The 57,671-nt window shown below is 61.7% G+C and carries 46 protein-coding genes (2 of these 46 running past the window's edge); 25 read left to right on the forward strand and 21 right to left on the reverse strand.

Annotated features, from left to right (window positions below):
• The 7 genes from CD58_RS08715 to CD58_RS08745 form a co-directional block, all read right to left on the reverse strand.
• A protein-coding gene (locus CD58_RS08715) for an HD domain-containing phosphohydrolase (protein WP_025212635.1) crosses the window boundary here: on the reverse strand, window positions 1-1,858 show its 5' portion. 1,091 nt of this gene lie to the left of the window's left edge; the window shows 1,858 of its 2,949 coding nt (coding positions 1-1,858); its start codon is at window positions 1,856-1,858; the stop codon falls past the left edge of the window.
• Between the two features lie 118 nt (window positions 1,859-1,976).
• Complete coding sequence (locus CD58_RS08720; protein ID WP_025212636.1) at window positions 1,977-5,597, reverse strand: transporter substrate-binding domain-containing protein; 3,621 nt, start codon at window positions 5,595-5,597, stop codon at window positions 1,977-1,979.
• A gap of 11 nt (window positions 5,598-5,608) precedes the next feature.
• The gene (locus CD58_RS08725; RefSeq protein ID WP_025212637.1) at window positions 5,609-6,235 is read right to left on the reverse strand and encodes a response regulator transcription factor; all 627 of its coding nucleotides are present in this window, start codon (window positions 6,233-6,235) and stop codon (window positions 5,609-5,611) included.
• Window positions 6,236-6,679: 444 nt separating this feature from the next.
• Window positions 6,680-8,008, reverse strand: a complete 1,329-nt coding sequence (locus tag CD58_RS08730; RefSeq protein ID WP_025212638.1) for a deoxyguanosinetriphosphate triphosphohydrolase — start codon at window positions 8,006-8,008, stop codon at window positions 6,680-6,682.
• A 213-nt stretch (window positions 8,009-8,221) separates the two neighbouring features.
• Window positions 8,222-8,557 (reverse strand): hypothetical protein, encoded by a 336-nt coding sequence (locus tag CD58_RS08735; RefSeq protein ID WP_025212639.1) that lies wholly within the window; start codon window positions 8,555-8,557, stop codon window positions 8,222-8,224.
• Window positions 8,554-8,943 (reverse strand): phage holin family protein, encoded by a 390-nt coding sequence (locus CD58_RS08740; protein WP_025212640.1) that lies wholly within the window; start codon window positions 8,941-8,943, stop codon window positions 8,554-8,556. Before CD58_RS08740 ends, CD58_RS08735 begins: the two co-directional genes overlap by 4 nt.
• A 2-nt stretch (window positions 8,944-8,945) precedes the next feature.
• Entirely contained in the window at window positions 8,946-9,260 is a 315-nt protein-coding gene (locus tag CD58_RS08745; protein ID WP_025212641.1) for a DUF883 family protein, read from the reverse strand.
• Window positions 9,261-9,600: 340 nt separating this feature from the next.
• Between CD58_RS08745 and CD58_RS08750 the strand changes: the two genes are divergently transcribed.
• Complete coding sequence (locus tag CD58_RS08750) at window positions 9,601-10,809, forward strand: ammonium transporter (RefSeq protein ID WP_025212642.1); 1,209 nt, start codon at window positions 9,601-9,603, stop codon at window positions 10,807-10,809.
• An 8-nt stretch (window positions 10,810-10,817) separates the two neighbouring features.
• Here the strand turns inward: CD58_RS08750 and CD58_RS08755 are convergent, their stop codons facing one another.
• The gene (locus CD58_RS08755; protein ID WP_025212643.1) at window positions 10,818-12,530 is read right to left on the reverse strand and encodes a cation:proton antiporter; all 1,713 of its coding nucleotides are present in this window, start codon (window positions 12,528-12,530) and stop codon (window positions 10,818-10,820) included.
• Between the two features lie 189 nt (window positions 12,531-12,719).
• Here CD58_RS08755 and CD58_RS08760 point away from each other — a divergent pair, with 189 nt between their 5' ends.
• The 3 genes from CD58_RS08760 (at window position 12,720) to CD58_RS08770 (ending at window position 14,333) form a co-directional block, all read left to right on the forward strand.
• Window positions 12,720-12,959, forward strand: coding sequence for a glutaredoxin family protein (locus CD58_RS08760; RefSeq protein WP_025212644.1), 240 nt, complete (start codon window positions 12,720-12,722; stop codon window positions 12,957-12,959).
• Window positions 12,960-13,050: 91 nt separating this feature from the next.
• The gene (locus tag CD58_RS08765) at window positions 13,051-13,371 is read left to right on the forward strand and encodes a transcriptional regulator (RefSeq protein ID WP_025212645.1); all 321 of its coding nucleotides are present in this window, start codon (window positions 13,051-13,053) and stop codon (window positions 13,369-13,371) included.
• Between the two features lie 71 nt (window positions 13,372-13,442).
• The gene (locus CD58_RS08770) at window positions 13,443-14,333 is read left to right on the forward strand and encodes a pseudouridine synthase (RefSeq protein WP_025212646.1); all 891 of its coding nucleotides are present in this window, start codon (window positions 13,443-13,445) and stop codon (window positions 14,331-14,333) included.
• Window positions 14,334-14,411: 78 nt separating this feature from the next.
• Here the strand turns inward: CD58_RS08770 and CD58_RS08775 are convergent, their stop codons facing one another.
• A complete protein-coding gene (locus CD58_RS08775; protein WP_025212647.1) occupies window positions 14,412-14,633 on the reverse strand; it encodes a YgdI/YgdR family lipoprotein in 222 nt (73 codons plus the stop codon).
• Window positions 14,634-14,708: 75 nt separating this feature from the next.
• Complete coding sequence (gene mobA / locus CD58_RS08780) at window positions 14,709-15,311, reverse strand: molybdenum cofactor guanylyltransferase MobA (protein WP_025212648.1); 603 nt, start codon at window positions 15,309-15,311, stop codon at window positions 14,709-14,711.
• A gap of 78 nt (window positions 15,312-15,389) precedes the next feature.
• On the opposite strand from mobA, the gene moaB reads away from it, so the two are divergent.
• Entirely contained in the window at window positions 15,390-15,929 is a 540-nt protein-coding gene (gene moaB / locus CD58_RS08785; RefSeq protein WP_025212649.1) for a molybdenum cofactor biosynthesis protein B, read from the forward strand.
• Window positions 15,930-15,951: 22 nt separating this feature from the next.
• On the forward strand, window positions 15,952-17,139 hold the full coding sequence (gene glp, locus CD58_RS08790; RefSeq protein WP_162178163.1) for a gephyrin-like molybdotransferase Glp: 1,188 nt from the start codon (window positions 15,952-15,954) through the stop codon (window positions 17,137-17,139).
• A 60-nt stretch (window positions 17,140-17,199) separates the two neighbouring features.
• Here glp and CD58_RS31390 read toward each other — a convergent pair whose 3' ends face one another.
• Window positions 17,200-17,487, reverse strand: a complete 288-nt coding sequence (locus CD58_RS31390; RefSeq protein ID WP_419178833.1) for a hypothetical protein — start codon at window positions 17,485-17,487, stop codon at window positions 17,200-17,202.
• A 367-nt stretch (window positions 17,488-17,854) separates the two neighbouring features.
• Between CD58_RS31390 and yegS the strand changes: the two genes are divergently transcribed.
• A complete protein-coding gene (yegS, locus tag CD58_RS08800; protein WP_025212652.1) occupies window positions 17,855-18,772 on the forward strand; it encodes a lipid kinase YegS in 918 nt (305 codons plus the stop codon).
• Here the strand turns inward: yegS and CD58_RS08805 are convergent.
• The 3 genes from CD58_RS08805 to CD58_RS08815 form a co-directional block, all read right to left on the reverse strand.
• On the reverse strand, window positions 18,756-19,415 hold the full coding sequence (locus tag CD58_RS08805; RefSeq protein ID WP_025212653.1) for a response regulator: 660 nt from the start codon (window positions 19,413-19,415) through the stop codon (window positions 18,756-18,758). The genes yegS and CD58_RS08805 overlap by 17 nt on opposite strands.
• Window positions 19,412-20,305 (reverse strand): sensor histidine kinase, encoded by an 894-nt coding sequence (locus CD58_RS08810; protein ID WP_025212654.1) that lies wholly within the window; start codon window positions 20,303-20,305, stop codon window positions 19,412-19,414. Before CD58_RS08810 ends, CD58_RS08805 begins: the two co-directional genes overlap by 4 nt.
• A gap of 233 nt (window positions 20,306-20,538) precedes the next feature.
• A complete protein-coding gene (locus tag CD58_RS08815; protein WP_025212655.1) occupies window positions 20,539-21,009 on the reverse strand; it encodes a hypothetical protein in 471 nt (156 codons plus the stop codon).
• Between the two features lie 482 nt (window positions 21,010-21,491).
• Between CD58_RS08815 and CD58_RS08820 the strand changes: the two genes are divergently transcribed.
• Window positions 21,492-22,415 (forward strand): chemotaxis protein CheV, encoded by a 924-nt coding sequence (locus CD58_RS08820; RefSeq protein WP_025212656.1) that lies wholly within the window; start codon window positions 21,492-21,494, stop codon window positions 22,413-22,415.
• A 71-nt stretch (window positions 22,416-22,486) separates the two neighbouring features.
• Window positions 22,487-23,296 carry an MOSC domain-containing protein gene (locus CD58_RS08825; RefSeq protein ID WP_025212657.1) on the forward strand — a complete coding sequence of 270 codons (810 nt, stop codon included), beginning with the start codon at window positions 22,487-22,489 and terminating at the stop codon, window positions 23,294-23,296.
• 66 nt (window positions 23,297-23,362) lie between these two features.
• On the opposite strand, the gene CD58_RS08830 is transcribed toward CD58_RS08825, so the two are convergent.
• Complete coding sequence (locus CD58_RS08830) at window positions 23,363-23,647, reverse strand: pyrimidine/purine nucleoside phosphorylase (protein WP_025212658.1); 285 nt, start codon at window positions 23,645-23,647, stop codon at window positions 23,363-23,365.
• 92 nt (window positions 23,648-23,739) lie between these two features.
• Window positions 23,740-24,282 (reverse strand): exonuclease domain-containing protein, encoded by a 543-nt coding sequence (locus CD58_RS08835; protein WP_025212659.1) that lies wholly within the window; start codon window positions 24,280-24,282, stop codon window positions 23,740-23,742.
• A 241-nt stretch (window positions 24,283-24,523) separates the two neighbouring features.
• Here CD58_RS08835 and CD58_RS08840 point away from each other — a divergent pair, with 241 nt between their 5' ends.
• The 3 genes from CD58_RS08840 (at window position 24,524) to CD58_RS08850 (ending at window position 27,125) form a co-directional block, all read left to right on the forward strand.
• Window positions 24,524-25,147 carry a TetR/AcrR family transcriptional regulator gene (locus tag CD58_RS08840; RefSeq protein ID WP_025212660.1) on the forward strand — a complete coding sequence of 208 codons (624 nt, stop codon included), beginning with the start codon at window positions 24,524-24,526 and terminating at the stop codon, window positions 25,145-25,147.
• Window positions 25,148-25,265: 118 nt separating this feature from the next.
• The gene (locus CD58_RS08845) at window positions 25,266-26,042 is read left to right on the forward strand and encodes a substrate-binding periplasmic protein (protein ID WP_038436552.1); all 777 of its coding nucleotides are present in this window, start codon (window positions 25,266-25,268) and stop codon (window positions 26,040-26,042) included.
• Between the two features lie 69 nt (window positions 26,043-26,111).
• Window positions 26,112-27,125 carry a GNAT family N-acetyltransferase gene (locus tag CD58_RS08850; RefSeq protein ID WP_025212662.1) on the forward strand — a complete coding sequence of 338 codons (1,014 nt, stop codon included), beginning with the start codon at window positions 26,112-26,114 and terminating at the stop codon, window positions 27,123-27,125.
• A gap of 137 nt (window positions 27,126-27,262) precedes the next feature.
• Here the strand turns inward: CD58_RS08850 and CD58_RS08855 are convergent, their stop codons facing one another.
• Entirely contained in the window at window positions 27,263-27,811 is a 549-nt protein-coding gene (locus CD58_RS08855) for an RNA polymerase factor sigma-70 (RefSeq protein ID WP_025212663.1), read from the reverse strand.
• A 271-nt stretch (window positions 27,812-28,082) separates the two neighbouring features.
• Here CD58_RS08855 and CD58_RS08860 point away from each other — a divergent pair, with 271 nt between their 5' ends.
• Together CD58_RS08860 and CD58_RS08865 are read left to right on the forward strand one after the other, a co-directional pair.
• The gene (locus CD58_RS08860) at window positions 28,083-41,069 is read left to right on the forward strand and encodes a non-ribosomal peptide synthetase (protein ID WP_025212664.1); all 12,987 of its coding nucleotides are present in this window, start codon (window positions 28,083-28,085) and stop codon (window positions 41,067-41,069) included.
• A 194-nt stretch (window positions 41,070-41,263) separates the two neighbouring features.
• The gene (locus tag CD58_RS08865) at window positions 41,264-42,070 is read left to right on the forward strand and encodes an alpha/beta fold hydrolase (RefSeq protein ID WP_025212665.1); all 807 of its coding nucleotides are present in this window, start codon (window positions 41,264-41,266) and stop codon (window positions 42,068-42,070) included.
• Between the two features lie 181 nt (window positions 42,071-42,251).
• On the opposite strand, the gene dsbG is transcribed toward CD58_RS08865, so the two are convergent.
• Genes dsbG through dsbD form a run of 3 tightly spaced genes read right to left on the reverse strand, consistent with a single transcriptional unit; the run spans window position 42,252 to window position 45,594 of the window.
• Window positions 42,252-43,019 carry a thiol:disulfide interchange protein DsbG gene (gene dsbG / locus CD58_RS08870; RefSeq protein WP_025212666.1) on the reverse strand — a complete coding sequence of 256 codons (768 nt, stop codon included), beginning with the start codon at window positions 43,017-43,019 and terminating at the stop codon, window positions 42,252-42,254.
• Complete coding sequence (locus tag CD58_RS08875) at window positions 42,995-43,864, reverse strand: TlpA family protein disulfide reductase (protein WP_025212667.1); 870 nt, start codon at window positions 43,862-43,864, stop codon at window positions 42,995-42,997. The genes dsbG and CD58_RS08875 overlap by 25 nt, the downstream gene beginning before the upstream one ends.
• Entirely contained in the window at window positions 43,864-45,594 is a 1,731-nt protein-coding gene (gene dsbD, locus CD58_RS08880) for a protein-disulfide reductase DsbD (RefSeq protein ID WP_025212668.1), read from the reverse strand. Before dsbD ends, CD58_RS08875 begins: the two co-directional genes overlap by 1 nt.
• Window positions 45,595-45,769: 175 nt before the next feature.
• Here dsbD and CD58_RS08885 point away from each other — a divergent pair, with 175 nt between their 5' ends.
• The 5 genes from CD58_RS08885 to CD58_RS08905 all read left to right on the forward strand — a co-directional run bounded on the left by CD58_RS08885 (window position 45,770) and on the right by CD58_RS08905 (window position 50,246).
• Window positions 45,770-46,450, forward strand: a complete 681-nt coding sequence (locus tag CD58_RS08885) for a response regulator (protein WP_025212669.1) — start codon at window positions 45,770-45,772, stop codon at window positions 46,448-46,450.
• Window positions 46,447-47,772, forward strand: a complete 1,326-nt coding sequence (locus CD58_RS08890) for an ATP-binding protein (RefSeq protein WP_025212670.1) — start codon at window positions 46,447-46,449, stop codon at window positions 47,770-47,772. The genes CD58_RS08885 and CD58_RS08890 overlap by 4 nt, the downstream gene beginning before the upstream one ends.
• Window positions 47,773-47,897: 125 nt before the next feature.
• The gene (locus tag CD58_RS08895) at window positions 47,898-48,419 is read left to right on the forward strand and encodes a GNAT family N-acetyltransferase (RefSeq protein WP_025212671.1); all 522 of its coding nucleotides are present in this window, start codon (window positions 47,898-47,900) and stop codon (window positions 48,417-48,419) included.
• 102 nt (window positions 48,420-48,521) lie between these two features.
• Window positions 48,522-49,934 (forward strand): aspartate aminotransferase family protein, encoded by a 1,413-nt coding sequence (locus tag CD58_RS08900; protein WP_025212672.1) that lies wholly within the window; start codon window positions 48,522-48,524, stop codon window positions 49,932-49,934.
• 84 nt (window positions 49,935-50,018) lie between these two features.
• Window positions 50,019-50,246, forward strand: coding sequence for an MbtH family protein (locus tag CD58_RS08905; RefSeq protein WP_025212673.1), 228 nt, complete (start codon window positions 50,019-50,021; stop codon window positions 50,244-50,246).
• Window positions 50,247-50,383: 137 nt separating this feature from the next.
• Here CD58_RS08905 and CD58_RS08910 read toward each other — a convergent pair whose 3' ends face one another.
• Complete coding sequence (locus tag CD58_RS08910; RefSeq protein ID WP_025212674.1) at window positions 50,384-51,202, reverse strand: pyruvate, water dikinase regulatory protein; 819 nt, start codon at window positions 51,200-51,202, stop codon at window positions 50,384-50,386.
• A 176-nt stretch (window positions 51,203-51,378) separates the two neighbouring features.
• Here CD58_RS08910 and ppsA point away from each other — a divergent pair, with 176 nt between their 5' ends.
• The 6 genes from ppsA to CD58_RS08945 form a co-directional block, all read left to right on the forward strand.
• Entirely contained in the window at window positions 51,379-53,754 is a 2,376-nt protein-coding gene (gene ppsA, locus CD58_RS08920) for a phosphoenolpyruvate synthase (RefSeq protein WP_025212675.1), read from the forward strand.
• A gap of 157 nt (window positions 53,755-53,911) precedes the next feature.
• Window positions 53,912-54,901, forward strand: a complete 990-nt coding sequence (locus tag CD58_RS08925; protein WP_025212676.1) for an alpha/beta fold hydrolase — start codon at window positions 53,912-53,914, stop codon at window positions 54,899-54,901.
• 126 nt (window positions 54,902-55,027) lie between these two features.
• Complete coding sequence (gene rraA / locus CD58_RS08930; protein ID WP_025212677.1) at window positions 55,028-55,519, forward strand: ribonuclease E activity regulator RraA; 492 nt, start codon at window positions 55,028-55,030, stop codon at window positions 55,517-55,519.
• A gap of 25 nt (window positions 55,520-55,544) precedes the next feature.
• On the forward strand, window positions 55,545-56,540 hold the full coding sequence (locus CD58_RS08935; RefSeq protein ID WP_025212678.1) for a zinc transporter ZntB: 996 nt from the start codon (window positions 55,545-55,547) through the stop codon (window positions 56,538-56,540).
• A 64-nt stretch (window positions 56,541-56,604) separates the two neighbouring features.
• Window positions 56,605-56,850: a hypothetical protein gene (locus CD58_RS08940; protein WP_025212679.1), complete on the forward strand. Its 246-nt coding sequence runs from the start codon at window positions 56,605-56,607 to the stop codon at window positions 56,848-56,850.
• A gap of 2 nt (window positions 56,851-56,852) precedes the next feature.
• Window positions 56,853-57,671 carry the 5' portion of a mechanosensitive ion channel family protein gene (locus CD58_RS08945; protein ID WP_025212680.1) on the forward strand. It continues 6 nt past the right edge of the window, so the window shows 819 of its 825 coding nt (coding positions 1-819); its start codon is at window positions 56,853-56,855; its stop codon lies beyond the right edge, outside the window.

The raw sequence follows: 57,671 nt of genomic DNA on the forward strand, positions 1-57,671 counted from the left end.
CCGGTACCCGTTGGCAATGGCCACCGGTGTAGGGGCTCTTGGCATCGATCGCACCGGCCAGTAGCTGGATGAACGAGTCCAGCAATTGTTTTTGCCTGGCCTGCAGGCGCTGGCTTTCGATGCTCACGGTGGCGGCGCCGGACACAGCCTGCAGGAAGGCGATGCGGTCTGGTTGCAGTTTTTCCAGGTCGGCTTCGGTGCCGCTGTCGGCGATCAGCAGTACCAGTACGCCGATGGTTTCCTGATGGCGATTGCGCAGGCGAATGCCGATCAGATGAACCCGTGGAGCGTCCAGGGCCAGCAGGACGCTCCGCAGGTCGGCGGCCTGCTCGAAGCCCAGTGAGGTCACGAGGTTTTCCGAGGTGGCCAGTGGCTGGAGCCATGGCGGGCTGTCGTCAGTGTCAAGCCCATAGCCTGTCAGCTCGAAGGTCTTGAGGTCTCGAGGGGCTCCATCGATCACCAGCCCGTACGGCTTGACCCGATCCTCGTCGTTTTCGCGCAGGTAGATCAGGCCGGCCTGGGCCTGGGCGATTTTTACGGTCTCGAACAGCACTTGTTCCAGCAAGGGGGCGAAGCGGGTTTCGGCGCGCAGGCTGGCGGTGATTTCAAAGAAGCTTGCCAAGGTTTCTTTCATTCGCGCCATCGAGACGCTCAACTGATCGACCTCCAGCACGGGGGAGCGACGCGACACCGGGTAGTTGAAATCAAAGCTGCGAATGGCATCGGCCTCCTGCACCAGCGCATGCAGGGGCTTGACCAGGATTCTGGAGGTCAGCCAACCCAGGGGCAGGCACAGCAGCAAGGTGGCGAGGGTGATGAGCGCGCCTTGCCAGCGCAGGCGATAGGCATCGGCCAGCAACTCGTCTTCAGGGACCAGCAACGCCAGTTCCAGACCCTGCGGCCCGCCTTCCTGCATGTGGCTGCGAGACACGATCCACTGGCGTCCGACCGCCGTCAGACGCGAAGTGTCAGTGTTGTCGTCGAGCGCGGCGGCGATGGCCGGGCTGAGGTCACGGGCCTTGATCAGGCGAGCCGACTGGATGTCGGCAATCAGCCGGTTGCTGTCGGGGTAGCCCACCGCGTTGCCTTCGGGGTCGAGCAACACAATCTCGGTGCCGGCGGTCACTTTGTGCTTGGCCAGGGTTTGGGACAGGGCCGCCAGGGTCAGGTCGGCACCGATGACCGCCCCCTCGCCGCTGCGCCGGGCCAGGGTGGTGCCGATATGGCGGCTAGAAAAAAACACATAGGGTTCGGTGGTGATCTGGCCTGCGTTGTTCAGTGCGCTGCGAAACCAGCTGCGACTGCGCGGATCGTAGGATTCGTCGGCAATGTCCTGGCGATTGATGAGCACCAGGGCCTCGTCGTAAAACAACGACTGGGAGCGGAGCGGACCTTCGTTGTTCGCCCGCTCCACGGTCCAGACCTGATAGGCCGCGTTGGCCGGCGCTTTCAGGGTCGCTTTCAGGTCGGCGGTGCGCAGTGGCCGGACCATCAGAAAGTCGCCGTTGCTGTCGCCCAGGTACAGCGACGCCAGGTTCGGGTTGTCCCGCAGCGCCTGGCTGAAGGGCACGAGCAGGGCGAGGCGTTGGGCCATTTGGGGCGAGCGAGTCGCCGGGTAGTCGGCCAGCAGGCCTAACAGATGGCGGATCGGTTCGTAGGTGTCGTACAAATCCAGGCGCACATCCTGCTCGATGCGGTTGAACAGCTTTTCGCTGCTGGACAGGATGATTTGTGTGGTTTGTCGGTAATTGAAAATGCCCAGCACCACACCCGTCAGCAGCAGAAGCAGGGTAAACATCAAGCTGATGTGGACATGCAGGGGAAACCGGCGTTTTTCCGGACGCGGTGCGCTGGGCATTGCAGTCACTCCAAGTGATAGAGGGCGTTCTCAATCAGTTTCTCCGGTGCGGTGGGGCAACTGATTGAGAACGCCCCCTGACACGCACGGCTGAGCGAACAGCATAGTAAATGCCGGATTATTTTGCCTTGGCGATCTCTGTTTCCAGGGCCTGCTCCAGTTCCGTCATGGCGTGGTCGAGGGCTTCGGCGCATTCGATCAATCGTTCAGGCGCCCGTGCTTGATGACACGCCTGCTCCAGGGCCTCGCACCGCTGGATCAACGAGGTCGCCTGCACAATCCGGGCGACGCCTTTTATTTTGTGCGCCGCTTCGATCAGTGCCTGGCGGTTGCCGCCACGGGCGACCTCGAGCAATTCCTGGCGGTCCGAGCGATTGCTGTTGAACAATTCGGCCAACAGGCGTCGGGTGGATGAAGGGTCACCGCCGGTCAATGCCTGCAGGCTCAGCATATTGAACACCCGTGGCCGGCTGGCGGGTTTGACCGCCGTCATCCATTGGCTCAAGGCGCTCAGGCTGATCGGCTTGAACAGGCAGTCGTCCATGCCGGCGTCCTGACAGCGTTGCTTTTCCTCCGGTTGTGCATTGGCGGTAAACCCCAGGATGGTGCAGGGCGGCAATTGTTGTTCGGCCTCTTGCCGCCGTATCGACCGCGCCAGTTCGTAGCCGCTCATGATGGGCATGTTGCAATCGGCGATGACCAGGTCGAAATGCCCCGCGTGCCAGGCCTTGAGCCCCTGTGCGCCATCGTGGGCGACCTGATAGTGATGACCGAGGTATTCCAACTGCTGCGACATCAACAAGCGATTGGCGGGATGATCGTCCACCACCAGAACGTTCAACGCCGTCGTGGTCGTTTCGATCACCGGATCGGGAAGTACGCCAGCCGTTGTCGTGGGCAGGACGGTCAGTTGCAGGCCAACCTGGACCTGCGTGCCGGTGCCCGGCTGGCTGCTCATGTGCAGGCTACCACCCATCATCTGGCACAGGTTGCGACTGATCACCAGGCCCAGCCCGGCACCTTTGCGGGCCATCCGGCCGGTATTGTCGACCTGGGCAAAAGGTTCGAACAACCGTTGCAGGTCCTCCGGGCTGATGCCGATGCCGCTGTCACTGACCTCCAGGTGCATGTGCACGACGTTGTCCTGGGCGGTCCGAGACAGATGGACCTTGACCTGCACCTGACCCTGTTCGGTAAATTTGAGGGCATTGCTGATCAGGTTCGACAGCACCTGCTTGAATCGCAATGGGTCCATCAACACGTCCGGGTTGCCTTCGCCAGGCTCAAACTGTAGCGACAACGCCAGGTTTTTCTGCCGGGCCACGCCTTCGAAGACGCGAATGACCGACTGCAGCATGGCCCTGAGATTGACCCGCTCGGGCGCCAGGCTCAGATGACCTGATTCGATCCGGGCGATGTCCAGGATATCGCCGATCAGCTCCAGCATGCCGGCGGCTGATTCGTACGCGACTTCGATTGTCGAGCGGTCAAAATGGCCCTTGTCGGCATGTTTCAAGGCCAGTTCAAGCATGCCGATCACCGCGTTCATGGGTGTGCGGATTTCATGGCTCATGGTCGCCAGGAACGTGCTTTTGGCCCGGTTGGCATCGTCTGCCCGCTCCTTGGCGGCTCGCAGTTCCTCGAAGAGCTGGCGCCGCTCGCTGATGTCGATCCACCCGCCGATGATGCCTTGCACTTGAGCGGCGGAATTGCGATAGGGCAGGATCCAGTGATAGATCGTCAGCTTTCTATCCCCGATGTGCAGCGGCCGATCCACGATCAGGGCGGTGCCTTCGGCCATGACGCGCTGGTAGTCCGCCTGGTACTCCTGTGCTTCGAAAGCATTGCTCATGGCCCCGGGCATGACGTTCTTGCCGATGACGTCTTCGCGTTTGGCCCCGAACGTTTCCAGGTAGCTGTCGTTGCAGCTTTGCAGGAAACCATTGCGATCTCTCACGTAAATGGGGTGAGGGGTGCCGTTGAGCAGCGAATGCATGAATTCGAGCTGGTCATTGAGGGCCAATTCTGCCCGTTGTCGCTGCCTGATCTGGCGCTGCATGTAGGCATTCCAGGCCAGCGAAAGCAGCAGCAACAGGCCGACGCCTGCGACGATCTGGAAGAACAGGCGGTTGTAAGTGCGCCAGGTGTGTTCCGAGGCTGAGACGTAGCCGCGCCAGCGGTTGTTGATCACGCCCAGTTCGTCGGGGTCGATGCTGGTCAAGGCCTTGTCGAGAATGGCATTCAACTCTGTGGCATTTTTCGCGGTGGCCAGGGAGAACATGGCCTGCTGAGTGCCAACCGTGCTGCTGATTTGCAAGGTGTCGCGCAGTGAGTGGGACGAGATGAAGTAGTTAGCCATGACCAGGGAATGCACGCTGCCATCGACCTGGCCCTGGGCGAGCATTTCAACGGCCTGCCGGGGATCGATGGTTTCGATGATTTTGATGCTCGGATACTCGTTGCGCAGCCATTCGATGACCGGATTGCCTTTGACGATCGCCAGGCTTCGGGTCCCGAATTGGTCGAGTGTCGCGGGGGTATCGGAGGGCTTGCGGGTCAGCAGGACGAACGAGCTGTCGACATAAGGGCGGCTGAATTTCAACTGTTGTTGCCGTTCGCTGCTCGGCAACAGTGCGGCAATCATGTCGGCCTCGCCATTCAGCACGGCAGCAATCATTTCGTTGTCGTTTTGATGCCGCTGAATGTCCAGGCGCAGGCCGGTGTGCAGGCGGATCAGTTCCAGCAGGTCGGCGCTGATCCCGCGAAAGTCGCCGTCCGAATCAAAGAACGTGAAGGGCGCCGACGTCTCGTTCACGGCCACCCGAATCACCGGATGCCGGGTCAGCCAGCGTTCTTCCCGGTCGGTCAGTTGTATCTTGTGCTCCGTGAGAAACAGATCGCTGCCTGCACTCCATCGCTTGAAGATGGCCGCTTGCTCGGCGATGGAAATCTGGTTCAGCGTGGCATTGATGACCTCCAGCAAGCGGGTATCGTTACGCCGCACCGCGAAACCGAACCCGTGGGACTCATGTTTGCCGAAGCTGGCCATGCGGATATTGCTCAAGTACCCCTTGCTGATCATGTAATGGGTGGAAATGGTATCGCCGAGAAATACATCGGCCTGGCCGAAGGCGACGGCGTTTATGGCGTTCTGATAGGAGGGGTAGGTGGTGATGAGGGCCTTGGGATAGAGTTTTTCGATTTCATGCAGCGGCAGGTAGTGATAGACCATGCTCAGCCGCAGCCCCTTGAGGTCTTCGCTCAAGGATCGGCTTTCATTCATCCGGGTCACAAGGACGGGTTGGTCCACTGCATACGGCGTCGACAGGGCAATGTCGGGGCTACGGGCTTCGAAACCGTTGGCGGTCCCCAGCATGTCGATGTGTCCATTCCTGAGTGCAGCAATGGCTGCCTCGCGGGAGTCGAATCGCAGGACCCTCATGGGCAGACCGGTCGCTTTCGCGATGACGCCGGCGTAGTCGGCGGTCATGCCCTCATAGTCGCGCCCGCTGGTGGAGAGATCGAAGGGCGGATAGTCCGGCGCAGAGGTTCCCAGGACCAACTCCCGCCGCTCCTGGAGCCAGGCGCGATGGGCGTCATCCAGCCTGGCCTCGCTATGGGCCGGGGTCGAACGCCCCAGAAGCGTATAGGCCTCGGGCATGCCCGAGGCCGCTGCGAGGGTTCCTGCATATAACCCTGCGCCTATCAACAAGAGACAGTTCTTTATGCACTCGAGCATCCTGTTTCTTCTCATACCAGCGCGTTGCGCTTGGCCATTTCAATCAGCTCTACCAAGGATTTGACTTTTAGTTTTTGCATTAGGCGTTTTTTATAGGTGCTCACAGTTTTATTACTTAGGAACATACCCTTGGCGATTTCCTTGTTGGTGCGGCCCTGGGCAAAAAGTTGCAATACCATCAACTCTCGGTCATTGACGTTCTTGAAAAGATCCAGCTCTATACTGCGCGGGTCATCCTGGCGTACCGGGTTCAGAGCTTGGCTGGGAAAGTAGTTGTAGCCGGACAACACGGCTTTGATGGCACTGACGAGTTCACTGAGGTCTTCTTGTTTACAAACGTAACCGGAGGCGCCGGACTGCATGCATCGGATACCGAAAAGTGTTGGCGATTGTGCCGTGAGCACCAGCGTTTTCAGCGGCGTGGTCATGGCATTGAAGCGCGACAGGATTTCTAGCCCGTCAAGTTTGGGAATGCTGATGTCCAGGATGACCAGGTCAGGCATGCATTCGCGCACCATTTGCATCGCGTCGACGCCGTTGTCAGTTTCCCCTACGACCTTATAGCCCTCATGCTCCAGGAGCATGCGAACGGCGAGGCGGATGACCGGATGATCGTCGACAATGAAAACGGAGTTCATGAGTAAAGTATCCTACGCGCTTAAATAAAGCGCGCACCTTAGCCCAGTTAAAGCCGGGGTCGTACGAGGAGCGAGGCATGCATCCTCAGTTTCAGACGTTTCCTACAAAAAAAGAGGCAAGGTACTACGGTGTAATTAGGTTTTTAGTAGGTTGGTGAAAGAAGAGGGGGGCTTATTGGCCGTTTGTGAAGGGATATTTCCTTCAGGATGTTATTTATGTAAACAAGTGGCCAGCAGTGTTGTTCGATAGTTGCAGTTGGTTACACGTTACTTCTGAAGTGCAGGCATTGCTCAATTCGTCGTCCATTCCAAATCCCCTGTGGGAGCGAGCTTGCTCGCGATGGCATCCGATCAGCAGCATTGAGGTCGACTGACCTGCCGCTATCGCGAGCAAGCTCGCTCCCACCGGTTCTATGCCCGGGTACAGGATCCGTAAGTCGCCTCTCACTGGCGGGTGCGGCCGGTCATCTCCTGGGCCATTTCGCTGGCGTAGCTGTCGGTCATCCCGGCGATGAAGTCGATCATTCGCAGGAAAGCGCTATGCAGCGGGCCGTTGGGATCGGGGGCGTTGTTGCCCAGCAGGTCGAGAATGCGCCGATTCTTGAACGAGGGCGTACGGCCACCGTGCTGTTCCAGGGCCGCTCCGCAAAATCCGTTGAGCAGGATTTCCAGCGTGGTGTAGGCGCCGATTTCGTGGAGGGTCTTGCGCTTGTCCTGGAATATTTTCTTGCGGGCCATGTCCTTGGCATTCAGCACGCAGCGCTTGGCTGGACCGTGCATATGCTCCACCAGGTCGCCTGGCAGTGTGCCGGCCAGCAACGCCTCTTGCTGTTCGACAAATGCCCTGGCGGCGGCGTTGGTCAGGTGCTCGATGGCCTTGCCCCGCAAGATCGCCAGTTTACGCCGACGGGAATCCAGCGGCCCAAGTTGACGGTAAGTGTCTGGAAGATCGTCGCCCACCAGGTCCAGGAGCAGCGACTCCACCTGTGGATATTCCAGCAGGTCCATCTCCACGCCGTCTTCCAGGTCGATCAACGCGTAACAGATGTCATCGGCGGCTTCCATCAGGTACACCAATGGATGCCGTGCCCAGCGCTGGTCTTCGATCTGCGGCAGGCCGAGCTTGTGGGCGATCTGCTCGAGCAGGGGCAGTTCGCTCTGGTAGCAACCGAACTTGTGTTTCTTGTAGCCCAGGGAGTCGGCGTGGCGGGCGGTCCAGGGGTATTTCAAATAGGTGCCGAGGGTGGCGTAGGTCAGCCGGGTTCCGCCGTCGAACTGGTGGTATTCAAGCTGTGTGAGAACCCGGAACCCTTGGGCGTTGCCTTCGAAATTCAGAAAGTCGTTGCGCTCGGCTTCGCTCATGGCGTCAAGCCAACCGCGGCCTGCGGCTTGCTGGAACCAGTAGCGAATAGCGTCTTCGCCAGAATGACCGAAGGGTGGGTTACCGATGTCATGGGCCAGGCAGGCCGATTGCACCACCATGCCCAGGTCGCTCGGCTCGCACCAGTCCGGCAGGGCGCCGCGGATGGTTTCCCCCACGCGCATACCCAGGGAGCGTCCGACGCAACTGACTTCCAGCGAATGGGTCAGGCGCGTGTGGATGTGGTCGTTGCTGGAGACCGGATGAACCTGCGTCTTACGCCCGAGACGGCGGAAGGCGCCGGAAAAGATGATGCGGTCGTGGTCTTTATGAAAGGGGCTACGGCCCAGTTCTTCTGGGCTGTGCAACGTTTTTCCGAGGCGTTCGCGAGTCAGCAGGGTATGCCAATCCAAGGCCGGTTACTCCGTTTGATAAGGTCGATGCCCTAGCTTCCCGGTTCATGAGGCGGCCTGCAAGGGCTATGGGTTCGTGCGAAGAGGAGGATGGTCAAGCACAAAACCCTGTGGCGAGGGAGCTTGCTCCCGTTGGACTGCGCAGCAGGCCCATTTTTGAGAGTGCTTCGCACTCAAGCGGGAGCAAGCTCCCTCGCCACAGTGTGTGGGGCCTTAGGGTTTACGCACGTCCTTGGCCAGTTTGATCAACGGCAGCAGCGTTGTTGCCAGCCGGATCAGGCCGGCCAGGCCACCGGCGCGACCGCTGCGACTGCGTTTGCCCGTAATGAAGCCGAGCAAGGACACCGCCGCCACGCCCCACAACGGCGCATGCTTGATGCCGAAACCTTCGTGCCAGCTCTGTGTCAAGCCGCGCACTCGCTGCAAAGGCTGCAGCAACTGGCGGGTTTCCTGGCGGATTTCCTGGCGGTGCATTTCCATACGCAAGCGCACCAGCGCCTTGCGCATTTCCTGGCGTGTCCGGGCTTGGGGAATATCAGGCAGGCTCATGGCAGCAGGCGCTCCCGATCATTGGCCAACTCTTCGAGGGTGGCGTGGAAGGGCGAGGACTCATCGTAGATCGCTGCCTTGAGTCGAAGACCGCAGAACAGCGCCGCCAGTAGATAAAACAGACACAGGCCGATGATTCCCGCCAGACGATAGGTATCCCATACCAGGATCAGCACCAGCGCCGAAAGCCCGACTAACAGAAGCAAGCCGAACACCAGCGCAAGCCCGGCAAACAGCAGGAGGCTGACGGTACGGGCCTTTTGTTCCTGCAATTCAATGCCGAACAGTTCGACGTGACTGTGCAGCAGTCCAAGGAATGCCGCACCCAGGCGGCGCGCCGTAGGTTGTGTGCCCGCTTCGGACGAGCCAGGTTGTTCGATACCCATGATCAGCGCCGTGTTGCCAGTAGACCAATCAAAAAGCCCACGCCTGCGGCAATGCCGACGGATTGCCAAGGGTTGGCCTGTACGTATTCCTCGGTGGCGGCAACCGCAGCTTGGCCACGTTCGCGTACCGAGTCTTCGGTCAATTTGAGGGTTTCGCGAGCGCGCAGCAGGCTTTCGTGAATCTGGCCGCGCAATTCATCCGCCTGATCACCCGCCAGCGTCGCGGTGTGATCCAGCAACCGCTCGGTGTCGCTGACCAGTGTCTGAAAATCTTCCATCAGGATTTCTTGAGCAGTCTTTGCCTGGGTTCTGGCCATCGGTGAATCTCCGTAAGTGACGTCTGAAGCGTTCGAGTATGAGCCTTGTCGGAAGGTTCAGTGAAAGTGACTGGTACAACTTTTGCTCAGGCTTTTGCCATGTACTGGTGCGACACCCTGCACCAGCGCGCTGAAGCTGGGCACAACCCCGCGAAACCTTAACCCAAATAATCAAAACCCGCGAAGCGCCTCAAAGCGGGACGTCGTGTTGTCAGTTTTTTCGCACCAAAGCGGTTCACAAGCTTTCGACAGGCATGTGTGTAGGTTCAACTTGGTGCGTAGACAGGGCGAGCGAACCGGTTTGGTGCTTTTTTCAACTTTTTCAGGTCTGCCCAACACCATGGAAAATATGCAAAGCGCTGTGGAGAATCTCGTCCACAGCTCCAACACGCTATTCATCTTGCTCGGCGCGGTCATGGTTCTGGCGATGCATGCCGGTTTTGCGTTCCTTGAAGTGGGAACCGTCCGGCAAAAGAACCAGGTCAACGCATTGTCCAAAATCCTCAGCGACTTCGCTGTCTCGACCTTGGCCTATTTTTTCATAGGTTACTGGATTTCCTACGGCGTGACCTTTCTGCAACCGGCAGCGGTGCTCAGCGCCGATCATGGCTACAGCCTGGTGAAGTTTTTCTTCCTGCTGACATTTGCCGCCGCGATCCCGGCCATTATCTCCGGCGGGATCGCCGAACGTGCCCGGTTTGCGCCGCAGTTATGCGCCACGGTACTGATCGTGGCGTTTGTCTATCCGTTCTTCGAAGGTTTGATCTGGAACGGCAATTTCGGCCTGCAAGCCTGGTTGCAAGCGCAGTTCGGTGCCAGCTTCCACGACTTTGCCGGTTCCGTGGTGGTGCATGCCATGGGCGGCTGGCTGGCATTGGCCGCCGTGCTTTTGCTCGGTCCGCGTAACGGCCGCTACCGGGACGGTCGCCTGGTGGCGTTCGCGCCATCGAGCATTCCGTTCCTGGCCCTGGGGTCGTGGATCCTGATTGTCGGCTGGTTCGGTTTCAACGTGATGAGTGCCCAGACCCTGCCTGGGGTGAGTGGGCTGGTAGCGGTCAATTCATTAATGGCCATGGTGGGCGGCACCGTGGCGGCACTGATTGTCGGGCGCAACGACCCGGGCTTTCTGCACAACGGCCCATTGGCCGGCTTGGTGGCGGTCTGCGCCGGTTCCGACCTGATGCACCCGGTAGGCGCGCTGGCGACCGGCGTCATTGCCGGTGCCTTGTTTGTCTGGTGTTTCACCGCTGCCCAGGGCAAATGGAAAATCGACGATGTGCTCGGCGTCTGGCCGTTGCATGGGCTGTGTGGTGTCTGGGGCGGCATCGCTTGCGGCATCTTCGGCCAGGGCGCCTTGGGTGGCCTGGGAGGAGTCAGTTTGATCAGCCAATTGATCGGCACGGCACTGGGTGTTTTCATCGCCCTGGCCGGTGGGTTCCTGGTCTATGGGGTGATCAAGTTCGTGCTGGGGCTACGCCTGACCCAGGAAGAGGAGTACTACGGCGCCGACCTGTCGATTCACAAGATCGGCGCGGTCAGCCAGGACTGACCATTGCGCTACGGCTCCTTGTCCTGATTGCCCGGGTAAAAGCCGTGCAGCAAACGATAGCGGTCATGGCGGACCTGATCCACATGCTGTCGGACCTGCTGCTCGGGCAGGCCAAGCATGATCAGGGCGTGGGAAGCCAGCATGAGACTCGACTCCAGCAGCTCCGGGACCACTTCGCTGGCCCCGGCAGCCTGCAACTCGGCCAGTTGACTGTCATCGCGGGTACGCACCAGGATCGGCACCTTCGGGTTGAGTCTCCGGGCCTCCTTGAGCACCGTGATGGCAATGTCCGTCTTGTCCACTGCAATCACCAGTAACCTGGCGCGGCTCAGTCCGACGGCGGCCAGCAGGTCCCCCCGTCGTGAATCCCCATAATGCACGCAGTTTTCCCCAACGATGGCCTCCTGGATAATGACCGGGTCATCATCCAGGGCAACGAACGCCTGGTTTTCGCGGCGCAGGAATCGCCCGATGGACTGGCCAACGCGCCCATACCCGCAAATGACCACATGACCCGATAGGCCGGCGTTGAGCGCACTGATCTGGTCCAGTTGCGCCGCTTCGTTGGGTTTGCGGTACAGGCGGGCGGCGATGCGTGGCGCGGCGCGCAGCAACAGCGGGGTCAGTAGCATCGAGCAGAACGTCGCAGCCAGCAGCAGGCCACTGAGGTCGGCGGGCATGAGGCGGTTCTGCTGCATCAAGGCCATCAGGGCGAAACAGAATTCGCCACCCTGGGCCAGGGCCAGGCCGCTGCGCCAGGCGGTCTCACCGTCACTGCCGCGCCATTTCACCAGCACGGCGACCACGCAGCCCTTGATGAGCATCAAGCCCAGCGTCAACCCAAGGATTAGCACGCCGTCATCCACAAACAGCTGCAGATCGATCAACATGCCGATGCTGACAAAAAACAGCCCCAGCAGGATGTCGCGAAACGGGCGGATATCGGCTTCGATCTGATGCCGGTAGTGGCTTTCCCCCAGCAGCATGCCCGCCAGAAACGCCCCCAGGGCCGGTGACAGGCCGAGCAGATGTGTCAGCCAGGCCGTCAGCAACACGATCACCAGCGCCAGTAGCACAAAGAGTTCTGCGGACTTTGACGCGGCCACTTCATGGAACAGCCGGGGAAGCAACAGACGACTGGCCAACAGCAAGCCGCCGAACAGCACCAGCGTCTTGCCCAGGGTCAGGGGCAGTGCCCAGTACCACGGGTGCTCGCTGCTGCCGGCGAACACCGGCACCAGGGTCAACAACAGCACCGCGACGACATCCTGGAACAGCAGCACACCGATAGCGTTCTGGCCGTGGCTGCTGAAAATCTCCCCCAGGCTGGTCAATTCCTTGCTGACAATGGCCGTGGATGACAAGGCCAGTCCCGCACCAAGCAACAACGCCGCGATCACGGGGGCGCCAGAGAGAGCCAGCAAGGCGGCCAGGATCGCGCCCGAACACAGCACCTGCAGGCTGCCGAGGCCGAACACGAGCCGGCGCAGTTCGAGCATCTTCGACAAAGAAAACTCCAGCCCCAACGAAAACAACAGGAAAACCACGCCGAGCTCGGCCAGGTCTGGCAGTTCTTCGCTGTCGTTCACCCAGTCCAGCGCCGTCGGCCCGACCGCCAACCCGACACAGAGATACCCCAGCACCGGAGGCAAGCGCAGTCGGCGGAACAGGGCGATGACCACCAGGGACGAGGCAAGGATGATCAGCAGGTTGGCAAACAAGGTGTACTCCAATTCAAGGCTACAACGCACAGCGTAGAGGGGAAAATGCGACAAGCGTCGCTGGAAAAGCATTGGCGGTCAGTGATTTGCATCAGCGTTTTACCGAAACACCCTGAAGCGAGGCAGCAACTCGACGGTTTCGCGGGGCGAGCCTAGAATGACCGTCTATCTTTTTTGGGTCTACTTGCCATGCTTCCTGAATGCCAGTTGTTCGGCACCCTGGGTTGCCATCTCTGCGAAGTCGCCGAGGCAATGCTGATGCCTTTCGTTGTTGAGGAGCGCTTGCTGGTGGAGCTGGTGGATATTTCAGAAAGCGAAGCCTGGATGGACGATTATGCGTTGCGTATTCCTGTGCTGCGCAGGCTGGATACCGGTGCCGAGCTGGAATGGCCCTTCGAGACCGAACAGATAGTGGCATTCCTGATTTGAGTGCTTCGTCCGTCGGTTCCCGATACGGCTGTTGGCGATAGAAGGATGTTTCGGTTACTGTATGCCTATACAGCTATCTGGAGTGCATCCCTTGGTCAATGTCGAACAACTGAAAAACAGCGTGAACCGGATGTCCGTGGAGGTTGTGCGCGAGGCGGTCCAGGAGTTACGCCTGGACGGGCTGGTGACCGAAGGCAAGACGCCCTTCAACAAACTGCACTTCAACACCTGCTTCGCTGAGATCGAAGCGTTGTTCCAGCGTGCCGGTTACCACAAACAGCTGGATGTGGTGGGTTACCAGGGGCTGTTGTACGCGTTGTACGATCCGGGTCGCTGGGAGGCGGTGGAGGTGCTGCGCTGGTTGAAAGAGTTCACCGAGGCGGCGGCAAAGCCAACGTCGATCCCGGCGTGAAGCAATCAGTGTTGGGTTAGCGGGCGAGACTGTCGGATAATGCCGCCCTGCAAAAAGGCTAAGAGTTTTTAATGTCCGGTTCTTCGTTTTCCGCCGCGCACCATCAGGCCAGCACGCTGTATCTGCCCCCCGGCGCCTGGCAGACAGTGTTGGAGTGTCTGTGCGAGCATTTCAGCGCCATCAGTCGCGAACAGTGGCTGGACCGAATTGCCCGGGGCCGGGTTCTGGACGGGGAGGGCAAGGCGATCCATGTCGACTTGCCGTACCGTGAAGGCCTGCGTATCCACTATTTTCGTGAAGTGCCCGACGAAAAGCCGATCCCGGTGGTGGAGTCGATCCTGTACGCCGACGAGCACTTGGTGGTGGCGGACAAACCGCATTTTCTACCGGTCACCCCGGCGGGCGAATATGTCGAGCAAACCTTGTTGCGACGGCTGATCCGGCGATTGGACAATCCCCATCTGGTGCCCCTGCACCGTATCGATCGACACACGGCCGGGCTGGTGTTGTTTTCAGCCAATCCGCAGACCCGTTCGGCTTATCAATCACTGTTTCCCACGCGTCGGATCGAGAAACGCTACCAGGCCATTGCCCGCGCGTTGCCTGAGCTGGTCTTTCCTCGGGTGCATAAAAGCCGAATGATTGATGGCGAGCCGTTCTTCCGAATGCAGGAAGGACCGGGTGAACCCAATACCGAAACGGCCATTGAGGTGCTGGAAAGAAACGGCGAGCTGTGGCGCTATGGTCTGTATCCGGTCACGGGCAAGAAGCATCAGTTGCGGGTTCACATGAGCGCCCTTGGTGCGGGTATATGTAACGATCCGTTTTACCCCGAGGTCATCCGGGACCCGGAAGACGATTACGCCAATCCGCTCAAGCTGCTGGCCCAAGGGTTGCGTTTCATCGATCCTGTCACTGGCCAGGAACGTGTTTTTGAAAGCGACATCGCGCTGCAGTGGTAATCAACCTGGCTTTCGGACAGGCATAAAAAAGCCCGCATAGAGCGCGGGCTTTTCTGTATCTGACTGTGGTGTTGAAGATTACAGGTCCTTAACGGTACGAACCTGATCCTTGTTCACGCGAGTTTGTTTGCCGTCCAGTTGCTCGAATTCGTAGAAGCCGCTGTCTTCGTCGTACTTGGGCGTGTCGACGGCCTGGATTTCGCGACCGTCATTCAAGGTGATCACTGTTGGCGATGCGCAACCGGCGAGAGTGGCAAGGCCCAGTGCGAGCATGAAAGTGGCGAGGGTCCGTTGAGTCATGGTGTTTCTCCGAAATGGATTCTTCAAGTTACTAACCTTCAGACGTATACATCGCATGCAAGTTCCTGGCTAGTGTCAATCTGACACGCCTTTGTATTGGGCCAGTAGTTCCGGTGTATTGAGATTTGCCAGCCGAGGATCGTTGGCAGAGCATTGCAAGGCTACGGCGTGGAGATTGCGCATGATGCGGCCGGGGCTGCGTTCGCCTGCGTTCCAGGCCTGCTCGAAGGCCCCGGCCAGGGCGCGAGGAATAACGCACAGCAGCGGCTCCCAATGTTCGCCATGACGCACCATCAGTGGCACATCGGGATGTCGGCTTGCCGTTTCGCGCATGTTGTCGAGCAGGTTTGAGTCGATCTGTGGAACGTCGCAGGGCAGCACCAGCAGATACGGATGCCTGGCCACCTTGAGGCCCGCGCGGATACCCGCCAGCGGACCGGGGAAGTCACCTTCTTCGTCATGCACGAGTTGATCGGCATACAGTCCATAACGTTCCGGGTTGCGGTTGCAAGAGATAATCAGGTCGTCGCTCAACGCCCGGGTCTGGCGATGGAGATGGGCAATCAGCGGCTCGCCTTGCCACTCCAGCAAACCCTTGTCTTGCCCGCCCATGCGTTGTCCGCGTCCGCCCGCCAGGAGCAGAATGGAGCATGATGGCAGCGGCGTGTTTGTGGTCATGGCGTGTCTCCGCACAGGCGAAAAAATGAAGCGCTGTGATATAACACCGGGCTGTTTCCTCTACAACTGGACGAGCCTATGAAAGCCAAGGCTGATGTACCTTTCGTACCGCTCAATATCGCGGTGCTGACGGTGAGTGATACCCGTACCCTGGAGACCGACACGTCCGGGCAGGTTTTTGTCGACCGGCTCACGGCGGCCGGCCACAACCTGGCGGAGCGGGTCCTGCTCAAAGATGATTTGTACAAGATTCGGGCGCAAGTCGCGACCTGGATTGCCGAGGATGTGGTGCAAGTGGTGTTGATCACGGGCGGCACCGGCTTTACGGGTCGCGACAGCACTCCGGAAGCTGTTGCGTGCTTGCTGGACAAGCAGGTTGACGGTTTCGGTGAGCTGTTCCGGCAGATCTCCGTGGCGGACATCGGCACTTCCACGGTTCAGTCCCGGGCGCTGGCGGGATTGGCCAATGGCACGCTGGTGTGCTGCCTGCCGGGCTCCACCAATGCGGTACGCACCGGGTGGGACGGGATCCTTGCCGAGCAACTGGATGCGCGGCATCGCCCGTGTAACTTCGTACCCCATCTGAAACAGGCAGCGGCTTGTGAATCCCGTGGGTAAACCGGGCAAGGCCGGCAGCTTGATGGCTGTCGAAGTCGCCTTGGAGCGACTGCTCGAGATGGCGGCGACCACCCCGATTGTCCAGCGCGAGCGTTTGCCTTTGGCCGCCGCACAAGGGCGGGTGCTCGCCGAGGATCTGGTATCGACCCTTGATTTGCCTCCATGGCCCAACAGTGCCATGGACGGCTATGCCTTGCGGCTGGCTGACTGGAACGCAGAGCCGCTGGTGGTCAGCCAGCGGATTTTCGCCGGGCAGGCCCCGGAGCCGCTGGCGGTTGGAACCTGTGCACGGATCTTCACGGGGGCGCCAGTCCCTGCGGGCGCCGATTGCGTCGAGATGCAGGAAAACGCCGTGATTGAAAGCGACCAGCGGGTGCGGTTTACCGAGCCTCTGGTCCGTGGGCAGAACATTCGCCCTCAAGGGCAGGAAACAACCGTTGGGGAGCAGGTGCTCTCTGCCGGTACTCGCCTGGGCCCGATCGAACTGGGGCTGGCGGCATCCTTGGGCTGTGCATCGCTGGAAGTGGTGCGCAAGGTGCGCGTTGCCGTCCTGTCTACGGGTGACGAACTGGTCGAGCCCGGCCAGGCGCTGGGCCCGGGTCAAATCTATAACAGTAACCGCGTGTTGCTCTGTGGCTGGTTGCAGCGCCTGGGTTGTGACGTCGTTGACGCGGGCATCCTGCCTGACGATTTGCCGGCCACTCGTAAACGCCTGGCACAGCTGTCGGATGTCGACCTGATCCTGTCCACTGGCGGCGTATCGGTGGGGGAGGCGGACTTTTTGGGTATCGCATTGCGCGAGGAGGGAGAGTTGACGCTTTGGAAGCTCGCCATCAAGCCTGGGAAGCCGCTGACGTTCGGGCATTTTCGTGGCGTGCCAGTGATTGGCCTGCCTGGAAATCCCGCCTCGACACTGGTGACGTTCGCGCTGCTGGCACGGCCTTACCTGCTACGACGCCAGGGCGTCCAGTCCGTAACACCGCTCAAGTTCACGGTGCCGGCCGGGTTCGTCTGGCCGAAGGCCGGCAGTCGACGAGAATACCTGCGAGGCCGCATGGAGAACGGTCACGCGATTATCTACCGAAACCAAAGCTCCGGTGTTCTGCGCAGCGCAGCCTGGGCTGAAGGCCTGGTCGAAGTGCTCGAAGGGCAGACGCTGGTCGAGGGTGACTCGGTAGGCTTTATCCCCTTGAGCGAAGTCCTGGGCTAGTGCTACTGCGGTAACGAGCTGCGGCCCGAGTCGAATACTCGGGCCTTCTGTCCGTTGCCTTTATCGCGTGAGTAGCATCACCAACTGATCGAAACGACTGTTCGCAATCCATCCCAGCAGACCGACGACCACCGCTGCCGCGCCGGCCGAATAAGCCAGCCTGTGGCGGATCACCTTTACGTCGGTGCGGATTTCATCCATGTCTTTGCGGATGTATTTGAGGTGGGTTTCCAGTTCAACGACGCGCGGTTCCAAATCAATTCCTCCAGTGGGATTACTGCAACTTTTGCATTCGTTTCGAGTATCGCCCCGCCCACTCCCAAAGGACGGGAGCTGCGGGGTCGAGATCTTGTATTCATGGCTACGCATGGGACGCTTTGTCCCTTTGGCCATAACGGTACGAACCAATGATCTGGCCCCAGCGGGCCGTGATGTATCCATTCATGAGTTAGCACATCCTTGTGTAAATGAGCGTTTTAAAGGTCCAGCACAACAGAATGCCAAGGTGTCTCAATACGGCTAGAGGGTCAATTGACCTGATTCGCCAAGTCTTGTAAGAAAATTCTTCGAATGGGTACGTATCGATCAGGTGGGTTGCTCCGCCGTTTTTCCTGGGCGTCGGATATCGTTTTTTTTTATTAAATTGAGACGAGCCGGGCTTTTTCGGTCGAATGAGCGGTCCCATTCCCAGAACCTTCCATTGACGGAGACAACGATGAGCAAAGGCAAGGCGCTGATGATTTTGCATGGCAAGCAAGCGCTCAACGACGAGGTTCGCGCCGCAGTGATGCTCAAGCGCAAGCAGGGCTGGGACCTGGCAGTGCGGTTGACCTGGGAGGCCGGTGATGCCCGGCGATGCGTCGATGAGGCGTTGGACGCTGGCTACACGCGACTGATCGCTGGTGGCGGTGATGGGACCTTGCGGGATATCGCCGAGGCGATTGCCCACAAGTCGAGCGAGGCCAGTCTGGTGTTGCTGCCGCTGGGCACTGCCAATGATTTTGCCCGGGCGGCCGGCGTCCCGCTGGAACCGGCCCAGGCACTGGACTTGCTGGACGTTGCGCCCCAGGCCGTTGATGTGGGCGAAGTCGGCGGCCAGATTTTCCTGAACATGGCGACAGGCGGTTTTGGCAGCCAGGTGACGGCGAACACCTCCGAGGACCTGAAGAAAGTCCTGGGAGGTGCCGCTTATCTGTTCACGGGCCTATCGCGCTTCAGTGAACTGAGTGCGGCCTATGGCGAGTTGCAGGGCCCCGGCTTCCAATGGCAGGGCGATTTGCTGGCACTGGGCATCGGCAATGGCCGGCAGGCCGGGGGCGGTCACGTGCTGTGCCCGGAGGCGCTGGCCGATGACGGATTGCTGGATATCAGCATCCTGCCAGCGCCTCAGGAAGTGGTCAGCACGTTGAAAGACTTGCTGGCCGGTGGCCTGGGCATCGACAACATGTTTGTGCGCGCCCGCTTGCCATGGGTGGAAATCAAGGTCGCCCAAGGCCTGGATATCAACCTTGATGGCGAACCGTTGCAGGTCGACAGTCTGCGGTTCACTGTGCGTCCAAAGGCGCTGCGTCTGCACCTGCCGTCCGATTCACCTCTGTTGGGTGCCTCGGCGAGGCTCAATCGTCCAGGCTGATGATCTGTTCGCGCACCGCGAACAGCACCAGCCCGGCCACGTCATGAATTTGTAGGCGCTTCATGATTTGTGCCCGGTGGGTTTCCACGGTCTTGATGCTCAGGCTCAGGCCGTTGGCAATTTCCCGGGTGGACTTGCCGCGCACGATCAGTCGCAGTATCTCCAGCTGGCGCGCGGTCAGGTTGTGGGTCTGGGCAGGGTCGGGCTGATGTTTCTGGACGCGGGTCAGCGCCTGGTTGATCACGGTGTGGGCGATGGCCGGGCTCAGGTAGCGTTCGTCATTGCGCAACGCTTCCAGGGCATGCTCCAGCTCGGTGGGGGTCGTGTCCTTGAGCAGATAGCCATGGGCTCCAGATTCCAGGGCCTGCATGATCAACGCCGGATCGGTGTGCATCGACAGGATCAGCACCTTGCTTTGAGGGCGCGCCTGCTTGAGCTGTCGCAAGGCGTCCAGGCCACTGGTATTTTTCATGGAGATGTCCAGTAGCACGATATCGGGAACCAGTCGTTCTACCAGCTCCAGCAATTGCGTGCCGTCATTGGCTTCGCCGATGACCGCATAGCCGGGAAGGTCCATGACCAGGGCGCGCACGCCAGCCCTGATCAGCGAGTGGTCGTCTACCAGGAGCAAATTACAAATCAATGGAGAACCTTATTCTTACTGGCTCGTTCCAGGGCTCGGGGCGCCCAGGGAAAGCGTGCTTCGATGTGTGTGCCGTTGCCGGCCTCGCTGATCACCTTGAGGGTGCCGCCCAGTTGCTCGGCCCGCTCTGCCATTCCGGCCATGCCGCGTTGGCCTTCGCGAGCGGGGTGGCTGGCGGGGATGAATCCCTGGCCATCGTCGCTGATCAGCAGCGTCAGTCCTTCGGGTAAGCGTTGCAGGCGCACCAGCAGATTCTTCGCTTGGGCATGGCGCAAGATATTGGTGACCGCCTCCTGGGTGATTCGGAAGGCGGCGACCGTCATTTCCTCCGGAATACCTGTCATGCGCTGCTGGCAATCGAGGCTCCATTTCACCGGGGTGTTGGCCAGGGTCTTGAGCAGGTGAGCACGCAGGCTGGCTTCAAGTCCCAGGCTGGTCAACTGTCTCGGGTTGAGGATCGCCGACACATCGCGGACCTTGTTCAGGGTTTCGTCCAGGGTCTCGCAGAGGATCGCGCATTGGCCCTGCAATGCTTCCGGCATCCGGCGCTTGAGCCATTCGCTTTGCAGTTTCGCGGCAGTCAGCAACTGGCCGATGTCGTCGTGCAATTCGCGGCTGAGTCGATGGCGCTCGTTTTCCTGGACCTCAAGTAACCGGTCGGCCAATTCCTGGGGCTGGAACTTGATGGATTTGCGCGACAATCGATGGTGGATCCAGACACAGGTCATGGCCGCGACATTAAGCGCCAGCAGGCTCAATGGTACCGTATGGGCAAACAGGTAAGTCAGCAGGCAGCCGAGGGCCGAGCAGATACACAATAATAATGTGAAGCGGCGGGCGTTTTCTCGGGAGGGAGGCCAGGTGATGAATGACTTGAGGCTGGCGTACATAACGGATGGAGCCAATGAATGTTCGCTGCGGGCAAGCCGGTCAGCGCATCTGACAGGCCGGGTCGGGTAAACGTTTTAGGTCGAAGGCATCTTCAGTTGACGGCTTTTGCGCCGCTGCCTGAAACGACTGACGCGGGAGATAGTACCACTTCACAAATCGTTGGTCGCGCTCGGCATGGAGGCGAAAAAATCGCCATGACCAGGCACATCACCCTGAACCGACATCATAGCGATCAGGCATGTTTCTGGGAGTAGGGCACCAGACCCATCGGGCGCGACGCTGGCACTGTCTCACAGGGATCCTGGCCAACCTGGACCGCAAATGCTTCGATCAGCGAAGTCTGTTCGCTGCTGTCCAGGCCGAGTTGGCCGGTGGTGTGATCGACCAGTTCCAGTTGCCAGGCCATCAGGGTGAAACAATCCTTCAGCGCGCCCAAGGCCTGATCATGCAACTCCGCGTGGTTTTGCGCATGGCTGAGCAAGCCATGGATATGCAGCGAAAACTCCGAAACGGCTTCCAGCGCCAGGGCATCGGCCTTGTTTGCAAGCTTCAACAAGGTGCTGAGCATGCAATCGATGGCGTCCTTGTCGTTGTTGATCAGTTGCAAATGGCTCAGGCATTCCTCCGACTTGGCCAGAAGCGTTTCGGCCTCGGTCAGAAATTCAGGAAGGCGCTGACTCCAGTTCTTACGATCGTTCGGCATGCTTATCTCCACAACATCATGTCAGGCGAAAGAAAATCGCGTGTGGCGAACGGCTGGACTGCACCGCCAACAACGAACGAAGACACGTCAGCATGTCGTTGCCGTTCGGCAATGACAAAATCGCCAACGATTGCATTGACGGGATCGGCCGAAAGGCTGGAGGTCCGAAGTCCTGCGGTCGCGCACAAAGGCCTGACTCCATTCAGCAATGAGAATGGCGTCACATTAATGGCTATTGGATAGCAGGAATATCAGGTTGGACCTGATTGTTTCTAGGGGAATCCCTTACGCAAGGGAACCTTGTACGCAAACCGAGGTCGCGCAGCGGGGAAAAATGGCAAATGAAACCGTGAGGCCAGTAAAGCATGATGTTAATGTGACATCAATGCCCCTCGGTCATCTTTCATGTAGGGGTCAAGATCCGGCTCACGCAGCCGATAGCCCTTTATAAGATTTCATCCGAACAAGCCCAGGAGTCATCGATGGCCGGCATTCTCGATTCAGTAGATCAGCGAACCCAACTGGTGGGTGAGAATCGCCTGGAAATTCTCATGTTTCGCCTGGCGGGGCGACAGTTGTTCGCCATTAACGTATTCAAGGTCCAGGAAGTGCTGCAACTGCCTAAGCTGACGTTGATGCCGCAGCGCCACCCGTTCGTGTGCGGCGTGGTCAATCTGCGGGGCCAGACGCTTCCGGTGATCGATCTGTCCCAGGCCATCGGCATGCGTCCGTTGGTGCCGGGGGCCAATAGCACCATCATCGTCACTGAATACAACCGTTCGGTTCAGGCATTTTTGGTGGGCGGCGTAGACCGCATCGTCAACATGAACTGGGAAGCCATCCTGCCGCCCCCGACCAGTGCCGGCCGTGAACATTACCTGACCGCCATCAGCAAGGTGGACGATCAGTTGGTGGAAATCATCGACGTGGAAAAAGTCCTGGCCGAAATCGTGCCGTACAACGCCAAGGTCTCCCGGGACAAACTTGAAGACCCGGTGCTGGAGCGTGCCCGCGGACGTGAAGTGCTCTTGGTGGATGACTCCAACGTCGCGCTTTCCCAGCTGCGCGACACCCTGGGTCAGTTGGGGGTGAAGATGCACATCGCCAGTGACGGTCTGAAAGCCCTGAACATGCTCAAGGCCTGGGCCGATACCGGCGAGGTGATGACCGACAAATTGCTGATGATCTTCACCGACGCGGAAATGCCCGAAATGGACGGCTACCGCCTGACCACCGAGATCCGCAACGACCCGCGTCTGCGTGGGCTCTACGTGGTCCTGCACACCTCGCTGTCCGGCAGTTTCAACGATTCGATGGTCAAGAAGGTCGGCTGCGACAATTTTCTCTCCAAGTTCCAGCCGGACAAACTGGTTGATGTGGTGCGCCAGCGGTTGATGCTCGACTGAATCCGGTGGTGGTTTGCTTCAATGGTCGGCTCGTATAAGGTGGCATTTTTTCGCCTCCAGGGAAGTTGACCATGTTGCGGCTGAGTGCGCTGTATCGGTATCCGTTGAAGTCCGGCAAGGGCCAGCCCCTGCAAGGGATTGGCCTGGATAAACTCGGGTTGGACGGTGACCGGCGCTGGATGCTGGTGGATGAGGGGACGGGCCGTTTCCTGACCCAACGCGCCGTGGCGAAGATGAGCCAACTCTCGGCCCTGTGGAATGAGGCGGGTGGCCTGACGCTCAGCGCACCAGGCCACGGCACTGTCGACGTGTCGCTGCCGGCAGACCTGCAAGAGCAGCGGCGCGGGGTGATCATCTGGCGCGACACCTTGCGTGTGCCGGATGCCGGTGACGAGGCGGCTGCCTGGGTCAGCGAATTCATCGGCCATCCTACCCGGCTGGTGCATGTACCGGTGGAACTGGCGCGTACCACCGCAGCCGGTTATGGCAAGGATGACGACAAGGTCGCCTTCGCTGACGGCTTCCCGTTGCTGCTGATCGGCCAGGCGTCATTGGTGGACCTGTCGAATCGAGTCGGTCGTGCGCTGGAGATGCTGCGCTTTCGGCCCAACCTGGTGATCGAGGGCAGCGAGGCGTTTGCCGAGGATGGCTGGAAGCGTATCCGCATTGGCGAGGTAGAGTTTCGAGTGGTCAAGCCATGCTCGCGCTGCATCATGACCACGGTCGATCCACAAACCGGCGAGCGCGATCCGAACCGCGAGCCCTTCGCGACGTTGCAGCAGTATCGTTCGACACCGGACGGTGCGATGTTCGGCCAGAACCTGGTCAACGACGGAAACGGTCGGCTTGAAGTCGGCATGCCGGTTGAAGTGCTCGAATAAACACCGCGTTCGAAATGAAAAATGCCCGTGTCGTTGGACACGGGCATTTTTATTGGCGATGCAGACTCAGCCGCGGTATTCGCACAGGTAAGCTGTGTCGACGGTCACCTTGAGCTGGAACTTGCTGTTGGCCGGTACATTGAACTGGCTGCCGGCCGCGAAGGTTTCCCAGTCGCTGCTGTCGGGCAGTTTCACGGTCAGGGCGCCGGAGACGACGTGCATGATTTCCCGCTGGGCTGTGCCGAATTCGTATTCGCCCGGTGCCATGACGCCGATAGTCGCAGGGCCGTCGGCAGTGCCAAAGGCGATCGACTTGACGGTGCCGTCGAAGTACTCGTTGACTTTAAACATGGGCGATTCCTCGAAAAGGGCTGAAAAAGGCCGGCCAGTATGCACAAGGCTTCAACACACGTCATCTGCCGCACCGGGTTGTGGCCCGCGGCTCAACCTGGCAGCACCAGGGGCAGTAGCCGCGCCGTATTGCGCGCATCCTCCAGGGCGCGGTGCTGTTGACCGCAGAATTGCAGGCCGGCCAGTTGCAGCGCGCCATTGAGCCCCAGCGGTCGTTCCAGGCGACGGGCCTTGGCGAAACGCTGCTTGAGGTTCATGTGCGGTAGTTGGGCGAGGACACTGTGCAACTGCTGACGCTGCCACTCCTGGAGCAGTTGCTTGCGGTCGTAATCACCCCAGCTGACCCAGCTTTCCAGGTTCGAGTGATACGGCGCCAGCCAGCGTTCGAACGCTGGCCAGACGTCGGTCAACGGCGCGGCGCTGTCGATGTTGGCTTGGGTGATGTGGGTCAGTTCGCGACAGAAAGGCGTGAGCAGCGGTCGTCTCAGGGGGCGTACGAAACGCTGGAAATGATCCACCTCACGGCCGGCACGGTTCACCAGCGTGGCGCCGATTTCGATAATTTCCATTTCGGTTACCGGCCAACCCCCTTCATCGGTGGTGGCCTCCAGATCAATCACCAGCCAGTGAGGCATTGCAGGGTTCCCGGTATCGGCGTGCTGATGGGTTTGAGCGTAGTCAAAGCCGGCGCATCCGCCTAGTGCCTGTTTCGACCTGCAACAAAACCTGGCGGTGGAGTGCAGAGCCGCGCCAATGTTGCCCGGTCTTAGTCCCGAGCGCTTGCTAGGTTGCGCCGGCCAGCTTAAATTGCCCACGCCACTTCCGCGGTTTGGTGCCGTGGCCGCACGTTGATTGATCGACTGTAGGAGAGAGCGGGTGGACGAGCAAAAAGCCCTGAGCGTGATGCGCGAGCTGGTCGACCACGGGCAACTGACCGACCCGGACAGCGCGCGCGGCAAACTCCTCCAGACCGCCGCTCACCTGTTTCGCAACAAAGGCTTCGAACGCACCACGGTGCGTGACCTGGCGAGCGCCGTGGGCATTCAGTCGGGCAGCCTCTTTCACCACTTCAAAAGCAAGGACGACATCCTGCGGGCAGTGATGGAAGAAACCATCCGCTACAACACCGCATTGATGCGTGCAGCCCTGGCCGAGGCGGGCAGCGTGCGTGAGCGCGTGCTGGCATTGATCCGCTGCGAATTGCAGTCGATCATGGGCGGCAGCGGCGAGGCGATGGCAGTGTTGGTCTATGAATGGCGCTCGTTATCCCAGGAAGGGCAAAGGCAAGTGCTGGCCTTACGTGATATTTATGAAGACTTGTGGCTCGAGGTCTTGGGCCAGGCCAAGGATGCCGGGTATATTCGCGGTGACGTGTTCATTACTCGGCGTTTCCTCACCGGCGCGTTGTCCTGGACCACGACCTGGTTTCGCGCCGAAGGCAGCCTGAGCCTCGATGAGCTGGCCGAGCAGGCCCTGATTCTGGTGCTTGAAGAAAAATAATAATCAAACGGCGCTTTCAAAGGGCTGTGTACTGGCTAAGCGGCTGAAACCACCTAGCTTGATCGTCGTGATGGGTACTTTTGGGGAGTGGGTTATCTTGACGTTTTCATCGATGGGGATGACCTCGCGTGTTGTGCTGGCCGCACTGGCCATTTTCTTGACGTTGCCGGCTGAAGCGGCGCAACTGGTCCGGATCGGCGCAGCCCATTTTCCGCCTTACACCGTTCGCCCCGAGAATGGCGCCGACACCGGTCTGTTGCCGCAAATGGTCGAAGCCTTGAATCGATTGCAAACCGACTATCAGTTCGTGCTGGTGCCGACTTCGATCCCGCGCCGATTCAATGACTTCAAGCAAGGTCGGGTCGATTTGGCGATTTTCGAGAACCCGGACTGGGGCTGGCAGGATGTGCCGCATACTTCTGTGGACATGGGCCTGGAAGATGCGGAGATCTTTGTCACCCAACGCCAGCCGGATCGCCAGCAAAGCTATTTCGCTGACCTGCGGGGCAAGCGCCTGGCCCTGTTCAGTGGTTACCACTACGCCTTTGCCGAATTCAACGCCGACCCCAAGTTCCTCACCGGTCAATTCAACGCCACGCTCACGTACTCCCACGACAGCAACCTGCTGATGGTGTTGCGAGGACGAGCGGACGTTGCACTGGTGACTCGTTCGTATCTTAACGATTACGTGCTGCGCAATCCCGAGGTCGGCCCGCAGTTGCTGGTGTCTGAACGTATCGATCAGGTTTACCACCATTACGCACTGATCCGGCCGCAGGCGCCGATCTCGGCCGAAGCGTTTGGGCAGCTGCTGCAGAAACTGCGGGACAACGGCCAACTGCTGGCGATTTTCAGCCCCTACCAAATTGCCCTGGTGCCGACGCATTCTCATTGATGCGCCACTAAATTTCCGTTCCTGGCTCACGTCACACGTTGACTACCGACGAATACGCGAGCCCCTTCCATGCCCAATCTCAACCACCCGACGACACTGCCCTTGCCCGGCGGTCGTCGCCTCGGTGCCGATGAAACCGAACGTCACCTGAGCCTGATGCTTGAAGGCGCGCCGCTGATCCGGTTGCGCCTGGAGCGCGGTCCCGAACTGCACGTGCACTTGCAGGAAATCAACGACCGGCCCGTCGGCCCAGCGCTATGGGCCGCCTGCTATTGGCTGTTTGCCCGCGATTGCGACTGCCAGCGCCTGACCTGGCACCTCAACGAACGTCCTGGCGAAGCGTTGCTCAGCGGCTTGTTGACGGCCACCGAGCGTCCCGGCGAATACGCCTGTGAGCGCACGACGTTCTGGCAACTGCCGCAGCCCTGGCTGGGGGAGTCGTTCAGCGGCAGTTACCCGCAGCAGATGATCATCACCGATGGCAAGCGCCATCCGCGTCGGCCCGTGAAACCGCGAGGGGAAGTGTATCGACGCTTCGATGCGCGGCTGGGTGCGTGGGTGTCCTTGCGCACCCTGGAAATCGAGCAGGACCTGACCCGCTTCAACCGTTGGCAGAACAGTCCCCGGGTGGCGAGTTTCTGGCAGGAGGAGGGCAGCCTGGAACAGCATCGCGAGTATTTGGGCAAGCTGCAGAGTGATCCCCGGGTCTTGACCTTGATCGGCTGCTTCGATGACCAGCCGTTCGCCTATTTCGAAGCCTATTGGGCCAAGGAAGATCGAATCGCGCCATTCTATGACGCCGGGGACTACGATCGCGGCATCCACATGCTGGTGGGCGAAGAGCAACACCGGGGCCCGCACAAGGTGGCGAGCTGGCTGTCGGCGTTGGTGCATTTCCTGTTTCTCGACGACCCGCGCACCCAGCGCGTGGTGGCCGAACCCCGCGCCGACAACGCCCGGATGATCGGTCATTTGCACAATCAGTGCTTCCATTGTGAAAAGGAATTCGATTTCCCTCACAAGCGTGCGGCGTTGATGATCCTGGGGCGTGAGCGGTTTTTTGATCGGTGTGGGTTGATGTGAGGGTAGGGGGCGGTCATCAGGCCGCCATCGCGAGCAAGCTCGCTCCCACAAGGGATTTGGGTGTTCACAACGTTGGTGTTCACAAATCCCTGTGGGAGCGAGCTTGCTCGCGATGAGGCCGGCAAAACCACCGCAAGTTACCGCCGGGCGAACGTATCCCCCCGAACCCCCGACACCTTGCGGCAATGCACCAGGGCGTCGCGGATCATGAAGTTCACCAGTGTCGGCGAGACCCCCAGTTCCTTGGCGATGTCTTTCTGGGGCACGCCGTGCAGGCGGTACATCTCGAAGGCGTAGCGGGTGCGGCTGGGCAATTCGGTCAGCGCATCGGCGATGTGCTCCAGCGTGGAAAAGTTGATGTGGGAGGTTTCTGGCGAAGCACCCTGGATCACCACGTTCAACCCTTCCTCTTCCGGGCCCGAGTATTTCTGTTCCAGCGCCTGCTTGCGGTAGTGGTCGATCGCCAGGTTGCGCACGATCTGGAACAGATAGCTGAGCTGAGCCTTGAACGAAGAGGTGATCTGTGGCGCCGATTGCAGCCGGAAAAAAGCGTCCTGCACCACATCTTCTGCTCGGGACCGGCAACCGGTGATGCGTGCCGCGATTTTGACCAGGATCATTCGGTTATCGACGAATGCCTGAAGTAGCGGTGAGTCGCACCTGCTTGTGGATACTTGTTCCGTCATGGAATTCACCTTGCTGCAAAGAGTTGGGAGGACGACCGAACTGTCGGGCTCGTCCTACGCATCGAGCGACAAATTAGGCTGAATGATAATGATTGTCAATTGAGAAGAAGAATTATTGATGTGCAGAAGTCCAGCATGACGTATGCGACCCGTTGCCGCGGCGCATTGCCGTCAAAGGGGCTGGCGCGGGTGGCCGCTGACTAATTATTTGTCGGCGATATCCGTTCCCATGGGTGACCACTTGCAAGTCGAATTTCAGGCAGGAAACCCCATGACCGACGCGTTTGAACTCCCCAGCACCCTGGCTCACGCCCTCCAGCGCCGCGCCGCGTTGACGCCGGACCGAGTGGCCTTGCGCTTCCTTGCCGACACCCCGGAGCAGGGTGTGGTGTTGAGTTATCGCGACCTGGACCTGGGCGCCCGGACCATCGCCGCCGCCTTGCAGGCCGAAGCGGCATTTGGCGAGCGCGCGGTGTTGCTGTTCCCCAGCGGCCCGGATTACGTCGCGGCGTTTTTTGGCTGCCTCTACGCTGGGGTGATCGCCGTGCCGGCCTATCCTCCAGAGTCCGCCCGTCGCCATCATCAGGAACGCCTGCTGTCGATCATCGCCGACGCCGAACCGCGCCTGCTGCTGACCAGCAGCGATCTGCGCGCGCCCTTGCAAGCCATCGAGTCGGCCCCGCCGGTGTTGTGCGTCGACACCCTCGACCCAGCCATCGCCGGGCAATGGGTGTTGCCGACGCTGCAAGACGATGACATCGCCTTCCTGCAATACACCTCCGGCTCCACCGCGTTGCCCAAGGGTGTGCAGGTCAGCCACGGCAACCTGGTGGCCAACGAATTGTTGATTCGCCACGGCTTTGGCATCGACCTGAACCCCGACGACGTGATCGTCAGCTGGCTGCCGCTGTACCACGACATGGGCTTGATTGGCGGCTTGTTGCAGCCGGTGTTCAGTGGCGTACCGTGCGTGCTGATGTCGCCCGCGTATTTCCTCGCCCGGCCACTGCGTTGGCTCGAAGCGATCAGCGAGTACGGCGGCACCATCAGCGGCGGCCCGGATTTCGCCTATCGGTTGTGCAGCGAGCGCGTCAGCGATTCAGCCCTGGCGCGTCTTGATCTGAGCGGCTGGCGCGTGGCCTATTCCGGCTCCGAGCCGATCCGCCTCGACACCCTGGAGCGCTTCGCCGAGAAGTTCGCCCCGTGCGGCTTCACGCCGGACAACTTCATGGCTTCCTATGGCCTGGCCGAAGCGACGTTGTTCGTGGCCGGCACGCCGCGCCGCCATGGCATTCCTTCGCTGCGGGTGGACGACGCGGCACTGGCGCAAAACCGCGCCGAGTCGGGGCAGGGCAGTGCGATGATGAGTTGCGGTGTCAGCCAGCCCGGGCACGCGGTGTTGATTGTCGAGCCCAATACCTTGCAGGCGCTGGCGGACAATCGGGTCGGCGAAGTCTGGGCCACCGGGCCAAGCATCGCCCACGGCTACTGGCACAACCCCGAGGCCACGGCCAAGACCTTTGTCCTGCACGATGGCCGCACCTGGCTGCGCACCGGCGACCTGGGGTTCCTGCGCGACGGTGAGCTGTTCATCACCGGGCGCCTGAAGGACTTGCTGATCGTGCGTGGTCACAACCTTTATCCCCAGGACATCGAGCAAACCATCGAACGCGAAGTGGAGGTGGTGCGCAAAGGCCGGGTGGCGGCATTCGCGGTCGATGAGGGGGGCGAGGAAGGCATTGGCATCGCCGCGGAAATCAGCCGCAGCGTGCAGAAAATCCTGCCGCCCGAGGCCTTGATCAGAGCCATTCGCCAAGCTGTGGCCGAGGCCTGCCAGCAAGCCCCGAGCGTGGTGGTGCTGCTCAATCCCGGCGCGTTACCCAAGACTTCCAGTGGCAAGTTGCAGCGTTCGGCCTGCCGTTCCCGATTGGCGGACGGCAGTCTCGACAGTTATGCGCTGTTCCCGTCGGCCGAGCGTGAGGACACTCGTGAGGCGGGCCCATCATCGGCGCTGCAAACGCTGATCGGCCAAGTCTGGTGCGAGCACTTGCAGGTCGAACAGGTCCAGGCCGACGATCACTTCTTCCTGCTGGGCGGTAACTCCATCGCCGCCACCCAAGTGATCGCGCGACTGCGGGACCAGCTGGGTCTGGCGCTCAATGTGCGCCTGCTGTTCGAAGCCCCGACCCTGGCGGCTTTCGCGGCGGCGGTGGCGAGCCAGCAACAGGACGGCGACCAGGCCCAAGGCGCGATCAGCGTCTTGCCGCGCCACGAAGCGCTGCCGCAATCCCTGGCCCAGAACCGTCTGTGGATCACTTGGCGGCTCGATCCCGCCAGCCGCGCCTACAACATTCCCGGCGCCCTGCATTTGCGCGGTGAGCTGGACGAAGACGCTTTGCGCGCCAGCTTCCAACAACTGGTCGAGCGCCACGAATCCCTGCGCACGCGGTTCCTGGAACGTGATGGGGTGGCCCTGCAACAGGTCGATCCGGCTGCTGGGTTCAACCTGCAAGTGCTCGACCTCAGCGAGGTGCCTGCCGACCAGCGCGAAGCCCGGGCGCGGCAGGTTCGAGACGAGGACGCGGCCACGCCGTTCGACCTGGAAAAGGGGCCGCTGCTGCGGGTCACCTTGCTGCGCCTCGATGAAGACGATCATCAACTGCTGGTGACCCTGCACCACATCATCGCCGACGGCTGGTCGATGAATGTGTTGATCGAAGAGTTCTCGCGGCTGTACGCCGCCGCCCGCCAAGGGCAGGTTGCCGAGCTGGCGCCGCTGCCCTTGCAATACGCCGACTACGGCAGCTGGCAGCGCCAATGGCTGGCCCAAGGGGAGGCCGAACGCCAACGGGTGTACTGGAAACAGCAATTGGGTGGCGAGCATCCGACCTTGGCCCTCAGCACGGATCATCCGCGCAGTGCACAACACCATCGCAGTGCCGCGCGTCATAGCCTGCGCCTGGACAAAGGCCTCGGCGATGCCTTGCGTCGAGTGGCCCAGGCCCATGACGCGACGCTGTTCATGCTGTTGCTGGCGGCGTTCCAGGCATTGTTGCAGCGCTATACCGGCCAATCCGACATCCGCATCGGTGTGCCCAACGCGAACCGTCCGCGCCTGGAAACCCAGGGTCTGATCGGTTTCTTCATCAACACCCAGGTGCTGCGCGGGCAGGTCGATCCGCGGCAAGCGTTCACCGCGCTGCTGGCCCAGGCCCGGGAAGCCACCCTCGGTGCCCAGGCCCATCAGGACTTGCCGTTCGAACAGTTGCTCGAAGCGTTTCCCCAAGCTCGGGAGCATGGCCTGTTCCAGGTGATGTTCAACCACCAGCAACGTGACCTGGGGGCCTTGCGGCGCCTGCCGGGGTTGTTGGCCGATGAGTTGCCATGGCACAGCCGCGAAGCCAAGTTCGACCTGCAACTGCACAGCGAAGAGGATCGCAACGGCCGGCTGACGCTGTCGTTCGACTACGCCGACGAGCTGTTCGAGACGGCGACTATCGCCCGCCTGGCCGAGCATTACTGCAACCTGTTGCGCGCCGTTTGTGTCGATCCCCAACAAGCCATCGGCGATGTGCCGTTGTTGACCGCCGAGGAACATGCGCGGCAGCAGCAGTGGAGCGGGGCCCCGTGTGCGCCGGCCAGCCAGTGGTTGCCGGAACTGTTGAACGAACAGGCCCGGCGCACGCCACAACGTACCGCCCTGCTGTGGGACGGCGGGCAGCTGGACTACGCCGAGCTGCACTCCCAGGCCAATCGCCTTGCCCATTACCTGCGCGACAAAGGCGTCGGCCCGGACGTGTGCGTGGCGATTGCCGCCGAACGCTCACCGCAGTTGCTCATCGGCGTGCTGGCGATCATCAAGGCCGGTGGCGCCTACGTGCCGCTGGATGCCGATTACCCGGCTGAGCGCTTGGCCTACATGCTCCAGGACAGTGGCGTCGATTTGCTGCTGACCCAAACGGGGTTGCTTGAACGTTTGCCGGCCTGCGAGGGCGTCAGCGTCATCGCCATGGACGCCCTGCATCTGGAGCAATGGCCGAGCAATCCGCCGGGCTTGCACCTGCACGGCGAGCACCTGGCCTACGTGATTTACACCTCCGGTTCCACCGGCCAGCCCAAGGGCGTCGGCAACACCCACGCCGCCCTGGCCGAGCGCCTGCAATGGATGCAGGCCGCCTACGGGTTAGATGAAAGCGATGTGCTGATGCAAAAAGCCCCCATCAGTTTTGACGTGTCGGTGTGGGAGTGCTTCTGGCCGCTGATCACCGGCAGCCAACTGCTGCTCGCCGGCCCCGGTGAACATCGCGACCCGCATCGCATCGCCCAGTTGGTGCAACAGTTCGGCGTGACCACGCTGCACTTCGTGCCGCCGCTGCTCAGCCTGTTTATCGACGAACCCTTGAGCGCCCGATGCACCAGCCTGCGCCGGGTGTTTTCCGGCGGCGAAGCCTTGCCGGCCGAGCTGCGCAACCGCGTGCTGGCGCAACTGCCGTCGGCGCAATTGCACAACCGCTATGGCCCGACCGAAACCGCGATCAACGTCACCCATTGGCACTGCAGCGAGGCCGATGGCGAACGCTCGCCAATCGGCCGTCCCCTGGGCAACGTGCTGTGCCGTGTGCTCGACAGCGAACTCAACCCGGTACCGGCCGGTGTGTCGGGCGAGTTGTGCATCGGCGGCCTGGGCCTGGCCCGGGGTTACCTCGGCCGTCCGGGCCTGAGCGCCGAGCGTTTCGTCGCCGATCCAATGGGGGCGGCCGGGGCGCGGCTGTACCGCACCGGCGACCGGGCCCGCTGGACCGCCGACGGTGTGATCGAATACCTCGGCCGTCTCGATCAGCAGGTCAAGCTGCGCGGTTTTCGGGTCGAACCGCAGGAAATCGAAGCGCGCCTGTTGGCCCAGGACGGCATCGCCCAAGTGGCGGTGCTGGTACGCGACACCGCAGCGGGCCCACAACTGATCGGCTATTACACCGCCCCCGATGTGGCGGAGGATCAGGACGCGCTGAACACCCGACTCAACGCCGCCCTGGCCGCCGAACTACCCGACTACATGGTGCCCGCTCAGTTACTGCGCCTGGGCACCATGCCCCTGAGCCCGAGTGGCAAACTCGATCGCCGTGCCTTGCCCGAGCCGCAGTGGCAGGTGCGTGAGCACGTCGAGCCGGTCAGCGCCCTTGAGCAGCAGATCGCCGGCATCTGGCGCGACGTATTGGGGCTTGCGCGCATCGGCCTGCGGGACGATTTCTTTGCCTTGGGCGGCCATTCGCTGCTGGCGACCCAGATCATTTCTCGCACCCGCCAGGCGTGCGACGTCGAGCTGCCGTTGCGGACGTTGTTCGAGGCCAGTGAACTGGGGGCGTTCTGCGAACAGGTGCGCTTGATCCAGGCCAGCGGCCAGACCAACCGGCAGCCACCGATCGCCACGGTCGATCGTAGCCAACCGGTGCCGCTGTCGTATTCCCAGCAACGCATGTGGTTTCTCTGGCAGATGGAGCCGGACAGTCCGGCCTACAACGTTGGCGGCATGGCGCGCCTGCGCGGGGTGCTGGATGTCGGGCGCTTCGAAGCGGCCTTGATGGCGTTGATCCTGCGCCACGAAACCCTGCGCACCACCTTCCCCAGCGTCGACGGCGTGGCCCGGCAACAGGTGCACACCGAAACGGGCCTACGCATGGACTGGAAGGACTTCTCCAGGCTGGCCGCCGATGTTCGCGAGCAGCGAGTGCAGCAATTGGCCGACAGCGAGGCGCACAAGCCCTTCGACCTGGAAACCGGGCCGCTGCTGCGGGCCTGCCTGGTCAAGACCGCCGAGCAGGAACATTACTTGGTGCTGACCCTGCACCACATCGTCACCGAAGGCTGGGCGATGGACATTTTCGCCCGCGAACTGAGCGCGCTCTACGAAGCCTTTATCGACGATCGCGAATCGCCCCTGGAGCCCTTGCCGGTGCAATACCTGGACTACAGCGTCTGGCAGCGTCAGTGGCTGGAATCCGGTGAGCGTCAACGGCAACTGGATTACTGGACCGCGCAACTGGGCCGCGAGCATCCGCTACTGGAATTGCCGAGCGACCGTCCGCGTCCGCCGGTGCAAAGCCACCGCGGCGAACTGTTCCGTTTCGACCTCAGCGATGATTTGGCCGCGCGAGTCCGCCACTTCAACGCTGAACAGGGCTTGACCCTGTTCATGACCATGACCGCCGCCTTGGCCGTGCTGCTCTATCGCTACAGCGGCCAAACCGACCTGCGCATCGGCGCGCCGGTGGCCAACCGCATCCGCCCGGAAAGCGAGGGCCTGATCGGCGCGTTCCTCAACACCCAGGTATTGCGTTGCCAGCTCGACGGGCAAATGTCGGTGGGCGAACTGTTCGAGCAGGTGCGCCATACCGTGATCGAAGGCCAGTCCCATCAGGACCTGCCGTTCGATCATCTGGTGGAAGCCCTGCAACCGCCGCGCAGTGCGGCGTACAACCCGCTGTTCCAAGTGATGTGCAACGTGCAGCGTTGGGAGTTCCAGCAGAGCCGTACGCTGGCTGGCATGACCGTCGAATACCTGGTCAACGACGCCCGGGCCACCAAGTTCGACCTGAACCTGGAGGTCACCGACCTGGACCATCGCCTGGGTTGCTGCCTGACCTACAGCACCGACCTGTTCGACGAACCGCGCATCGCCCGCATGGCCGGGCACTGGCGCAATCTGTTGGAAGCGCTGTTGGCCGATCCCGCTCGACGGTTGAGCGAGCTGCCTCTGCTGGAAGCCGGCGAGCAGCAACAGATGCTCGACAGCCTGGGTGTCGAACCCGGTGAGCATCGCCTGGACCAATGCCTCCACGAACTGTTTGGCGAACAAGCCCGGGGGCGTCTCGACGCACCGGCCTTGACCTTCGCCGGGCAGACCCTGACCTACGGTGAACTCGACAACCGAGCCAATCGCCTGGCCTGGATGTTGCGCGAACGCGGTGTCGGGCCGCAGGTGCGGGTGGGCCTGGCCCTGGAGCGTTCGCTGGAAATGGTCATCGGCCTGCTGGCGATCCTCAAGGCCGGCGGCGCCTACGTACCGCTGGACCCGGAGTACCCGCTGGACCGTTTGCATTACATGATCGAAGACAGCGGTGTAGGGCTGCTGATCAGTGATCGGGCGATGTTCCAGGCCTTGGGGCCATTGCCGGATGGCATCGAGCGCTGGTGCCTGGAAGATGATTCGGCGGCACTGGCGCATTACCCGGACCAGGCACTGCCGCTGATCAATCTGCCGCAACACCAGGCCTACCTGATCTACACCTCCGGTTCCACCGGCAAGCCCAAGGGCGTGGTGGTGTCCCACGGTGAAATCGCCATGCACTGCCAGGCGGTGATCAGGCGTTTCGGCATGCGCCCGGACGATTGCGAGCTGCATTTCTATTCCATCAACTTCGACGCTGCCACCGAGCGTCTGCTGGTGCCGTTGCTCAGTGGCGCCCACGTGGTGCTGCGGGCCCAGGGCCAGTGGGACGCCGAGGAAATCTGCGAGCTGATTCGCCAACATCGCATCAACATCCTCGGCTTCACCCCCAGCTACGGCAGCCAGTTGGCGCAGTGGCTGGCGACCCAGGGGCAGACCCTGCCGGTGCGCATGTGCATCACCGGCGGCGAAGCCTTGACCGGTGAGCACCTGCAACGGATTCGCGCCGCGTTCAGCCCGAGTCTGTTCTTCAACGCTTATGGCCCGACCGAAACCGTGGTCATGCCGCTGGCGAGCCTGGCCCCGGAGCACCTGGAGGAGGGGGCGGCCAGTGTGCCGATTGGCAGTGTGATCGGTGCCCGGGTGGCCTACATTCTCGACGCCGACCTGGCCTTGGTGCCCCAGGGCGCCACAGGCGAGTTGTATGTTGGCGGCGCCGGATTGGCTCAGGGGTATCACCAGCGTCCGGGCATGACCGCCGAGCGTTTCGTCGCCGACCCGTTTGCCGCCGAGGGCGGGCGCCTCTATCGCACCGGGGACCTGGTGCGTCAGCGTGCCGACGGTCTGGTGGAGTACCTGGGACGGATCGACCATCAGGTGAAGATCCGTGGTTTCCGCATCGAACTGGGGGAAATCGAAACCCGCCTGCTGGAACACGACGGGGTGCGCGAGGCGGTGGTGTTGGCCCTCGACACGCCAGGGGGCAAGCAACTGGCCGGTTACCTGGTGACCGAGGTCGCCGAGCAGGATGCCGAGCAACAGGCGGCCCTGCGCGACGCCTTGAAAAACCACCTCAAGGCACAGCTGCCCGACTACATGGTGCCCGCGCACCTGATCCTGCTGGCGAGCATGCCGCTGACCGCCAACGGCAAGCTTGACCGCCGCGCCTTGCCGATGCCGGATCCTGAATTCAATCGTCAACACTACGTGGCGCCGAGCAACGCCCTGGAGCAGACCCTGGCGACGATCTGGTGCGATGTGCTGAACGTGGGCCAGGTGGGCCTTAACGACAATTTCTTCGAGCTGGGCGGTGATTCAATCCTGTCCATCCAGGTGGTCAGCCGTGCCCGGCAGCAGGGCATTCATTTCACTCCCCGCGACCTGTTCCAGCACCAGACCGTACAGACCCTGGCCGCTGTCGCTACCCACAGCCAGCAGATAAGCGTCGAGCAGGGCCTGTTGCACGGGGAATCCGGGCTGACGCCGATCCAGCATTGGTTCTTCGACAGTCCGATCCCCAACCGTCATCACTGGAACCAGGCGCTGTTGCTGGAGCCGGCCATCACTCTGGACCCGTTAGCTCTGGAGCAGGCACTGCACGCCGTCTTCCAACACCACGATGCCTTGCGCCTGGGCTTTGACGAGTCCGCCGGGCACTGGCGCGCCGAGCATCGGCCATTGTCCGAGGCGGCGCTGTTGCAACAGGTGTCCGTGGAGGGCGTGGAGACCTGTGAGCGTGTATTCGCCGAGGCCCAGCGCAGCCTGGATCTTTCTACCGGCCCTCTGCTGCGTGCCGTGTTGGCGCAGATGCCTGGTGGACCACAACGGCTGCTGATCGTCATTCATCACTTGGTGGTCGACGGGGTGTCGTGGCGGGTGCTGATGGACGATCTGCAAACCGTCTACCGTCAGCTCACGGCCGGGCAAGACGCCCAACTACCGGCCAAGACCAGTCCGTTGCGTGACTGGGCCGCGCGCTTGCAGGCTTACGCCAGCAGCGAATCCCTGCGCGAAGAACTGGATGACTGGCAAGCGCAATTGAGCGGCCCGCAGGTGACGTTGCCGTGTGCGCGCCCTGAGGGTGGGTGCCAGGAGCGTCACGCGCAAACGCTCAGCGTGCGCCTCGACGCCGAGCGCACCCGGCAGCTGCTGCAACAGGCCCCGAGTGCCTACCGCACCCAGGTCAACGACCTGTTGCTCACGGCGCTGGCTCGGGTGCTGTGTCGTTCAAGCGGCCATGCTTCGGCCTTGGTCCAGCTCGAAGGCCATGGCCGCGAGGCATTGTTCGATGACATCGACCTGACCCGCACCGTGGGCTGGTTCACCAGCGTTTATCCGGTGCGCCTGAGCCCATCGGGTGAAGACTTCAGCGCGTCGATCAAGGCCATCAAGGAGCAACTGCGCGCGGTGCCCCACAAGGGCCTCGGCTATGGCGTGCTGCGCTATTTGACTGACCCGGCGACTCGCCAGGCAATGGCCGGCCTGCCGCAAGCGGCGATCACCTTCAACTACCTCGGTCAACTGGACCAGACCCTCGGCCAGGACGCGCTGTTCCGGCCGCTGGATGCACCACTGGGCGCCATCCACGACCCTGACGCGCCATTGCCCAACGACCTGAGCATCGACAGCCAGGTCAGCGGCGGCGAGCTGGTACTGCGCTGGACCTTCAGCCGCGAACGCCATGACAAGCAGGTCATCGCTGCCTTGGCCGATGCTTACCTCGATGAGCTGCAACGCCTGATCGAACATTGCCTGACGGAGGAGGCGGGCGGCCTGACGCCGTCGGATTTCCCCCTGGCGAAACTGACCCAGGACCAGCTCGATAACCTGCCGGTGCCGGCCGCGCAGATCGAAGACGTCTACCCGCTGACGCCGATGCAGGAAGGCATGCTGCTGCACACCCTGCTGGAGCCGGGCACCGGCCTGTACTACATGCAGGATCGCTACCGCATCAACAGCGAGCTGGAGCCGCAGCGTTTCGCCCAGGCCTGGCAGGCGGTCATCGCCCGGCATGAAGCCTTGCGTGCGTCGTTCTGCTGGAACGTCGGCGAAGACATGCTGCAGATCATCCACAAGCCCGGCAGCACGCCAGTGGATTATCTGGATTGGTCTGAAGTGCCTGAAGACGCCCAGGAAGCCAAGCTTCAGACGCTGCTCAAAGACGAGCGCGAGGCCGGTTTCGATCTGTTGAACCAAGCGCCGTTCCACCTGCGATTGATCCGGGTTGGCGCAGCCCGCTACTGGTTCATGATGAGCAACCACCACATCCTGATCGATGCCTGGTGCCGCTCGCTGCTGATGGATGATTTCTTCGAGATCTACACCGCCCTGGGCGAACAGCGCGAGGCGCAACTGGCCGTGCCGCCGCGCTATCGCGACTACATCGGCTGGCTGCAACACCAGAGCCTGGCCGAAGCCCGGCAATGGTGGAAGGGCAATCTGCAAGGCTTCGAGCGGACCACGCCGATCCCTGGCGACCGGCCGTTCCTGCGCGAACACGCCGGTGACAGCGGTGGCATGATCGTCGGCGACTGCTACACCCGCCTCGACGTACGTGACGGTGCCCGCTTGCGCGAATTGGCCCAGGCCCACCAACTGACCATCAACACTTTCGCCCAGGCGGCGTGGGCGCTGGTGCTACGACGGGTGAGCGGCGACCGGGACGTGCTGTTCGGCGTCACCGTCGCCGGGCGTCCGGTGGAACTGCCGCAGATGCAACGCACGGTGGGGTTGTTCATCAACAGCGTCGCGCTGCGGGTGCAGATGCCCGAGGACAGCCAGCCTTGCAGTGTGCGCCAATGGCTCAGCGGCTTGCTGGACAGCAACATGCAACTGCGCGAGTACGAATACCTTCCACTGGTGAGCATCCAGGAAGTCAGTGAACTGCCCAAGGGCCAACCGCTGTTCGACAGCCTTTTCGTGTTCGAGAACGCGCCGGTGGAAGTCTCGGTACTGGACCGCGCCCAAAGCCTCAACGCCACCTCGGACTCGGGCCGCACCCACACCAACTTCCCGCTGACGGCGGTCTGCTACCCGGGGGATGACCTGGGACTGCATCTTTCCTATGACCAGCGCTACTTTGATGAGTCCACCGTCCAAGGGCTGCTGGGCGAGTTCAAGCGCTTGTTGCTGGCGCTGATGGAGGGTTTCCACGGTGACATGGCCGAGCTGCCGCTGATTGGCGCCGAGGAACAGGTGTTCCTGGTCGACGGCTGCAACCAGAGCGAGCGGGCCTATCCGATGGAGCAGAGCTATGTCGCGCTGTTCGAGTCGCGGGTCGCGGCCCATCCGCAACGCATCGCCGTCAGTTGTCTGGACACCTGCTACAGCTATGCCGAGTTGAATGCCCGCAGCAACCGCCTGGGCCATGCCTTGATCGCCTCCGGTGTCGGGCTCGATCAACCGGTGGCGCTGCTGGCCGAACGGGATGCAGATCTACTGGGCATGATCATCGGCAGCTTCAAGGCCGGCGCCGGTTACCTGCCGCTGGACCCCGGCCTGCCGAGCCAGCGCCTGAGTCGCATCATCGAACTGAGCCGCACACCGCTGCTGGTCTGCACCCAGGCCTGTCACGCCCAGGCGCTGGCGCTGCTGGATGCGTTCGCCTGTTCCGGGCGGCCGAGGGTGCTGGTGTGGGAGGACGTCCAGGCCAGTGATGTCTCGCTGGAAAACCCTGGCGTCTACAGCGGCCCGGACAACCTGGCCTACGTGATCTACACCTCCGGTTCCACCGGGCTGCCCAAAGGCGTGATGGTCGAACAGCGGGGCATGCTCAACAACCAGCTCAGCAAGGTGCCTTACCTGGCGCTGAGCGAGGCGGATGTGATCGCGCAGACGGCGTCCCAGAGCTTCGATATTTCGGTCTGGCAGTTCCTCGCGGCGCCGTTGTTCGGCGCCCGGGTGGACATCGTGCCCAACGCCATCGCCCACGATCCCCAGGGGCTGCTGGAGCATGTGCAGCAGCAGGGCATCACCGTGCTGGAAAGCGTACCGTCACTGATCCAGGGCATGCTCGCCCAGGAGCGTATCGGCCTGGACGGCCTGCGCTGGATGCTGCCCACCGGCGAAGCGATGCCGCCGGAACTGGCCCATCAATGGTTGCTGCGCTACCCGGACATCGGCCTGGTGAATGCCTACGGGCCGGCGGAATGCTCCGATGACGTGGCGTTCTTCCGGGTCGACATGGCCTCGACCCGCGGCACTTACCTGCCGATTGGCACGCCCACCGACAACAACCGTCTGTACCTGCTCGATGGCGCGCTGGACCTGGTGCCGCTGGGCGCCGTCGGCGAGTTGTGCGTGGCGGGCACCGGGGTTGGCCGCGGTTACGTCGGCGATCCCCTGCGCACCGCTCCAGTGTTCGTGCCGAACCCGTTCGGCGCGCCAGGGGAGCGGCTGTACCGCACCGGCGACCTGGCGCGGCGCCGTAGCGATGGAGTGCTGGAGTATGTCGGGCGCATCGACCACCAGGTGAAGATCCGTGGCTACCGCATCGAACTGGGGGAAATCGAAGCGCGGCTGCACGAACAACCCGAGGTGCGCGATGGTGCGGTGGCTGTGCAGGAAGGCACCAATGGCAAGCATCTGGTGGGCTACCTGGTTGCCACCGACTCGGCGCTGAAGCCGAGCGAACGCCTGGAGCGCATCAAGCAACGCTTGCGCAGCGAGCTGCCGGAATACATGGTGCCGCTGCACTGGCTATGGCTCGACCGCTTGCCGCTCAACGCCAACGGCAAACTCGACCGCAAGGCCTTGCCGGCCCTGGAGATCGGCCAGTTGCACAGCCAGGACTACCAGGCCCCCGGCAATGCGCTGGAGCAGACCCTGGCGGACATCTGGGCTCAAGTACTGAAAGTCGAGCGGGTGGGGGTGCGGGACAACTTCTTTGAACTGGGCGGGCATTCGTTGCTGGCGACGCAAATTGCCTCGCGGGTGCAAAAGGCCCTGCAACGCAACGTACCGCTGCGGGCGATGTTCGAGTGCAGCACGGTGCAGGAACTGGCTGAGTACATCGACGGGCTCGCGGCCAGTGACATCACCGAGGAGAAGGTGGATCGGCTGAATGATCTGATGGCGGAGTTGGAGGGGCTGTAGTTTTACAGTGCCCGTGGCGGCCTCATCGCGAGCAAGCTCGCTCCCACAGGGTTTGTGATCGACACAAATCCAATGTAGGAGCGAGCTTGCTCGCGATAGCGTCAGCCCCGACACCACGAAGCCCAAGGTTGACGCCTCGCCCTGCACGGCTCAGGCTCCCCAGGGCTTTCCACACTCAAACCAGGAGGTTATCGATGCCCTTTGCAACCATTGACGGACAAACGCTGCATTACCTGGACCAGGGCCAAGGCCCGGTGGTGCTGCTGGGCAGCAGCTATTTGTGGGACCACACCATGTGGGCACCGCAGATCGAAGCCTTGTCCTGCCATTATCGGGTGATCGCCCTGGACCTATGGGGCCACGGCCAATCCGGGCGCTTGCCTGAGGGCATGACCTCGCTGGACGACTTGGCCCGCCAAGCGCTGGCGCTGATGGATCACCTGGACATCGACTGCTTCAACCTGGTGGGGCTCTCGGTGGGTGGGATGTGGGGCGCCCGGCTGGCGCTGGCGGCGCCGAAACGACTCACGTCCCTTGTGCTGATGGACACCTACGTGGGCGTCGAGCCGGAGCCGACTCGCCAGTATTACTTCTCGCTGTTCGACAAGATCGAAGCCAGCGGCAGCATTCCCGAACCTTTGCTGGACATCGTCGTGCCGATTTTCTTTCGGCCGGGCATCGATCCGCAGTCAGCGCTGTACCAGCAGTTCCGCGCCTCGCTGGCCGCACTGCCGACCGACCGCCTGCGCGACAGCATCGTACCGTTGGGGCGGATCATTTTCGGGCGGGACGATATCCTGCCGCGCCTGCATGAACTGGATGCCGAGCGCACGATCGTGCTCTGCGGCGACCAGGACAAACCGCGTCCACCGTCCGAGGCCCAGGAGATGGCCGAGCTGGTGGGTTGCCCGTGTCGGTTGATCCCGGAAGCGGGGCATATCTCCAACCTGGAGAGTCCAGAATTCGTGACCAGTGCACTGCTTGAGTTTTTGCGCCGCTGACCCATCGCGAGCAAGCTCGCTCCCACACTGGTTTTGTGGTGACTAGTGGATCTAAAACCACCGCAAACCCTTGTGGGAGCGAGCTTGCTCGCGAAGACGGCGGCACAGTCAACATCACTGTCAACTGACCCACCGCTTTTGTGAGCAAGCCCACTCCCACAAGGTTTTCAGTGAACGTCTGTCACTTCGGCCCGAGAATCTTCACCAGTTTGTCCGGTGAGGGTGCGCCTTGCTGTTGTTGCAGGTCGCCCTTGTCATCCAGATAGAAAATCGCCGGGGTGGCGGAGAGTTCCAGTTCGTCCATCAACCGCTGGTTGGCGTCCAGTTTTGCCTGGATGGCCGGCGGTATGTCCTTCAGCGGCTTGAGGGCGCTGCCCTTGCCAGCCTTTTCATGGGTTTCCAGGGCTTTTTCCGGGTCCTTGGCGGCCAGCAGCGCGGCGGATTTGGCCGGGCTGTCTTCGCGGATGATGCCCACCATGATGTGGCGCAACTGCACTTTACCGGCCTTGACCCATGGCCGTGCCTGTTCCCAGAACATGTTGCAGTACGGGCAGTTCGGGTCACTGAACAGGTACACGGTGCGCGGAGCGTCCTTGTTGCCGTCGGCGATCCAATTGCTGGCTTGCATCTTCGCCCAGACTTCCTTGGCCATCGGGGCGTACACCAGCTTTTGCAGCGGCTCTGCGCTCAAGTCCTTGCCGTCGGCATCGTACAGATTGCCTAGCAGGACGTGCTGGCCATCCGGCGTCAGATACAACGCCATACCACGATTCTGGTATTGCGCCGCGTAACCGCGCAAGCCATCCGGGGCCTCGAAGGTGCCGATGATCTTCGCGCCCTTGGCTTCGATTTTCTTGATAGCCGCAGGCAGTTCTTCGGCCTGTAGCAACGGTGCCTGCAGCAGTGCGCTGGCGAACGCCAGCGTCAGCAGACGGTGGAGGCGGGGCATGGCGGTTTCCTTGTGGCAGGGTGGGACGCCGTGGTCGAACCCGGCGTTTCGAAGTTTTCCAGGGCATGGGCCAGGCTCGCTTCCGACAATTCGCCCAGGTGGCTGCCCAACAGACGGCCGTCGGCGCTGTAGAACAGTGTGGTCGGCAAGGCCATGGAGCCGACGGCCTGGCCGAGGCGACCACTGCCATCGAACAGCACGTTGTCCAGGCTCAAACCCTGGGTGGCGAGGTAAGTGCTGACGCTTTGCATGCTTTCGGCCTGGTTGACGAACAGGAACGTCAGGTCCGGGCGCTGCTGCTGGGCTTCTTCCAGCACCGGCATTTCCCGTCGGCAGGGCGGGCACCAGGTGGCCCAGAGGTTGATCACCAGGGGCCCGCCCTGATAATCGGTGAGTTTCACGGTCTCACCGTCGGCGGTGCGCAGGGAGATGTCCGGCAACCGGGTGCCTTGCTCATAGATCGTCAACGACATAGTCGCCGCCAGCCAGAACAGCAGGCCACTGCCGACGCCGAAACCCAATGGCCGGCGCAGGGCCGGTCGGCGCCGTGCCCAGAACAGCGCGCCGATCACCAGCGCCAGCACGCCCGGCCAGGCCAGGAAACCGCCGTCGCGCAGATCGACGATCTGCCATGGGTCGTCCTGGTAATGGCTCCAGTAGGCCGCGACAAAACCGATCCGCGCCACCAACAGGCCCAGCAAAAACAGCACGAACAGCACCGACTCGGGATTTTCGCCACCGCGCTTGGCCACTCGCCAGCCGACGAAAGTCGCCAGTGCGAGGGCGCTGATCAGCAACAGATGATTAAGGGCGATGGCAAAGGTGCCGAGGGTGAACGTCAGCATCAGCGCGCGTCCCGGATGAGGTTCCAGCGCTCCAGGAACACCTTGGCGTCGACTTCTCCGGTGATCCGCTGGCTGCGCCGTTCTTCACCGTCGGCGCCGATCCACAGCAGGCTTGGCGGCCCAGGTACCTGGTAACGGCCGAGCAGTTCGCGGCTGGCGGGATTGTCGGCGGTTACGTCCAGACGCAGCAGGCGCACGTCTTTCAGGGCGTCCAGCACCTCGGTGCGGCCGAACACCTGTTTTTCCATGATCTTGCAGGACACGCACCAGTCGGCGTAATAGTCCAGCAGCACCCATTGACCCTGGGCCTTGGCCGCGTCCAGTTGCCGTTGCAAGGCAGCGGGCTCGCTGACCGTGACGAAAGCCTCGTGGGCACTGACGGCCCCGCTGCCTTCGGTGCTGGCATACACCTTCAAGGGCTGGAAGAAATCGTCGCCGCCGCCCGCCGCGCCAATCACCAGCAGGCTGCCCCACAGGCCGAACAGCAGCGAGGCGCTGCCGCAGACATAGGCGATGCGGCCGAAGCCTTCGGTCTGGCGCCAGGCGCTGTAGGCGGCAATCAATAACAGCACGCCCCATAGGCCGAGCCACAACGAACCGTCGATGACCGGGCGAACCAGCAGCAATGCAGTGCCCAGGAACAGGAAACCGAACACGCCCTTGACCAGGTTCATCCAGGCGCCGGGCTTGGGCAGGAAGCGATTGCCCACGGTCACCAGCAGTAATAGCGGCAGGCCCATGCCGATGCCCATGGTGAACAGGATCAGCCCGCCGTGCAGCGCATTGCCGCTCTGGGCGATGTACAGCAGCGCGCCAGCCAGCGGGGCGGTCATGCACGGACCCACCAGCAGGCCAGACAGCGCCCCGAGGATTCCGGCGCCCATCAGGCTGCCGCCGCGCCGCTGGTTCCCGGCGTTTTCCAGTCGGTCACGCAGGGCGGCGGGTAACTGCAATTCGAAGAAGCCGAACATAGGCAGCGCCAGCAACACGAATACCGCCGCGAAGGTCCCCAGCAGCCAGGGTTGTTGCAGCAGTGCCTGGAGGTTGGCCCCCAGCAGCGCGGCGAGCACGCCCATGGCGGCGTAGACCAAGGCCATGCTGATCACGTAACTGCCGGCCAAGGCCAGCCCGCGCCGAGGCCCGGCGCCGCTGCCCACCACCAGCCCGGCCAGGATCGGCAACATAGGCAGGGAGCACGGCGTGAACGCCAGCAACAGTCCCAGGCCGAAGAACACCAGCAGGCTCCAGCCCAATGCCCGTTGTTGCAGGCCGCTGGCCAGGGCCTGGTCCGGCGCCTCGCCAGTGGTTGTCGCGGTTGCACTGCTGCCCCCCAGGTCCACCACTTGAGTCTGGGGTGGATAGCACAAGCCCGCGTCGGCACAGCCCTGGAAGCCGACTTTGATCTTGCCGGTGGCGCCGGCCGGAATCTTCAGCTCCAGCGCCTGGCGATAGACCTGCTGGTCGCCGAAAAACTCGTCGCTGTGGGCTTCGCCCTCGGGCAGTTGCGGTTTTTGCGCCTCGGCAAGCCCGTCGAACCTGAGCCGTTTCTGGTACAGGTAATAGCCATCGGCGATCTGCCAGAACAGCTGGGTTTCACCGGAGTCCAGGCGTTCGGAAGTGAACACGAACGCCTTTTCCACCGGCAGGAAATCGGGTTTGGTCTCGAAGGGATTGGCGGCCTGGGCCAGGCCCGAAATCAGGAGCAGCCACAGCAAAAACAATCGACGCATGGATAAAGCCTTAGAACGAAGCAAGTGGAAAGCACAATGGCGACTGGCGATTAACCGTCGATTAACCCGACGACGACCGGTGGGCCGCAATGATCGCCCATGTTTGCCGTACTCGTCGCATAATGTCGGCTTAATCGGCCAGCGGCCTAATGTACCTTTTTCCACGGGGCTTACCATGCACGTACTGGTCTGCGAAGACGATGAGCTGATCGCCAGCGGGATCGTTGCCGGGCTCACGGCCCAGGGCCTGACCGTCGAACACGTCGCCACGGCATCGGCGGCACGGGCGATGGTCGGCGTGGCCGAATTTGACGTCATGGTGCTGGACCTGGGGTTGCCCGACGAGGACGGCCTGAAATTGCTCAAGCAACTGCGCCAGCAAGGCCTGGAGATACCGGTGCTGATCCTCACGGCCCGGGATTCGGTGACCGATCGGGTCGATGGCCTGCAGGCCGGTGCCGATGACTATTTGCTCAAGCCCTTCGACCTGCGCGAACTCGCGGCGCGCCTGCACACGCTGCTGCGGCGGGTGGCGGGGCGCAGCGTCAATCTGATCGAGCACGGCCGCCTGACTTACGATCCCAGCAGCCGGGAAACCACATTGGCTGGCCAGCCGGTGGATCTGTCCCGTCGGGAGCAGTCGCTGTTGCAAGCGCTGCTGCACAACCGTGGCCGGGTGCTGTCCACCGAGCAACTCAAGGACAGTGTCTATGGGTTCAATGACGAGCTGGAAAGCAACGCCCTCAACGTCCATATCCATCACCTGCGACGCAAACTGGGTAACGGAATCGTCGAGACCGTGCGCGGGCTTGGTTATCGGTTGGGACCGGCCGACGGCGGGGAATCTTCCAAGTGATGAGTCTGCGACTGCGCCTGAGCCTGACCCTCGGCGCGGCCTTCGCCCTGATCTGGGCCCTGGCCGCGGCGTGGATGCTCAGCGATCTGCGCAACCAGATGATGTTCTCCCTCGACCAGCGTCTGGTGGCCTCGGCGCGCATGGTCGCCGGGTTGCTGGAACAGTTGCCACCACTGCCCAGCAAGGGCGAAGGCACGCATTTCAGCGCCGAGCAATTGAGCATTCCCGGCGGCATGGCCTGCCAGGTCAGCTCCTTGCGTGGCGAGATTCTGGCCCGCAGCCACGGCACGCCAGAGCAAGCCTTGGAAGCCGAGAAGATGGGGTTTCACGACCAGATGATCGACGGTGCGCCCTGGCGCAGCTTCACCTTGGCCCGAGGTGATCTGCGCATCACCACCGCCGACCGCCAGATTGAACGCGAAGCCTTGAACATGTCGATCCTGCTGGCGGCCTCGGTGCCGGTTGGCGTGGCGCTGCTTGGTTGCCTGTGCTTGCTTTGGCTGGGCATCGGCCAGGGCCTGGCACCGCTCAATCGCATGCGCGACGCGCTGATGCGGCGCAATGCCGACTCTCTTGAACCCTTGCAGATCCATCCGCTGCCCAGTGAGCTGCGGCCCTTGCTGGAAACCCAGAACCAGCTGTTCCAGCGCATTGGCAAGACCATCGAGCGCGAGCGTCGGCTGACCGGCGATGCCGCCCACGAACTGCGCAGCCCACTGACCGCCATCAAGACCCACCTGCAAGTGGCGCGAATGACCGAAGGCGCCGCCCGCGATCAATCCCTGGCCCGGGCCGAGGAGGGTGCCGATCGCTTGCACCGCACGCTCGAACAGTTGCTGCTGCTGGCTCGGGTAGAGGGCAGCCTGTCGTTCGACGATGGCGTGCACTGCAACGCCGAGCAGGTTGCCCGACTGGCGATCCAGGACGCGGCCAGCAGTGATTCGCGACGGATCAAGCTGAAAATATCGCCGGGACTGTCCGACGCACCCGTGCAGATGCCGGCGGTGCTTTCCATCGCTGCTCTGCGCAACCTATTGGATAATGCGCTGCGCCATACGCCGGACGATACCGATGTGGAGCTGAGCCTGGAGATGATCGGCCAGCGCGTGCGTTTCCAGGTACGTGACCACGGTCCCGGCATTGCCGCCGACGATATCCAGCACCTGACCCAACGCTTCTGGCGCAACGGCCAGAGCACCGGCTGCGGGCTGGGGTTGGCGATCGTCCAGGCCATCGTCCAGCGTTGCGGCTGCGGCCTGCACTTCGATAGCCGTCCGGACGGGCTGCGGGTCGAATTGACGATGCCGGTGGGGGCCCGCTAGCGGGCAGCTACAAGCGACAAGATGGACCGCTTGAAGCTTGAAGCTACAACTTCCCATTGGCGCGCCCACCTTGTCCGGGTCTATGTTTTTTTCAGCTTGACTCAAGGACTGAGGAAAACCGCGCCATGGACACTTTCATCGAAATCTGCACGGCCACGCCCAGCGATGCCGGCATCATCAGCCGGATCGCCGAACGCTCCATCCGGGTCGGTTGTGCCGTCGCACACCGTAATGACCCGCGCATCGTGGAGGCCTGGGTCCGCAATAACACCCTCACACATGTACGGCCCTGGCTGGCTGATCCTCGGCTGCGCCTGACCCTGGCGCGTTTGCAGGGGCGGCCGGTGGGCACTGCCATGGCCTCGGTCGATGGCCGGATCGCGTTTTGCTACGTGCAACCGGAATGGTTTCGTCGTGGCGCCGGGCAGGCGCTGGTGTGCGACATCGAGGCGTGGCTGCGCGAGCGCGGGGTCGTCCAGGTACGACTCAACAGCACGAGCACCAGCCAGGCGTTCTATCGGCACCTGGGGTTCGAGCAAAGTACCGAGGCCTTCACCATCGACGGTGTCACGGCCATTGCGATGCACAAACCACTGATCGAGCCCGCAGGGAAAGTTCGGCCCGAGAGTAAATCCTTGCCGCGCTGATGCGTTTCCACAACAGGAAACCTGCACGTGCGCCCGACCGGGTGCGCACCTGCCCGGTGTGCCATTTGGGTCACTACTTACAGTGGATTGCGGGGTCGAGAGATGTCAGTCGCCAACAGCCTTATCGAAGCACAGCCGGCGCGGGCCAACGTCGCGCCGGCCGAGACGCTCTATCAATTCAATGAGTCGCCACTGCTGGCTCGCCAGAATCGGCAGGAGTCCAACGCCCGCAGCTATCCGCGGCGTATTCCCCTGGCGCTCAAGCGCGCCAGGGGACTGTATGTCGAGGACGTCGAAGGCCGGACCTTCATTGACTGCCTGGCCGGTGCCGGCACGCTGGCGCTGGGGCATAACCACCCGGTGGTGATCGAGGCGATCCAGCAAGTGCTGGCCGATGAGCTGCCCTTGCATACCCTGGACTTGACCACGCCGGTCAAGGACCGCTTCGTCCAGGACCTGTTCGGCCTATTGCCGGCGCAACTGGCCGCCGAGGCGAAGATCCAGTTCTGCGGCCCCACCGGCACCGACGCGGTGGAAGCCGCCCTCAAGCTGGTGCGCACCGCCACCGGACGCAGCACCGTGCTGTCGTTCCAGGGCGGTTATCACGGCATGAGCCAGGGCGCGTTGAGCCTGATGGGCAGTCTTGGGCCGAAGAAACCCTTGGGGGCCTTGCTCAGCAGCGGTGTGCAATTCATGCCATACCCCTACGATTACCGCTGCCCGTTCGGGTTGGGTGGTGCCGAGGGCGTGAAGGCCAACCTGCATTACCTGGAAAACCTGCTGAACGATCCCGAGGCCGGCGTGCAATTGCCAGCAGCGGTAATTGTCGAGGTGGTGCAGGGTGAGGGCGGCGTGATCCCGGCTGATCTTGATTGGCTGCGCGGCTTGCGGCGCATTACCGAGCAGGCCGGCGTGGCGCTGATCGTCGACGAAATCCAGAGCGGTTTCGGCCGCACCGGCAAAATGTTCGCGTTCGAGCATGCCGGGATCATTCCGGACGTCGTCGTGCTGTCCAAAGCCATCGGCGGCAGCCTGCCGCTGGCGGTGGTGGTGTATCGCGACTGGCTCGACACCTGGTTGCCGGGTGCCCATGCCGGGACCTTCCGTGGCAATCAAATGGCCATGGCCGCCGGTTCCGCGGTGATGCGCTATCTGGTGGAGCACAACCTGCCGGCCCATGCCGCCGCTATGGGCGAGCGCTTGCGCGAACACCTGCTCATCCTGCAGCGGGACTTCCCGGAGCTGGGTGATATCCGTGGTCGTGGGCTGATGCTCGGTGTCGAACTGGTGGACCTGACAGGTAAGCCGGACGCCCTGGGCCATCTGCCGGTGCATGCGCGCCTGGCGCCACGGCTGCAGCGTGAATGCCTCAAGCGCGGGTTGATCCTGGAATTGGGTGGCCGGCAGGGCGGCGTGGTGCGTTTCCTGCCGCCACTGATCATTACCGCGGCAGAAATCGACCGGGTCGCCGAGATTTTCGGACGCGCCTTGAAGGCGGCCGTGGCCGACAGCTAATTTTCACCTGGCCCCGTACGTTCCTTTCATATCCTGGCTGCGCATGTGCCGCAGCGAACCTCGAGCAAAGATGGAGAGACACCCATGACTTCAGTATTCGACCGCGAGGACATCGTCTTTCAGGTCGTGGTCAACCACGAAGAACAGTATTCGATCTGGCCAGACTACAAAGCGATTCCCGAAGGCTGGCGCACCGTTGGCAAAAGCGGATTCAAGAAGGAATGCCTGGCCTACATCGAAGAAACCTGGACCGACATGCGCCCGTTGAGCCTGCGCAAGAAAATGGATGAGCAGGCGGCTGTGGCTCATTGATACAGAACCTGTGAGCCCCGAACTCCTGTGGGAGCGGGCTTGCTCGCGAAAGCGGTGTGTCAGCTAACACTTGATTGACAGATAAGCCGCCTTCGCGAGCAAGCCCGCTCCCACAGGGTTTTTGGCTTGCCGTTAGTTCACTTGAACCGCCGCTCCACCCCTTTCTCCACCAGAATCTTCGCCGAAATCTCCTCCACGGAAAAATGCGTGGAATTGATATGCGGTATGTTCTCCCGCCGGAACAGATTTTCCACCTCGCGCACTTCGAACTCGCACTGGGCATAGCTCGAATAGCGGCTGTTGGGCTTGCGCTCGTTGCGGATCGCGGTGAGGCGGTCCGGGTCGATGGTCAGGCCGAACAACTTGTGATGATGGGCGCGCAGGGCGCTGGGCAGTTGAAGGCGCTCCATGTCGTCTTCGGTCAACGGATAGTTGGCCGCGCGGATGCCGAATTGCATCGCCATGTACAGACACGTCGGCGTCTTACCACAGCGCGACACCCCCACTAGGATCAGGTCGGCCTTGTCGTAATAATGCGTGCGCGCGCCGTCATCGTTGTCCAGCGCGAAGTTGACCGCCTCGATCCGCTCCATGTAATTGGAGTTGTGGCCGATGGAGTGGGACTTGCCGACCGAGTAGGACGAATGCTCGCTCAGTTCCTGCTCCAACGGCGCCAGGAACGTGGAAAAAATGTCGATCATGAAACCATTGGACGTTGCGAGAATCTCACGGATGTCCTGATTGACGATGGTATCGAAGATAATCGGGCGAAAACCGTCGGTTTCGGCGGCTTTATTGATTTGCTGTACCATGGCCCGCGCTTTGTCGACGTTGTCGATGTACGGACGTATGAACTTGGCGAAGGTTATGTTTTCGAATTGCGCCAACAGGCTTTGGCCTAGCGTCTCGGCCGTGATGCCGGTGCCGTCGGAGATAAAGAAAGCAGATCGTTTCATTTGCGCCTTGGGCCTTAAGCTAGTGACGATTCTTGGATATGATAGGCGCGATTTGCCGGCCGCCAGTGGCCCGCATTCTCACTTATTTTCCAGGTCCAGGCCATATCGCCGACAATCGCTCCCCTGGAGCCGTCGGTGCCTTGAGCTTTTCCAACACAGTTAGTGGAGAGATCACCTTGGTAGAGTACGTAGTTTCCCTCGATAAGCTCGGCGTCCATGATGTAGAGCATGTGGGGGGCAAGAACGCATCCCTGGGCGAGATGATCAGTAACCTCGCCGGTGCCGGCGTATCGGTGCCAGGTGGCTTCGCCACGACCGCTCAGGCTTATCGTGATTTCCTGGAACTGAGTGGGCTGAACCAGCAGATCCACGATGCACTCGATGCCCTGGACGTCGATGACGTCAATGCCCTGGCCAAGACCGGCGCCCAGATCCGCCAATGGATCATGGAAGCCGAGTTCCCCGAGAAACTGAACGCCGAGATCCGTACTGCCTTCGCCAAACTGTCCGAAGGCAATCCTGACGTCGCCGTCGCCGTACGTTCCTCGGCCACCGCCGAAGACCTGCCGGACGCCTCCTTCGCCGGCCAGCAGGAAACCTTCCTGAACATCCGCGGCGTGGAAAACGTCATCCGCGCGGCCAAGGAAGTCTTCGCCTCTCTTTTTAACGACCGTGCCATTTCCTACCGCGTTCACCAGGGCTTCGACCATAAGCTGGTCGCCCTGTCCGCGGGTGTGCAGCGCATGGTCCGCTCCGAAACCGGCACCGCCGGTGTGATGTTCACCCTCGACACCGAGTCGGGTTTCCGTGACGTGGTGTTCATCACCGGCGCCTACGGCCTGGGTGAGACCGTGGTCCAGGGCGCGGTGAACCCGGATGAGTTCTATGTCCACAAAGGCACGCTGGAAGCCGGTCGCCCGGCCATCCTGCGCCGCAACCTGGGCAGCAAGGCCATCAAGATGATCTACGGCGACGAAGCCAAGGCCGGTCGTTCGGTGAAGACCGTCGACGTGGACAAGGCCGAACGCGCGCGTTTTTGCCTGAGCGACGCCGAAGTCAGCGAGCTGGCCAAGCAGGCGATGATCATCGAAAAGCACTACAAGTGCCCGATGGACATCGAATGGGCCAAGGACGGTGACGACGGCAAGCTGTACATCGTGCAGGCCCGTCCGGAAACCGTGAAGAGCCGCACCCAGGCCAACGTCATGGAGCGCTACCTGCTCAAGGAAACCGGCACCGTGCTGGTGGAAGGCCGTGCCATTGGCCAGCGCATCGGCGCCGGCAAGGTACGGATCATCAAGGACGTCTCGGAGATGGACAAGGTCCAGGCCGGCGACGTACTGGTTTCCGACATGACCGACCCGGACTGGGAACCGGTGATGAAACGCGCCAGCGCCATCGTCACCAACCGTGGCGGGCGTACTTGCCACGCGGCGATCATCGCCCGTGAACTGGGTATCCCGGCCGTGGTGGGTTGCGGCAACGCCACTCAACTGCTCAAGGACGGCCAGGGCGTGACTGTTTCCTGCGCCGAAGGCGATACCGGCTACATCTTCGAAGGCGAACTGGGCTTCGACATCAAGAAGAACTCCGTGGACGCCATGCCGGACCTGCCGTTCAAGATCATGATGAACGTCGGCAATCCGGACCGCGCCTTTGACTTCGCCCAATTGCCGAACGCCGGTGTGGGCCTGGCCCGCCTGGAGTTCATCATCAACCGCATGATCGGCGTGCACCCCAAGGCGCTGCTCAACTACGACGGCCTGCCGTCGGAGATCAAGGACAGCGTCGACAAGCGCATTGCTGGCTACGACGATCCGGTCGGTTTCTACGTCGAGAAGCTGGTGGAAGGCATCAGCACCCTGGCGGCGGCGTTCTGGCCGAAAAAGGTCATCGTGCGCCTGTCGGACTTCAAGTCCAACGAATACGCCAACCTGATCGGCGGCAAGCTCTATGAGCCGGAAGAAGAAAACCCGATGCTGGGTTTCCGTGGGGCCTCGCGCTACATCAGCGAAGCGTTCCGTGACTGCTTCGAACTCGAGTGCCGCGCCCTCAAGCGCGTGCGCAACGAGATGGGCCTGACCAACGTCGAGATCATGGTGCCGTTCGTCCGGACCCTGGGCGAAGCGAGCCAGGTCGTCGACCTGCTCGCGGAAAACGGCCTGGCCCGTGGCGACAATGGCCTGCGCGTGATCATGATGTGCGAGCTGCCGTCCAATGCAATCCTGGCTGAAGAATTCCTCGAGTTCTTCGACGGTTTCTCCATCGGCTCCAACGACCTGACCCAGTTGACCCTGGGCCTGGACCGTGACTCCGGGATCATCGCGCACCTGTTCGACGAGCGGAATCCGGCGGTCAAGAAGCTGCTGGCCAATGCCATCGCTGCCTGCAATAAGGCTGGCAAGTACATCGGCATCTGCGGCCAGGGGCCTTCGGACCACCCGGACCTGGCCAAGTGGCTGATGGAGCAGGGCATCGAAAGCGTTTCGTTGAACCCGGACTCCGTGCTGGAAACCTGGTTCTTCCTGGCTGAGGGTCAGGCAGCGGTCTGATCGAGTGAAGGGGCCTCACCGGTAATGTAGGCCGGGTAACCTTTGTGGGAGCGAGCTTGCTCGCGATAGCGGAGTGTCAGCCAAGATTATTTTGCTGATCCACCGCAATCGCGAGCAAGTTCGCTCCCACAGTCGTCTTTTTTTGTGCAAGAGCATTATGCAAAGCAGCAGCAACCTTTTTCCTGTCGCCCTGATCAGCGCCGAGCGGCGCGGCGATCTGTGCGAAGACGTCTATCGCTTGAAACCCGGCAACAGCCCGGACTACAGCGTCGAACTCGCCGTCACCCGGCTGGGCATGGCCGACGCCACCGAAACCCGTGGCGTTCCCGTGATCCTGTTGCATGGCAGCTTTTCCAACCGGCGCTTCTGGTATTCGCCCAAGGGTTTGGGCCTGGGGGCGTACCTGACGCGCCTGGGGTTCGATGTCTGGATACCCGAGATGCGCGGCCATGGGCTGTCCCAGCGCAACCAGGGCTATCGCAACAATCGCGTGGCCGACTACGCCCGTTACGACTTGCCGGCCATCGGTGCCTTCGTGCGGGAGCAGAGCGGGCAAGTGCCGCACTGGATCGGCCATTCCCTGGGGGGCATCACCCTGGCGGCAGCCTTGGGCGGCCACTACCTGGGGGCGCCGGCCGTGGCTTCGGCGGCGTTCTTTGGCACCCAGGTCAGCCGCACCTACTGGCCGCTGAAGATCCCCCCGCTGGAGTGGAGCGGTCGGTTCATCCTCAAGCGTTTCGCCCAATTGTCCGGCGCAAGGCTCAAGCGCGGCCCCGAGGACGAGCCCATCGGCCTGGCCTTGGAGAGCATGCGTTGGTACGGCCTGTTCGGGCGTTTCGGCGATGCCGAGAAGAACTGGTGGGCGGGCCTTGCCGATGTGCAGGTGCCGGTGCTGGCGGTGAGTGCAGCGGGTGATCACCAGGACCCGACCTGGGCCTGCCGCAAACTCTTCGAGCAGATCGGTTCCGAGCACAAGCAGTTTGTCTGCCTGGGCCGCAAGCAGGGTTTCAGTGACGATTTCGGCCATGTCGAAATGCTGGTCAGCAAAGCCGCGCACACGGAGGTCTGGCCTCTGGTGGCGCGTTGGCTGGAGGATCAGCACGCTCCGTTGCTGGAAAATCTGCCGGTCCTGGCCGAGGCGGTTTGAGCGAAAGGCTCTGACAGGGGCATTTCGCTCTGGTCGGCTTGCGGCTAAGATATGACGCGTTGCGCTGTTGCGGTCATAAACGGTTGTTCATTCAACCTGACGTTCAAGCCCTACAGGAGTTGTTCGATGAACCATTACCTCACGCCCGACCTGTGCGACGCCTACCCGGAGTTGGTGCAGGTGTTGGAGCCGATGTTCAGCAATTTCGGCGGCCGCGATTCCTTTGGCGGCGAAATCGTGACCATCAAGTGCTTCGAGGACAACTCGCGGGTCAAGGAGCAGGTTGAACTCCAGGGCAACGGCAAGGTGTTGGTGGTCGATGGCGGTGGCTCCCTGCGCCGGGCACTGCTGGGCGACATGCTGGCGGAAAAAGCCGCGAAAAACGGCTGGGAAGGGCTGGTGGTCTACGGTTGCATCCGCGACGTCGACGTCATCGCCCAGACGGACCTAGGGGTCCAGGCCCTCGCCAGCCACCCGATGAAAACCGACCGGCGTGGTGTCGGCGAGCTCAATGTGCCGGTGACCTTTGCCGGCGTGACGTTTCGTCCGGGCGAGTATGTCTATGCGGATAACAACGGCGTGATCGTCTCGCCAAGCCCGCTGAAAATGCCTGAATGAAGTGCCACAGCCATAAGGGATGAGGATGTTCGAGGAAGAAAACGCGCAATGGGGGCTGGTGCATGCCCTGGTGCTGGACGGTAAAGGCGGCGCGCGTTCCATAGCCCGGACCGAACTCGACGATTTGCAGTTGCAGGCGCACGAAAGCCTGTGGCTGCACTGGGATCGCAGTCATCCGCAAACCCATACCTGGCTGCGCAAATCCAGTGGCCTGAGCGAATTCAACTGCGACCTGTTGCTCGAAGAGAACACCCGGCCGCGGCTGTTGCCGTTGCCTAACGCTGAGCTGCTGCTGTTCCTCAGGGGGATCAACCTCAACCCGGGCGCCGAGCCGGAAGACATGGTGTCGGTGCGGATCTTTGCGTCCGCCCAACGCGTGATCTCCCTGCGCCTGCGTCCACTGCGTGCCACCGATGAGCTGCTGGCGCAATTGGCTGAGGGGAAGGGGCCGAAAAGTGCGTCGGAGCTCATCCTTTATATGGCGCAATACCTCACCAATAAGGTGCAGGATCTGGTCACCTGCCTCTCTGAAATCGTCGATGGCGAGGAAGAGAAGCTCGATACTGACGAACGGTATACTCCCGAGCACGACGCCATTTTGCATATCCGTCGAAGGGCGGCCGGGCTGAAGCGATTCCTGGCCCCACAGCGGGACATCTTCGGTCAGATGACACGGCTTAAACTGCCATGGTTCGTCGACGACGACGGTGACTACTGGAATGAATTGAACAACAGCCTGACCCGTTACCTCGAGGAGCTGGAATTGACCCGAGAGCGCGTGGGCCTTGTGCTGGAGGCCGAGGATCGGCGTCTTTCGGTGCGTATGAACCGCACCATGTATCGCTTTGGCATCATCACCGGGATTTTCCTGCCGATGAGTTTTCTCACCGGCCTTTTGGGCATTAACGTCGGCGGCATTCCGTTTTCCGATAGCGCTTACGGCTTCCTGGTTGCCTGCCTGCTGATGGTCTGCGTGGCGCTGGGGCAGTGGTGGTTATTCCGCCGTTTGCGCTGGGTGTGAAGAAGGCTTCATGTGACCCGACGAAATTTGACCGCGTCTCCCACAGACATCACGAGAGGTGCGTATGCACGATCCGTTCGAACAGTCTTTGCGTGACATGCTCAGGGCTTCGCCATCCAGCCGGGACGACGATGCATGTCTGGGGCGTGTACTGAAAACCGCCAACCGCCAGGTCGGCGCCGGCGATCTGTTCAGCCTGCTGGGCCGCTGGCTGCCCGCGCTGATGATCGCCTTGAATAACGGGTCGGCCCACGTCTCGCCGGTGTCCCGTCGTAAACCTGTTACTCGCACCGCTGATAAGGCTGATTGAATATGGAACTTAATCTCTGGACCCAGAGCCTCGTCACGGCAATGACTGCGTTGTGGACCAAAGTGGCTAACTTTATCCCCAACCTTTTTGGCGCGCTGGTCGTGCTGTTGTTGGGTTTCGTCGTCGCCAAGCTGCTGGACACGCTGCTTTCCAAGCTGCTCGCCAAACTGGGGCTCGACCGCTTGATGGGCGGCACCGGCCTGACCAAGCTGCTGTCCCGGGGTGGCATCCAGGTACCGATTTCGACCCTGATCGGCAAGATCGTCTATTGGTTCGTGCTGTTGATTTTTCTGGTTTCCGCGGCAGAATCCCTTGGTCTTGAGCGAGTTTCAGCTACGCTCGATATGCTTGCACTGTATTTGCCGAAGGTCTTCGGGGCTGCGCTGGTGTTGCTGGTGGGCGTCCTGCTGGCGCAACTGGCCAACGGGCTGGTGCGCGGCGCGGCCGAGGGCGTAGGGCTCGATTACGCCCAGGGCCTGGGCAGAATTGCCCAGGGCCTGGTGATCATCATCAGTATTTCGGTCGCGATCAGCCAGTTGGAGGTCAAGACTGACCTGCTCAACCATGTGATTGTGATCGTCTTGATTACCGTTGGTCTGGCGGTTGCGCTGGCCATGGGCTTGGGAAGCCGGGAAATCGCCGGTCAGATTCTTGCGGGAATCTATGTGCGTGAGCTGTATGAGGTTGGGCAACAAGTGCGTGTTGGCGAGGTCGAAGGCCAGATCGAAGAGATCGGCACGGTGAAGACCACATTGCTGACCGAGGAGGGCGAACTGGTGTCGCTCTCCAATCGGATCCTGCTGGAGCAGCATGTGAGTAGC

Origin of the sequence: Pseudomonas brassicacearum (assembly GCF_000585995.1) — a bacterium.
In the GTDB taxonomy this organism is placed as follows: domain Bacteria; phylum Pseudomonadota; class Gammaproteobacteria; order Pseudomonadales; family Pseudomonadaceae; genus Aquipseudomonas; species Aquipseudomonas brassicacearum_A.

Excerpts from the sequence above, each read along its gene's own strand:
- CD58_RS08875 (WP_025212667.1), bottom strand. The coding sequence starts at position 43,864 with ATGCTGACGTTCACCCTCGGCACCTTTGCCATCGCCCTTAATCATCTG.
- CD58_RS08865 (WP_025212665.1), top strand. The coding sequence starts at position 41,264 with ATGCCCTTTGCAACCATTGACGGACAAACGCTGCATTACCTGGACCAG.
- CD58_RS08940 (WP_025212679.1), top strand. The coding sequence starts at position 56,605 with ATGCACGATCCGTTCGAACAGTCTTTGCGTGACATGCTCAGGGCTTCG.
- CD58_RS08725 (WP_025212637.1), bottom strand. The coding sequence starts at position 6,235 with ATGAACTCCGTTTTCATTGTCGACGATCATCCGGTCATCCGCCTCGCC.
- CD58_RS08775 (WP_025212647.1), bottom strand. The coding sequence starts at position 14,633 with ATGACTCAACGGACCCTCGCCACTTTCATGCTCGCACTGGGCCTTGCC.
- CD58_RS08855 (WP_025212663.1), bottom strand. The coding sequence starts at position 27,811 with ATGACGGAACAAGTATCCACAAGCAGGTGCGACTCACCGCTACTTCAG.
- dsbG (WP_025212666.1), bottom strand. The coding sequence starts at position 43,019 with ATGCCCCGCCTCCACCGTCTGCTGACGCTGGCGTTCGCCAGCGCACTG.
- glp (WP_162178163.1), top strand. The coding sequence starts at position 15,952 with ATGGCTGTCGAAGTCGCCTTGGAGCGACTGCTCGAGATGGCGGCGACC.
- CD58_RS08905 (WP_025212673.1), top strand. The coding sequence starts at position 50,019 with ATGACTTCAGTATTCGACCGCGAGGACATCGTCTTTCAGGTCGTGGTC.
- CD58_RS08810 (WP_025212654.1), bottom strand. The coding sequence starts at position 20,305 with ATGTACGCCAGCCTCAAGTCATTCATCACCTGGCCTCCCTCCCGAGAA.
- CD58_RS08860 (WP_025212664.1), top strand. The coding sequence starts at position 28,083 with ATGACCGACGCGTTTGAACTCCCCAGCACCCTGGCTCACGCCCTCCAG.
- CD58_RS08740 (WP_025212640.1), bottom strand. The coding sequence starts at position 8,943 with ATGGGTATCGAACAACCTGGCTCGTCCGAAGCGGGCACACAACCTACG.
- CD58_RS08850 (WP_025212662.1), top strand. The coding sequence starts at position 26,112 with ATGCCCAATCTCAACCACCCGACGACACTGCCCTTGCCCGGCGGTCGT.
- rraA (WP_025212677.1), top strand. The coding sequence starts at position 55,028 with ATGAACCATTACCTCACGCCCGACCTGTGCGACGCCTACCCGGAGTTG.
- CD58_RS08900 (WP_025212672.1), top strand. The coding sequence starts at position 48,522 with ATGTCAGTCGCCAACAGCCTTATCGAAGCACAGCCGGCGCGGGCCAAC.
- CD58_RS08735 (WP_025212639.1), bottom strand. The coding sequence starts at position 8,557 with ATGAGCCTGCCTGATATTCCCCAAGCCCGGACACGCCAGGAAATGCGC.
- mobA (WP_025212648.1), bottom strand. The coding sequence starts at position 15,311 with ATGACCACAAACACGCCGCTGCCATCATGCTCCATTCTGCTCCTGGCG.
- CD58_RS08815 (WP_025212655.1), bottom strand. The coding sequence starts at position 21,009 with ATGCCGAACGATCGTAAGAACTGGAGTCAGCGCCTTCCTGAATTTCTG.
- CD58_RS08910 (WP_025212674.1), bottom strand. The coding sequence starts at position 51,202 with ATGAAACGATCTGCTTTCTTTATCTCCGACGGCACCGGCATCACGGCC.
- moaB (WP_025212649.1), top strand. The coding sequence starts at position 15,390 with ATGAAAGCCAAGGCTGATGTACCTTTCGTACCGCTCAATATCGCGGTG.
- CD58_RS08935 (WP_025212678.1), top strand. The coding sequence starts at position 55,545 with ATGTTCGAGGAAGAAAACGCGCAATGGGGGCTGGTGCATGCCCTGGTG.
- CD58_RS08825 (WP_025212657.1), top strand. The coding sequence starts at position 22,487 with ATGTTGCGGCTGAGTGCGCTGTATCGGTATCCGTTGAAGTCCGGCAAG.
- CD58_RS08895 (WP_025212671.1), top strand. The coding sequence starts at position 47,898 with ATGGACACTTTCATCGAAATCTGCACGGCCACGCCCAGCGATGCCGGC.
- CD58_RS08770 (WP_025212646.1), top strand. The coding sequence starts at position 13,443 with ATGTCCGGTTCTTCGTTTTCCGCCGCGCACCATCAGGCCAGCACGCTG.
- dsbD (WP_025212668.1), bottom strand. The coding sequence starts at position 45,594 with ATGCGTCGATTGTTTTTGCTGTGGCTGCTCCTGATTTCGGGCCTGGCC.
- CD58_RS08925 (WP_025212676.1), top strand. The coding sequence starts at position 53,912 with ATGCAAAGCAGCAGCAACCTTTTTCCTGTCGCCCTGATCAGCGCCGAG.
- CD58_RS08760 (WP_025212644.1), top strand. The coding sequence starts at position 12,720 with ATGCTTCCTGAATGCCAGTTGTTCGGCACCCTGGGTTGCCATCTCTGC.
- CD58_RS08750 (WP_025212642.1), top strand. The coding sequence starts at position 9,601 with ATGGAAAATATGCAAAGCGCTGTGGAGAATCTCGTCCACAGCTCCAAC.
- CD58_RS08835 (WP_025212659.1), bottom strand. The coding sequence starts at position 24,282 with ATGCCTCACTGGCTGGTGATTGATCTGGAGGCCACCACCGATGAAGGG.
- CD58_RS08830 (WP_025212658.1), bottom strand. The coding sequence starts at position 23,647 with ATGTTTAAAGTCAACGAGTACTTCGACGGCACCGTCAAGTCGATCGCC.
- CD58_RS08845 (WP_038436552.1), top strand. The coding sequence starts at position 25,266 with ATGACCTCGCGTGTTGTGCTGGCCGCACTGGCCATTTTCTTGACGTTG.
- CD58_RS08820 (WP_025212656.1), top strand. The coding sequence starts at position 21,492 with ATGGCCGGCATTCTCGATTCAGTAGATCAGCGAACCCAACTGGTGGGT.
- CD58_RS08745 (WP_025212641.1), bottom strand. The coding sequence starts at position 9,260 with ATGGCCAGAACCCAGGCAAAGACTGCTCAAGAAATCCTGATGGAAGAT.
- yegS (WP_025212652.1), top strand. The coding sequence starts at position 17,855 with ATGAGCAAAGGCAAGGCGCTGATGATTTTGCATGGCAAGCAAGCGCTC.
- CD58_RS08720 (WP_025212636.1), bottom strand. The coding sequence starts at position 5,597 with ATGCTCGAGTGCATAAAGAACTGTCTCTTGTTGATAGGCGCAGGGTTA.
- CD58_RS08885 (WP_025212669.1), top strand. The coding sequence starts at position 45,770 with ATGCACGTACTGGTCTGCGAAGACGATGAGCTGATCGCCAGCGGGATC.